This window comes from Amycolatopsis sp. MtRt-6 (assembly GCF_017308975.1).
Taxonomy (GTDB): Bacteria; Actinomycetota; Actinomycetes; order Mycobacteriales; family Pseudonocardiaceae; genus Amycolatopsis.
Map to the genome: position 1 here is coordinate 51,723 of NZ_JADWPD010000034.1, position 56,964 is coordinate 108,686.

Consider the following 56,964-nt stretch of genomic DNA (forward strand, 5'->3'; position numbering starts at 1 on the left):
CCGGCGCTCACGTCCCGGCCCCCGCCCTCGGGGGCCGGGGGTGGGTGTGTGGTAATTCGGGTTAGACCCCGAATTACCACTCACGACAAGCCGCGGCAGCCCTCCTCCGGTACCGGATTCGCCTACTGCGCCAGGAGCGTGCGCACGGTCGCCAGCACCGGGCGCTCGCCGGCGGCCGCCAGGATCTCCTCGGCCGTGCGCCAGCATTCGCGGGCCGCGCCGGGGTCGGCCAGGGTCTCCCGGGCCCGGCCGAGCACCACGAACGCGTACGCCTCGCCCAGCCGGTGCCCGGTGGCCCGGAAACCCGCGATCGCCTGCTCCGCCAGGGTTTCCGCGGCGCCGGGGTCACCCGCGCTCAGGACCGCCCACGCCATGCTGGTCCTCGCCTGCCCGGCCAGCAGCCGGAAGCCGCCCAGGTCCGCCTCGCGCACCGCGGCTCCGGCGTGCGCGACCGCCTCCTCCGTGTCCACAGTGGACAAGCCGATCAGGGTGGCGATCCGGCCGCGCAGGTAGCCGATCTTCTCCGCCAGCCGGTGGGCTTCGGTGTACTCCGCCAGTGCCGCCGCCGGGTCGCCCGCCTGGCGGTGGAGGTCGCCGAGCGCGCCGAGCGCGTCCACCTCGAACCGCTGGTTGCCCGCCTCGCGCGCCACCGTCACCGCGAGCCGCGCCGCCGGCCAGGCCTGATCGAGGTCGCCGGTCGCCCGGTGCACGGCGGCGAGCCGGACCAGCGCGTCGGCCTCGTCGTCGCGGGAACCCAGCTCCCGCAACGTTTCCAGTGCCTCGGTGAGCACGGCCCTCGCCCGCGCGAGGTCGCCCGAGACGCGGTAGCCGTACCCGAGGTTGCACTGCGCGATCGCCGCCGCGTGCGGTGAGCCGAGCCGGCGGCACAGGGTGAGCGCGCGTTCGTTGCGCTCGATGCCTTCCGCGAGCCTGCCGTGCTCGATCAGCACCGCACCCAGGTTGATCAGCCCGTTCGCCGCCCGGATCGACGTGCCCGACCGCAGCGTGCCCGCCAGCGCCGCGGTGAAGTGCTCGATCGCCCGGTCGAGCCGGCCGAGGTCGAGGTGCACGACGCCGAGTGCGTGCAGGACCGAGTCGGCGCCTTCGCGGGCCCCGGCCGCGCGGTAGGACGCCTGGGCGGCTTCGAGCTCCGCGAGCGCCGTCTCGTAGTCGCCGCGGCTCCAGGCCAGCGCGCCCAGGCTGTGCCGCATGGCCCCGGCCGCGCGCTCGTCCCCGGCGCGCCGCGCGGCGGCCAGCCCGGCGGTCGCGGCCGCCTGCCACTCCGCGTCGAGCCGGTGCGAGTGGAAGAAGCCGCGCAGCAGGTCGGCCGCCCGCCAGGCGAACGGGTCCTGGTCCGGCCCGGCGGCCCACCGGATCGCGGCGAGGACGTTGCCGTGCTCGGCCAGCAGCCACCGGCGCGCTTCGGCCGGTTCGACGGCTTCGCCGCTCTCGGGTGCGTCGGGCAGCCGCTGCAGGTCCGGGTAGAGCGCCGTCGCCGCCCCGGCCGCGGCACGCAGGTAGTACCCGAAGAGCCGGTCGAGGGCGGCCGCCCGCTCGGCGGCCGAAAGCTCGTCACGCGCCCGCTCGGCCGCGTACGCGCGGAGCAGGTCGTGCAGGCCGAACCGGTCGTCGCCGCAGGGCTGCACCAGGTGGCTCGCGGCCAGTTCGCGCAGCAGCCGCCCGGCTTGGCTGTCGGCCACCGCGGCCAGCGCCGCCGCGCCCGCCACGCCGACGTCCGCGCCCGGCACCAGCCCGAGCAGGCGGAAGAACCGGGCGGCCGCCGGCGAAACGGTGTCGAAGGACAGGTCGAAGGCACGCCGGACGCCGAGCTGCTCGGCACCGGGCACCGCCAGCCGCCCGAGGAGGTCGGGCCCGGCCAGCTCGGCGAGGTAGCCGCGCAGGGACCGGTCCGGCCACAGCGCGAGGTTCGCCGCGACGATCCGCAGCGCCAGCGGCAGCCCGGCGCACAGCCGCACCAGTTCGCGCGCGACGTCGTCCTCCGCGGCGACCCGCGCCGCGCCGACGACCGAGGCCAGCAGCGCGAGCGAGTCGTCCGGCGGCAGCTCGGCCAGTTCCACGAGCCGGGTGTCGACGGTGGCGGTCAGGCCGCCGAGCCGGTCGCGGCTGGTGATGAGCACCGCGCAGCCCGCGCTGCCGGGCAGCAGCGCACGTACCTGGTCCGGCCCGGCGACGTTGTCCAGCACGATGAGCACCCGCCGGTCGGCGAGCACCGAGCGGTAGAGCGCGGCGGCGTCGGCGAGGTCGGTCGGCACCTGGCCGGGCCGGACGCCGAGCGCGTGCGAAAACCGGGTCAGCACCTCCAGCTGCGCGAGGGCCGGGACCGTCGAATAGCCCTGGAGGTCGGCGAAGAGCTGGCCGTCCGGGAAGTGCCGCGCGGCGCGGTGCGCCCAGTGCACGGCGGCGGCCGTCTTGCCCACGCCGGCCGGTCCGACCAGCAGCGCGATCGGCGGATGGGTGCCGGGTGCCCGGTCCGGGCCGATGGCTTCGTCCAAAAGGGACAGCAGCCGGGTGCGGCCGACGAGCGTGGCGACGTCCGGGGGCAGCTGCCGCGGCCGGAACTCCGGCTGCGCGACGGCGGGCGGTTCCGCGGCGGCTTCGTCGGCGAGGACGGCCCGGTGGGCGCGCCGCAACCGTTCGCCGGGCCCCACGCCCAGCTCGTCGGTGAACATCCGGTGCACCGCGCGGTAGGTCTCCAGGGCGTCGGCGCGGCGGCCCGAACGGTGCAGCGCCTCCAGGTACAACGCCCAGAAGGCCTCCCGCCACGGGTGCTCCCGGGTCACCCCGGCCAGCTCGTCGGTGATTTCGCCGGGCCGGCCGAGCTCGAGGCTGACCTCGAAGTAGCGCTCCTGCGCCCGCAGCCGCTCTTCGGCGGGCTGGTCGACGTCTTCGCGGCCGAGCACCTCGGCCGGGAGGTCGGCGAGCACCGGGCCGCGCCAGCAGGCGAGCGCGGCGGCGAGCAGCTCGCGTTCGGTCTCCGGCCGCGGCTCGGCCCGGGCGGCGGCGGTGAGTTCGCGGAAGCGCAGCAGGTCGTGCTGCGCCGGCCGCACGCGCAGCAGGTAGCCGGTCGGCTGTGTCTCGACGACGCCGTCGCCGAGGGCGCGCCGCAGCCGGACCGCGTGCACCTGGATGCTCTTGCGGGCGGTCTCCGGCGGGTCCTCGCCCCACAGCAGCTCGGTGAGCCGGTCGAGGGACACCGTCGTGTTCGCCCGCATCAGCAACGCGGCCAGCAGGGCCCGCACCTTGGGCCCGGTGACCGGGACGGGCACGCCGTCCCGCTGGACCTGCAACGGTCCCAGCACCCCGAAGCTGAGCACTCTTCCGCACCCCCCGCTGACCGGACGAACCGGTCATCCGGCGGTGAGGGTAGCGGGAATCGGTCAGCTCGGCGGGACGGGGCGCACCACCGGCGGGGAGAGCAGCGAGCCGAACACCGGCTCGGGTTCGATGATCCGCAGGTCGAAGCGGTCGAGGGCGCCGGCGCACTCGAGCACCTTCGCCGTCGCCTGGTTGACGAACCGGGAGCCGACGCAGGCGGCGCTGCCGAAGCCGTAGGGGAGGTAGCGGGCCTTGTGCCCCTCGGGCGGGCCGGCCCAGCGGCCGGGCCGGTACTCGCCGGGCTCGGCCCAGACGTCCGGGTCGCGGTGGAGGAGGTAGGTGCACAGGTACAGCCGGTCGCCCGGGACCAGCGAGACGCCGCCCAGCTCGGTGGCCGCGGTGACCTTGCGCGACAGCAGCCAGGCGACCGGCCACAGCCGCAGCGCTTCCCGGACGCGGTGCGCGGCGGGCTGGGGCGTGCCGGCCGGTCGCAGGATCGCGCCCGCCGGGCTGCCGGGCCGCCAGCCGCGGTCCAGCAGCACCGTCCAGGCGAACACCATGGCCGCGGCCCGGCAGACCGCGCCGACCAGGCCGTGCAGGGCCAGTGCCACGTCGTCGGCCGAGCCGAGGGCGGCCCGCAGCGCCTCGGGAAGGGGCCCGGCCCGGTCCGCCGCCCAGCGGTGCAGCGCGGCGTCGGCCCGGCTGTGCGCGAACCGGCCCCGCAGGCGCCGCAGGGCCGTGCTCGTCCGGTCGAGCCCGTCGGAGGCGGCGAGGGCGTCCTGCAGCGTCTGCCGGGCCCGCGGGGGCAGGCCGGGGAAGAGCTGTTCGCCGAACAGCCGCAGGTACGACGTCGACAGTGCGCCCGGCCAGGCCTCCCCGGCTTCGGCGGAGCGCCGCAGCTCGGCGGTGATCCGCTCGGCGGGCACGGCCTGCCAGGCCCGGTCCAGTTCCTGGGCCAGCGCGGCGTTGACCGGGCGGCTGCGGTCGGAGCCGGGCACCCAGCCGGCGACGGCGCCGAAGGTCGCCGCCTTCGCCTCGAACGGCGTGGTCGTCCCGGCCAGCGCGGTCCGGACGAGCTCGGCGCCGGACACCAGGTACCGGCCCGGCTCGAACCGGCGGATCGCGATGCCGTCGCCGGCCCACCCCTCGAGGGCGGCGAGTGGATCGGTCAGAAACACGCCGGGTTCGGTGGTGGCTTGGCGCACGGACGTCTCCCGGAAAGTCCCGCGGCCGGGGTTCGGGGACCCCGGCCGCGGTGGCCATCAGTAGATCTCGTAGTACATGCGCCAGGTGGCACCCAGCTCACGGGTCCGCAGGCTGCGGGCCACGGAACGGGTGAAGAAACGAAGCGTCTTCATGGTGTTTCTCCTTCTTTCGGTGGGTGTTACCAGCGGAGGCCGATGTTCACGCTCGGCGAGCCGCCGGAGACGATGCCGTAGATCCACCCGCCGGACACGTTGTTGCAGACCCAGGACCGCGCTCCCTCTTCGGCGCCGAACCCGGACTGGCAGACGGTTCCGCCGCTGTCCCTGCGGACGACCCACTGGGCCGGGCCGGTGCCGTGCACGTCGGCGTCGACCGAAAGGGTGCCGCCCGGGAACCAGACCGACGGTTCGGTCGAGCAGGTGTTGACGGTGTAGCACGTCTTCGAGACACCGCCCTGCACGGTGGCCGATGCGGCCGGTGCGGCGAGTGCGAGCGCACTGGCCGCGATCGCGCCCACGATGGCGGCGCGCTGGGTTGATCGGTACATGTCTGCCCTCTCTCCCTGTGGCGGAAGGGGCGGGCGCTGCAGGCCCCCAGCCTGCAGCGCGCGTCGCGAGCGACGCGGGAAGCGTTCCCCCAGTACCCCCTGGCTGCCAGGCGACCGGCACCCTCGACCGGCTAGTCCCCCCGCCGGTGAGCTCCGGACCCCCAGCCCTCGCTCCGACCGCCTGGCGGAACCGATCTTGCCGGGCCCCGGTTAAAGCCGGGCAAAACCGGCTTAGGCGGCAAGCTGCGCGGCAGCGGCCAGCACGTGCGGGGCCAGGCCGTCGGCGATCACGGCGTAGCCGGCCGAGGAGGGGTGGAAGCGGTCGGCCGAGAACAGCGTGGGGTCGGCGGCGAAGCGGGCGGCGAGTTCGGGGCCGGCGGTGGCCACCGCGCCACCGGCCCGGACGGCGGCTTCGGCCTGAGCCTGCGCGTAGTGGCCGCTGGCCGCGGAGACCAGCTGCCGGTAGGGCCCGGGCACCCGCGCCACGATCCCCAGGTCGGGCGCCGGCACCACGATGACGCGGGCGCCGGCGCGCACCAGCCGCGTCACGGCGTCGTGCAGCTGGCGCGCGCCGACGGCGGGGGCGACGAAGCCGGCGAGGTCGTTCGCACCGATCACGATCAGGGCCAGGTCGACACCCTCGCCGAGGGCGACGCCGACCTGGCGTGCGAGGTCGGCCGAGCGGGCCCCGGGGACGCCGAAGTTCCGCAGGCGCACGACGTGGCCCGCGTCGCGCAGCCGCCGGGTGAGCTGCCGGCCGAGCGTGTCGTCCTCGCGGCTGCTGCCGACGCCGGCTGCCAGGGAGTCGCCGAGGACGCAGAATCGGAGTGGTGGGTTCATTACGGGGTACAACGTGACGAGGCCACCGTTGTTTCCCGGGAGGTCGAGCTTGACCAAGACGGTGCTCGTGCGCGTGGTGCTGGTGGCCCTCGTGGTCGTGGTGCTGCTGCTGGCCGCGTTCTGGGCGTTCCAGCGACGGCTGATCTACCTCCCGGACCCCGGCCCGGTGCCCGCGGCCGCCGACGTGCTGCCCGGCGCGGAGGACGTCCGCCTCCGCACCGCCGACGGCCTCGACCTGGGGGCCTGGTACCTGCGTCCGGTGGGCCGGGACCCGGCGGCGACGGTGCTGGTCGCGGGCGGCAATGGCGGCAACCGCGCGGGCCGGGCGCCGCTGGCCGCGAAGCTCGCCCAGGCGGGACTGGCCGTGCTGCTGTTCGACTACCGCGGCTATGGCGGCAATCCGGGCGACCCCAGCGAGGACGGCCTGGCCCTCGACGTCCGCGCCGCGCACCGCTTCCTGACCGAGGACCGGCGGGTGCCGCCCGGGCGGCTCGTCTACTTCGGCGAAAGCCTCGGCTCCGCCGTCGTGACGGAGCTGGCCCTCGAACACCCGCCCGCCGGGCTGCTGCTGCGGTCCCCGTTCGTGGACCTGGCGGCCGTCGGCGCGGAGATCTACCCGTACCTGCCGGTCCGCCTGCTGCTGCGCGACCGCTTCCCGGTCAAGGAGCAGGTCGCGCGGCTGCGCGTCCCGGCCGTGGTGGTCGTCGGCGGCCGGGACTCGATCGTCCCGCCGGCCCAGAGCCGCGAGGTGGCGGCCGCGGCGGCGGCCCGGCTGGTCGAGATCCCGGGCGCCGACCACAACGATCCGGTGCTGCTCGACGGCCCGGAGCTGGTCGAGGCGGTGCGGGCGCTGGTGCCGCGCTGACCCTGGTCCGGGGCCGTGGAGTGTGACGTGTGTCCGTCTTGAGACCTCGGCCGCATCGCGCATAATGGCCACTGACCGACTGCTTGGTATGTGCCGGGCACCACAGCCGAAGGAGACACACTGCCGTGAACTCGTTCAAGGATCGCGTCGCGATCGTCACCGGGGCCAGCCGGGGCATCGGCCTCGGGATCGCGAAGACGCTCGTCGAGCGCGGCGCCAAGGTCTGCCTCACCGCCCGCAAGCCGGAAGCCCTCGAAGAGGCCGTCAACTCCCTCGGCGGCCCCGATGTCGCCATGTTCGTGGCGGGCAAGGCCGACGACACCGACCACCAGGACGAGACGGTCGCCAAGACGATCGAGACCTTCGGCCGGCTCGACTACCTGGTCAACAACACCGGCATCAACCCCGTCTACGGGCCGACCCTCGACATCGACCCGGCCGCCGCGGCGAAGATCCTCGGCGTCAACGTGCTCGCGCCGCTGGGCTGGACCAAGCGCGCCCGCGACGCGTGGCTGGGGGAGCACGGCGGCGCCGTCGTCAACGTCTCCTCCGTCGCCGGTCTCGGCGCTTCGCCGGGCATCGGCATGTACGGCGTCAGCAAGGCCGCCCTGATCCGGCTGACCGTCGAGCTCGGCGCCGAGCTGGGGCCGAAGATCCGCGTCAACGCCGTCGCGCCGGCCGTGGTCAAGACGAAGTTCGCCACCGCGCTGTACGAGGGCCGCGAGGAGGAGGTCGCTTCGGCGTACCCGATGAAGCGCCTCGGCGTGCCGTCCGACATCGCGGGCGCGGTGGCCTTCCTGCTGTCGGACGACGCGGGCTGGATCACCGGCCAGACGGTCGTCCTCGACGGCGGCGTCACCCTCGGCGGTGGCCTGTGACCGGCGTCGTCGTCACCGGGGGTGGTGGCGGCATCGGCGCCGCGCTGGCCCGCCGCTTCGCCGCCGACGGCGCCCGGGTCGTCGTGGCCGACCTGGACGGGGACAAGGCCGCGGAGGTGGCCGCCGAAGTCGGCGGGACGGCGTTCGCCGGCGACGTCGCGAGCCTGGACGGCGTCACGAAGCTGATCGACAGCGCGCGCTCGGCGCTCGGCGAGATCGACGTCTTCTGCGCGAACGCGGGCATCGCGCCCTTCGGCGGCGCGGAAAGCGGCGAGGAGGTGTGGGCGCGCACCTGGGACGTCAACGTCATGTCGCACGTCCGCGCGGCGAACCTGCTGCTGCCGGCGTGGCTCGAGCGCGGCGAAGGGCATTTCATCGCGACGGTGTCCGCGGCCGGCCTGCTGACCAGCCTCGGTTCGGCGCCGTACTCGGTGACCAAGCACGGGGCGCTGGCGTTCGCGGAGTGGCTGTCGGCGACCTACCGCCACCGCGGCATCACGGTGCAGGCGATCTGCCCGCAGGGCGTGCGCACGGCGATGCTGGAGAGCACCGGCACGGCGGGCCAGCTGCTGATGGGCGCGTCGGCGATCGAGCCGGAGCAGGTGGCGGACGCACTGTTCGCGGCGATGGCGGACAAGCGGTTCCTGGTGCTGCCGCACCCGGAGGTCGCCGGCTACTACGCGGCGCGCGCCACCGAGACCGACCGCTGGCTCGGCGGGATGAACAAGCTGCAGCGCAAGGTCGAAGAGGCCGTCGGAGAGCTGTGAGCCGGCGGCGCGAGCCGGTGCGCCCCTCGATCGCGCACCGGCTCCGGGGCTTCAGCCGCAGAAGCTCGACCTCTCCCGTGAGATCCCGAAGAAACTGACGGCCGAGGCAGCCGACGGCTCAGGCGCCGCGGGTGTGGCGGGCCCGGGGTGATCCGGGGCGGAGTTCCCGGTGGTGCTGGACGGCGAGCCGGACGATGTCGACGACGTGGGGGTCGTCGATGTAGTGGATCTGGTGCTTGCCGTGGCGGCGGGCGCGGACGAGGCCGGCGAGCTTGAGCTTGCCGAGGTGGTGGCTGACGGTGGCCACGCTCTGCCCGGTTTCCTCGGCGAGGGTGCCGACGTCGCGTTCGTCGTGGGCGAGCAGCCACAGCAGGTGCAGCCGGACGGTGGCCGACAGCAGGCCGAAGGTCGCCGCGGCGTCCTGGAGGAGGTCGGGTGGCAGGGGATCGGGTGGAGCGGACACGGGTTCATCCTCTCGGGTCTCCGCACAGCGTGACGTAAGACCCGTCACTTGGACAAGTGTTTGACTGTTCTGGTCGTGGTGCGGTTGACTGGGGCCGGGCCGGTGTTGCGGCCTGTCCGTGTGTGGAAGGAGGTGAGCCGGGTGACCGGCGAAGGAAGTAGTCGCCGCGATCGCGCGGCCACCCGGGGGTAGGTCCGGGAGTCCGCGTGGTCGCTCCGTACAGCTGTGACCTCGACGGACAGGACGTCCCCCATGACGCGTTTCCCCGGCGTGCCCCCCGAACTGGGCGAGGCACCCGTGATCACGGTCTTCCGGCGGCTCGAGAGCTCGCCGAAGGGCCTCACCGAGGCCGAAGCCGCCGACCGCCTGTCCCGCTACGGCGACAACCACCTCGAGCCCGCCGTCCCGGCCGGGGTGGTGCGGCGGGCGTGGGCCGCGGTGCGCAGCCCGTTCGTGGCGTTGCTGACCGGCCTCGGCGTGGTCTTCGCCGTGGTCGGTGACCTGCGCGGCGCGGTCACCGTGTCGGTGATGGTGGTGCTGAACGTGCTGCTGCGGTTCTGGCAGCAGGCACGGTCCGAGCGGGCGGTCGGCGCGCTGCGGGCCCGGGTCACCACGACGGTCACCGTCCGGCGCCGGGCCGGCGACGCGTTCCCCGGCACCGAGCGCGAGGTGCCGACGGCCGATCTCGTTCCCGGTGACGTGGTGCTGCTCGGCCCGGGTGACGTCGTGCCCGCGGACGTCCGGGTGGTCGCGGCCGCCGACCTGGTGGTCGACCAGTCTGCGGTGTCCGGCGAGGCGTTGCCCGTCGTCAAGCGGCTGCCGTCCCGGCACCCCGCGCCGGATCCCGCGGACGCGCCGGCGGTCGCGTTCGCCGGGACGTCGGTGCTCGGCGGCACCGCGACCGCCGTCGTGGTCGCCACCGGAAGCGACACCTGCTTCGGTTCCCTGGCCACCCAGGCCGCCGCGCCGCGGGCGGAGTCGAGCTTCGACGCCGGTGTCCGCCGCGTGGGCTGGACGCTGCTGCGGTTCATGCTGGTGATGGTGCCGATCGTGCTCGTGGTCAACGGCACGGTCACCGGGAACTGGGCGCAGGCCACGATGTTCGCGGTCGCCGTCGCGGTCGGCCTGACACCGGAGATGCTGCCGGTGATCGTCACGACGAACCTGGCCAGGGGCGCGGCCGCGCTCTCGCGGCGGAAGGTGATCGTCAAGCGGCTCAACGCGATCCAGGACCTCGCCGCCATGGACGTGCTGTGTGTGGACAAGACCGGCACCCTCACCGAGGACCGGGTGGCTTTCGCGCACAGCATCGACCTCGATGGCCGCCCGGACGGCGAGGCCGCCGAGTACGCCTCCCTCGCCGTGCACTTCCAGGCCGACTCCCGCGACCGGCTCGACGAGGCGATCGTGGCGCAGTTCGCGGGCCCGGGCGACGACGTCGTGACCGACGCGCTGTTCACCAAGGTCGACGAGCTCGGCTTCGACCACACGCGCCGCCGCGCCACCGTGGTCGTCCGCCGCGCGGACACGCACATCCTGGTCACCAAAGGAGATCCGGACGAGATCCTGCCCCGCTGCGGCCACGCCCGCCGGGGCGGCGAGGTCGTCGAGCTGACCGACGCGACGCGGGCCGCGGTCGCGGACCTGGTCCGGGCGCACGCCGGGCACGGCATGCGGCTGCTGGCCGTCGCCGCCCGCGAGACCCCGGCCCGCCTCGGCCACTACACCGAAGCCGACGAGACCGGGCTGGTCCTGGTCGGGTTCGCCGGCTTCGTCGACCCGGTCCGCGACGGCGCCGCCGAGGCGGTCCGGGCGCTGGCCGGGCACGGGATCGCGGTGAAGATCCTGACCGGCGACAACCGGCACGTCGCCGCGCGCGTGGCCGAGCAGGCCGGGGTCCCGGTCGGCGAGGTCGTGCTCGGCCGCGACGTCGACCGGGCCACGGACGCCGGCCTGCGCGCGCTGGCCGAGCGCACGACGGTGTTCGCCAAGCTCACCCCCGCGCACAAGGCCCGGATCGTGGCGGCGCTGCGGGGGAACGACCGCGCGGCCGGGTTCATCGGCGACGGCGTCAACGACGTCACCGCGCTGCGGACCGCCGACGTCGGGATCGCCCCGGACACCGCCACCGACGCGGCCAAGGACGCCGCGGACCTGGTGCTGCTGGAGCGCGACCTCGGGGTGCTGGCGCGCGGGGTCGTCGAGGGACGGCGGACCCTGGGCAACACGCTCAAGTACGTCAACATCACGGCCGCGTCGAACTTCGGGAACGTGCTGACCGTGCTCGCGGCGAGCGCGTTCCTGCCCTTCCTGCCGATGTTGCCGATCCAGCTGATGGTCGCGAACCTGCTCTACGACCTCGCGCAGCTCGCGCTGGCCTGGGATCGCGTCGACGAGGAGTACCTGAGCGCGCCGCGGCGCTGGGACGCGCGCGGGCTGACCCGGTTCATGCTCGTGTTCGGGCCCCTGTCGTCGGTGTTCGACCTCTCGACGTTCGCCGTCCTGTGGTGGGTGTTCGACGCCGGTCCCGCGGTGTTCCGGACCGGCTGGTTCGTCGAAAGCCTGCTCACCCAGCTGCTGGTGGTGCTCATCCTGCGCAGCCGGGCCGGGTTCGCCCGCGGTGCGCGCCCCACGCGCGCGGTCGTGGCCGCGGCGGCGGGTGCCGGGCTGATCGGCCTGCTGCTGCCGTTGTCCCCGCTGGCCGGGCCCCTGCTGATGCATCCGTTGCCCGGTGGCTACCTGCTGTGGGTGGGCGTCGTCCTGGTCGGCTACGCACTGTCCGCACGACTGGCGAACCGGGTCTTCACCCACCACCGCTGACCGTTCCTGACCACGAAGACAGGTGAACCATGTCCTTGTTGCGCCCTTTTCCCACGCGCGGCGCGCTCACCCGGCCGCGGCGCACGATCGCCGACGTGGTCGTGTTCCTCGGCGCCGCCGTGGCGCTGTGGCTGGTCGTGCGGCTCGCCCACGGCGCCGCGGTGCCGTGGACGCCGGCCACCGCACCGTCCACAGTGTCCACCGAGCCGGCCGAACTGCCTTACTACGCCGGGCGTTCGCTGCTGCGGATGTTCGCCGCGCTGGGGTTGTCGGTGGTGTTCACGTTCGGGTACGCCACCGCCGCGGCCCGGCTGCGGCGCGCGGAGAAGGTGCTGCTGCCGGTGCTGGACATCCTGCAGTCGGTGCCGATCCTGGGGTTCCTGTCGGTGACGATCACCGGGTTCATCGCCCTGTTCCCCGGATCGGGACTGGGCCTGGAGTGCGCGTCGATCTTCGCGATCTTCACCTCGCAGGCGTGGAACATGACCTTCGCCTTCTACCACTCGCTGACCTCGCAGCCGCGCGAGCTGGACGAGGTCGCCCGCGACCTGCGGCTGTCGCGCTGGCAGCGGTTCTGGCGGGTGGACGTGCCGAGCGGGATGATTCCCCTGGTCTGGAACGGGATGATGAGCTTCGGCGGCGGCTGGTTCTTCCTCACCGCCTCCGAAGCCCTCAGTGTCAACAACCAGTCCTACGCCCTGCCCGGGATCGGCGCCTACGTCGCCGCCGCGTCCGACGAGGGGGACCTCGGCAAGGTCCTGCTGGCCATCGCGGTGATGATCGTCATGGTGGCCGGGGTGAACGTGCTCTTCTGGCGGCCGCTGACCGCGTGGGCGGAGCGGTTTCGCATCGAGCAGTCCGAAGCCGCGCAGGCACCGCGCAGCCTGACCCTCGGTCTGCTGCGCCGGTCCCGGATCCCGGCCCTGCTCGGCCGGGTGTCCGGGCCGCTGGTGGCTCCGCTCGACCGCGTCATGGCGGTGTTCGGGCTCGCCGAGCACCCGCTGCGGGTTTCGCCGGCACGCCGTCGCGCCGGGGACGTCGTGTTCGCCGTGGCGGTGCTCGCGCTGATCGGCTACGGCCTGGTCCGGATGGTCACGTTCATCGGCGAGACCACCGGGTTCGCCGAAGTCGGGCACGCGCTGCTGCTGGGGCTCGTCACCTTCGGGCGGGTGCTCCTGCTGGTCGCGGTGGCCACCGTGGTCTGGGTGCCGGTCGGGGTGTGGATCGGTCTCGACCCCCGCGTGTCGCGGCTGGCGCAGCCGGTGGTGCAGGTGCTCGCGAGCTTCCCGGCGAACTTCCTGTTCCCGCTCGTCACCGCCGTCCTGGTGGCGACCGGGATTTCCCTGAACTGGGGCGGCATCCTGCTGATGGCACTGGGTGCGCAGTGGTACATCCTGTTCAACGTGATCGCCGGTGCGTCGGCGATCCCGAACGACCTGCGGGAAGCCGCCGCGAACCTGCGGCTGCCGCGGAAGCTGTGGTGGCGCCGGCTGGTGCTGCCCGCGGTCTTTCCCAGCTACGTCACCGGTGGCATCACCGCGGCGGGCGGGGCGTGGAACGCCTCGATCGTCGCGGAAATCGTCTCCTACCACGGGCTCACCCTGACCGCCACCGGCCTCGGCGCCTACATCAAGGACGCCACCAGCACCGGGAACGCCGGCCGGATCCTCATCGGCGTCGCGGTGATGAGCCTGTACGTCGTCGGCCTCAACCGGCTGTTCTGGCGCCGCCTCTACGCACTCGCCGAACGTCGCTTCTCCCTCTCCTGAAACGAGGTTTCCCATGTCCCGTCCCGAAGTCCTGGTGTCCGTCGAGCACGTCGGCAAGAGCTTCACCGGCGCCGGAGGCGACGAACTGCGCGTCCTCGACGACATCACCCTCGACCTGCGCGCCGGCGAGATCGTCGCGCTGCTCGGCCGCTCCGGCTCCGGCAAGTCCACGCTGCTGCGCACCATCGCCGGGCTGATCGGCCCCACCACGGGCTCGGTCCGCTATCGCGGCGCCGAGCTCAACGGCGCCAATCCCGGCACCGCGATGGTGTTCCAGACGTTCGCGCTGATGCCGTGGCTGACCGTGCAGGACAACGTCGAACTCGGCCTCGCCGCCCAAGGCCTCCCGCCCGCACAGCGCCGGGAACGGGCGTTGAAGGCGATCGACATGATCGGCCTCGACGGCTTCGAATCGGCCTACCCCAAGGAACTCTCCGGCGGCATGCGCCAGCGCGTCGGCTTCGCCCGCGCCCTGGTCCTCGAACCCGACCTGCTGCTGATGGACGAGCCGTTTTCCGCGCTCGACGTCCTCACCGCCGAAAACCTCCGCACCGAGCTGATGACGCTCTGGCAGCAGGACGGCTTCCCCACCAAGGCGATCTGCATCGTCACGCACAACATCGAGGAGGCCGTGCTGCTCGCCGACCGCGTCCTGGTCCTGGGCGCGAACCCCGGCCACGTCCGCGCCGATGTCACCGTCGACCTCGCCCGCCCGCGTGACCGCAAGGCACCGGCGTTCGCCGCGCTCGTCGACCGGCTCTACGACCTGCTCACCGGCCGCGAACCGGGTGCCGCCGAGCCCACGGAGGCCACGCCGGCGGCACGGCCGCTGCCGGCGGCGTCGGTCGGCGGGCTCGCCGGGCTCGTCGAGATCGTCCACGCCCGCGGCGGCCGCGCCGACCTGCCCGACATCGCCGCCGAGATCGGCTTCGAGGTCGACGACCTGCTGCCGCTGGTCGACGCCGCCGCCATGCTGGACTTCCTCTTCGTCGCCGGCGGCGACCTGCACCTCACCCCGGTCGGCGACCTGTTCACCACGGCGGACATCCAGGCGAGCAAGAAGATCTTCGCCGAACAGGCCCGCGACCGCGCACCACTGGTGCGCACGATCCACAAAGCCCTCGCGGCCAGTACCGGCGGCAACCTCCGCGCCGGCTTCTTCCTCGACCTGCTCCGCCGCGGCTTCTCCACCGAGGACGCGCAACAGCAACTCGACACCGCCATCGACTGGGGCCGCTACGCCGAACTCTTCGACTACGACACCGGCACCGGCCGGATCACCCTCGACGCCCACTCCGACCGGGCGACCTGACCGTGCTCACGGTCAGGTCGTCGAGCCGGACGTCGTAGGAGGACGGGACCGGGTTGGGCTGGTACAGCTGCCAGCCCAGTTTGAGCTGGTCGAAGGCCGGGAAGAGGAAGTCGCCCGGGGCGCCGCCGTGGTTCTTCGTCGAGACGGTGAGGGCGGTCTGTTCGACGCCGTCGAGGTACACCGTGACCCGGTTGTCGGTCGCGTCGAGGTGGAACTCCACGCAGCGCCACTTCGCGGCGACGGCCGGGGCGGAGGTCTGCCACGCTGTCCAGTCGCCGGTGGGGCCGAGGTCCGAGCCCACGCCGTAGAAGTTCGCGGCGGCGCTGGGCACGTACTGCCCGCCGAGCGGGCGGACGAGGGTGGGGGAGCCGGAACCGGAGGCTTCGGCGATGGTCCAGTGGGCCCAGTCCGGGGCGGTGGGGAAGGCCGCGACCCGGACACGCAGGCGTACCCAGAAGCTGTTGCCGGGTGGGTTCAGCGCCGGGATCACGAGGAAGGCGCGGCCGTTGCCGGTGGTGCGGATGCGCAGTTCCCGGCCGTGTCCGGTCCTGCTCGGTTCGACCGTCAGGCTGCCGCCGGAGACGTCGGTGGTCCAGCCGGGGCCCGCCGTGACCTGGCCGAACGGCAGGCGGTCGAAGTTCTCCCGGAACAGGGTGCCGGGGTGCGCGGACGCCGTGGCGGGTGTCACGGCGAGGGCGATCGCGGCGATGAGCGCGGTCACGGCCGATCTTCTCAAGCGAATCACGCCTCTCGTGGTGGCGCCGGGACGTGCCGAAGATCTTGCCGAACCGTCGCCGGCGACGCAACGGCCGGCCGGGCCGGCTGAAGGCCACGAACCCCTAAGGGGCTCGTGGGACCGCGGTGGCGGTGGGTAAACACGAATGGCCACCCGTTCCCGAACGAGGAGACCACCATGGCCACACGTCGACCGGCCATTCGCGGCCTGCTCCTCGCACTGGTCGTGCTGTGCCTGGCGCCCGTGCCGCCCCTCGCCGTGGCCGCGCTGGCCGGCCCGCGGTACCCGGTGACCGGCCTGCACCGGCCGGTCGAAATGCTCATCGACAAGTGGGGCGTACCGCACATCTACGCCGCCAACACCGCCGATCTCTTCTTCGCGCAGGGCTTCAACATCGCCCGTGACCGGCTGTTCCAGATCGACACCTGGCGCCGCCGCGGGCTCGGCCTGCTCGGCGACGTGCTCGGTCCGTCCTATGTGGAGCAGGATCGGGCCGCCCGGCTGTTCCTCTACCGCGGCGACCTGGACGCCGAATGGGCGTCCTACGGTCCGGAAAGCAGGCTGGCCGCCACCCGGTTCGCCGAAGGCATCAACTCCTACGTCGACTGGCTCGACCGCCATCCCGACGCGCTTCCCCCGGAGTTCGGCAGGCTCGGCTACCGGCCCGCCCGCTGGCACCCGCAGGACGTGGTGCGGATCCGCTCGCACGCCATCGGGGAGAACCTGGCGTGGGAGATCGCCCGCGCGAAGCTGGTCTGCCTGGCCGGGCCCGGCGCGAGCCGTTACCTGCGCTCCCTCAGCCCGGACCACGAAGCGGCGGTACCCGCCGGCCTCGATCCCTGCTCGGTGTCCGACGACGTGCTCAAGGTGTACTACCTCGCGACCGCCGGGGTGAAGTTCACCGGCAGCGGTTTCCGGACCGAGGACGTCACCCGGGCGATCGGCGACGCGACCGCCGGCAGCAACGCCTGGGTGATCGGGCCGGGCCGGACCGCGTCGGGCCGGCCGATCCTGGCCAACGACCCGCACCGCTTCGCGGACGCCCTGCCGTCGGGCCGGTACGTCGCGCAGTTGTCGGCTCCCGGGCTGAACCTCGCCGGCGCCGGCGAGCCGTGGAACCCGGGGATCGCCATCGGGCACAACGAAGACATCGCGTTCGGCCTGACCAACCTGCCGATCGACCAGACCGACCTCTACGTCTACGAACTCGACCCGGACGACCCCACCCGCTACCGCTACGGCACCGGCTGGGAGCGGATGACCGAGGTCACCGAGCAGATCCCGGTGCGCGGCGGCACGCCGGTCGCCGGGAAGCTGTTCTTCACCCGGCACGGCCCGGTCGTCAAGATCGACGAGGCGGCGCACCGGGCGTTCGCGATCCGCACGGCGTGGACGCAGCCGGGCAGCGCGGCGTACCTGGGCAGCCTGAACTACCAGCGGGCCACGAACTTCCGCGAGTTCACCGCGGGCATGCGGACGTGGGGCGCGCCGGGCTCGAGCCTCGTCTACGCCGACGTGCGCGGCAACATCGGCTACGTCCCGGCGGGGCTGACGCCGCGCCGCACCGGCGCCGGCTACGACGGCCTGCTGCCCGTCCCCGGTGACGGGCGCTACGAGTGGGACGGCTTCCACGCGAACAGCGAGCTGCCGGGCCAGGACAACCCGGCGTCCGGCTACTTCGCCTCGGCCAACGACTTCAACATCCCGCCGGGCCACCCGGTGGTGTCCAACTACGAATGGCAGCTGCCCTACCGCAAGCAGCGCATCGACGAGCTGATCGAATCCCACCCGGGGGCGACGGTCGTCGGCTCGCTCGAGCTGCAGAAGGACGAGAAGTCGCTGGTGGCCACCCAGCTCCTGGAGTTCGTGCGCGGGCTGTCCTCGCCGGACCCGGACACCGCGCGGGCGCTGGAGCTGCTTCGCGGCTACGACGGCGTCGCGTCGGTGGATTCGGCGGGGGCCGCGCTGTTCGAGACGTGGCTCATGAAGTACCTGCACAACGCGTGGGCGCACGCGGTGCTGCCGCAGGCCGCGGCGGACGCGCTGGCGAGCAACGTCAACCCCGACGTCAGCCTGGTCATCGACTCCTTCGCGGACCCGGCGAGGTGGCTCGGCTCGGACGGCGCGGCGGTGCGCGACAAGCTGATCCTGGACACGCTGCCGGTGGCGTTCCGCGACGTCGCCGGCCGGCTCGGCGCCGACCCGTCGACGTGGCGGTGGGGCTCGCTGCATCACCAGGAGTTCAAGCACCCCCTGGGCGGCCCGAACGTCGGCCCGACCCCGGTCGGCGGCTCGTACCACACGATCCACCCGTCGTTCTTCCACCCGCTGACCTACGCGCAGATCATCGGGGCGACGTTCAAGATGGCACTGGACGTCGGCAACTGGAACGGCTCGGCCGTGATCAACGCGCCGGGGCAGTCCGGCGACCCGCGCAGCCCGCACTACCGCGACCTGAACGCCCTCTGGGCCGCGGGCGGCTCGTTCCCCCTGCTGTACAGCCGGAGCGAGGTCGAACGGAGCCTCGACGTCCGGATCCGGCTGGAGCCGGCCGCCGGGTGACGGGCAGCCGTTCGTACCAGCCGGGACGCCGTCGAGTGGCCGTCGCAGGACCGCGGGAAGCACGACACGATGGGACGGTCGGGACTTCTCGGGCGACTCGGGAGGCAAGGCCGTGAAGAAGATCGTCCTGGCCCTGGTGCTCGGTTTGGCCGGCGCCGGTTTGAGCGCGCCCGCGGCCGCCGAGCCACGACCGGACAGTGTGCGAGTGTGGAACGAGCTGGCCCTGGCCGCGGTCCGTGCCACCCGCGCCACCGACGCCGACGCCGCCCGCACCTACGCGATGCTCAACGTCGCCGTCTACGACGCGGTCAACGGTCTCACCGGCCCGGCCCGCGGCCCCGCGCTGGTACCCGGCCCCGGCCCGCGCGGCGCCGATCCCGATGCCGCGGCGGTCGCCGCGGCGCACGCCGTCCTCGTCCGGGTGGACCCGGGCCGGACCGCCGGCTACGACACCCAGCTGCAGGCCGATCTGGCCGCCCTGCGTCCCGGCCACCGGCGTGACGCCGGCGTGCGCTGGGGACGGGAGGTCGGCCAACGCGTGGTGGCCTCCCGCGCCGACGACGGCTCGGTTCCGGTGCAGAGCCAGCCCGCAGGTTCGGGCCCCGGGGTGTTCCGGGCGGAGTGGTCCGGCGTGCAGTACCGCGACGTTCGCCCGTTCGCCGTCGTCGACCCAGCCGGGTACGTACCGGGGCCGCCACCTGCCTTGGCCGGCCTGGACTACGCCGCTGCCTTCGCCGAGGTCGCGCTGCTCGGCGACGCCGGGATACCCGCTCCCGACAAGCTCGCCACGTTCCAGTTCTGGTCCGTGCCGGCCGGCACCGGCCAACCCGCCGGCGAGTGGGTGAAGATCGCGCTGACGGTGTCTCGTGAGCTGTCGCTGCCCGCCGCGGCGCGCCTCATGGCGTTGCTGACGATGACGCTGGCCGACACCACGCTTCCCACGGTGGGCACCAAGTTCGCCTACCGGCATTGGCGTCCCGCCACGGCGATCCGCGAGGCGGACACCGACGGCAACCCGTCGACGCAGCCGAACCCGGACTGGGCTCCGCGGGCCGGCAGCACGGGCGGATCACCGGAGTACCCGTCCGGACACAGTTCGTACAGCGGCGCGGCGGCCGCCGTGCTGGCGGGGTTCTTCTGCGCGGACGGCATTCGTTTCACGCACACGACGGACACCGCACCGGACGGCCGGCCGCGCACCTACCCGGGTTTCTCCGCGGCCGCCGCCGAGGCCGGCCGGTCGCGGGTGTTCGGCGGACAGCACTTCGAGTTCAGCAACCAGGCGGGTCTGGCCATCGGCCGCGGCGTCGCGACCGAAGTGCTCGCGACTCGGCTGTTGAAGCGAACCGGGCCCACCCATCACGGTGGTTGTCCATTGTAGACAAATTGATGTGGCCTGGTGTAATGCCCTGTGAGGTTGTTGACAGTCTGGGTTCCTCTGGTCAGGCGCGCGAACCGGCGGTTGGCCGTCCTGCGTCACGCCGAGGAAGTCAGCGGCAACGTCGCGGCGACCTGCCGGTATTACGGCATCAGCCGCACGGTGTTCTACCGGTGGAAACGCCGCTACGAGGACGAGGGCATCGACGGTCTGAAGGACCGCTCGAGTGCGCCGCTGCACTGCCCGAAGATCACTCCTCCTGAGGTGGTCGAGAAGATCGCCCACCTGCGGCAGCACTACCACTTCGGCCCGCTGAAGATCGAGATGTACCTGCGCCGCTACGACGATCAGGAGATCGGCCACTCGACGATCTGCCGCATCCTCGGGGCGCCTGGGCATGAGCCGGCTGCCGGCGTCGCAGCGGTACAAACGCCACCAGTAGCGGTGGAAGCGGTATGAGAAGCAGCGCCCCGGCCACCAGCTGCAGATCGACGTCAAGTTCGCCGAACCGATCACCGCCGACAGACCGCGATATCACTGGCACCGGCTGGACCAAGGCATCGAGCACGTCGACATCAGGCCCGCCACACCGCGGCTCAACGGCAAGGTCGAGCGTTCCCACCGCATCGACGCCGAGGAGTTCTATCGCCTGCTCGACGGTGTCGTCCTCGACGACCTCGGCGCCTTCAACGACAAGCTCAAGGAAGGGGAGGACTACTACAATTACCACCGTCCCCACGGCGGTCTGGCCGGCCAGACCCCGTAGGAGAAGCTCCTACAGAAGACCCAATCCCATCCCAGGGTGTCAACGACCAAAAGCAGCAGCACACCGAGAGCCTGGAGGGTGAACCTGAATACCGGAGACCGGTCTGGTGTGCTCGTGGGTGTGGGCCCGTAGCCGTGGGGCTGCGGGCCTGTCCCGTGTTCAGGCTGTGAATGGGAGTGGTTCGTGGAGGTTGTTGCGCCGGGGTTTGCGGCGTCGGTCGATGAATGCTGGTGGGAGGAATTCGGGGAGGCCGTCGGTGGCGATGCGGACTTCCCAGCCGGATCGGTGCAGGAGCCGGTGGTGGTGGGCGCACATCAGGACGAGGTTGGTGAGGTTGGTGGGGCCGTCGTCTGCCCAGTGGCGGATGTGGTGGCCTTGACAGTGCCGGGGTGGCCGATGACAGCCGGGGAAGGCACAGCCGCGGTCGCGGAGGAACAATGCCCGGCGGAGTCCGGCGGAGATCAGGCGGCGGAGGCGGCCGAGGTTCAGCGGTTCGCTTTTGTCGCCGAGGACGGCGGGGATGATCATGGCGTCGCAGGCGTGCACGCGGGCTTCGGCGGCGGTCATGGTGCCGGTGTCGCCGAGGGTGGCCTTGCCGACGCCGGACTTCAGGTCTTCGAACGACACGGCGACCATGACGTGGGCTCGTTTCCCGGCCTGCATCGGCAACTCTGGGGAATTCAGGGCGAGATCGACGGCATCGGAGAACGCATCCCCGTAGCGCTGCGGGGTGGTGCGGAAGTCGGGACCCTCATCCCCGGTGCGACGCTCGGCGAGGGCGTCCAACAATGCGTGGGCGCGGGTGCCGGTCTCGTCGTCGAACCGGCCGCTCAGTTCCCAGATGCCGGTTCTTTTGCGGCGCAGGAACAGTTCCCGGGTGGGAACCACGGGTTCGGTGTCGTCGGGGGCGGGGCCGTCGGGGGCGAGGTGGGCGAGGATGCGGGCACCGAGGGCGGCGACCTGCTTGTGCCCGGCCTCTTCGGCGAAAGCCAGCAGGTTGGCCTCGGCGCTCACGCAGTGCTGGGGTGGGACTTGGGCCAGCACGGAGGTGATTACGTCGATCATCGGGTTGCTCAATCGCCCCGCCCGGGCCGCAGCGCCGGTGGCGGGCGCGAGTGCGGGGATCGGGCTGCCGTCGAGGTTGCGGCCGGGGTTCACCAGGCGGGCGCGTTTGATCAGCCGTTCCGTAGCCGGCTTGGGCATATCGGCGAGGTGGTCCAGAAGGCGGGCGGCGGAGCGGTAGCCGAACAGTTCCATCACCCCGCGCTGTTCGATTTCCACCAGCAGGGCCCCGAGTTCGGCTTCGGCGGACCGCATGGTCGCGACCAGTTCGCCGATGCGGTCGGCGAGAGCCACCGCCTCGGGGGACTGGGTCGCGTCGTTGGTCATGTCTCCAAGTTACCGGCGATCGAACACAGGGTCATCACTCGATGCGGTGGGAACAAAAGGTAAAGCCGCTGTCCGCACCCGAGAACACCGGAAACCGCGGCAGGGCAACCGAAACGTGGGAATTCGTGCTTGAAACCCAGCCACCTCTTCCCTCCCGGCCCGGTGTGATGTCCAGCGAGGTTGGTCAGCCGGGTGACCGGTGGTTTGCCGCTGGTTGAGCTGTGGGGTCGATGATGATTATAGAAGTGCAGCCACCCCGGTAGCGCCGCTCGGCGTGCAGCTTCGGAGGGGTAGAAGCGGGCGTAGACCCATCCCTCGGCCAGGGGCCGGTGGAAGCGCTCGATCTTGCCGTTTGTTTGAGGCCGGTAAGGCCGGGTCCGTTTCGGGGGTGACACCGAGCTCGGTGCAGGTGTCGCGCCAGGCATGAGATCGGTAGGCCGACCCGTTGTCGGACAGGACCCGTTCGGCGGTGACGCCCCGATCGGCGAACCAGGCCACGGCCCGGCGCAGGACGGCGGTGGCGCGTTTGTTGCATGCGCCTTGCTGCCGGCCGACGTAGCGGTGGCCGCCGCCGTCGGGGATGTTGCCGGACTTGGTGACATCGACATGGATCAGCGAGCCCGGATGGTCGTGTTCGTAGCGGCGCAGCGGTTCGCCGGTGACCCGGTCGATGTGGGTGAGCCGGTTGATCCGGCAGCGCACCAGCACCGCGCGCACCGTGGGTGCGGGCAGGCCAAACCGGTCGGCGATCTGGACGGGCCCAGCCGGTGCCGCCACCGCAGCCGCACGATCGCCCGTACCACCGGCCCGGGAGTGCGGGCCGGGCTGTGGTGGGGGCGGCTGCTGCGATCTGTCATCCCGGCCACGCCTTCGGTTCGGTAGCGCTCGGCACACTTCGCGGCCGTCTTCGCCGCGACCATGAACGTCTTCGCTGCTTCGGTGCACGTCCAGCCTGCTCAACGATCAGGCGGGCGAGTCGTAGGCGGGTGCGTGGGGTCAGGGTGGCGTTAGGTTGGGACACGAAGGCCTCCGGACGGTGATGTGGTTCCCAGACCGCTCCACTTCACAACCGGAGGCCTTCACCTGTCAGCACGACAGGCCGCCACCAGGTCATCTCGAGCCGGGACAACGTCTCTGAACATCACACCTAGGGCTGGGAGGAGCCCGCGATGCGGCCCGGCAGCCGCGCGGCCAGGTGCTTGATCAGTTCGCTGATCCGCCTCGGCACAGGGGCGTCGCCGGTGCGGAGGGCGTAGATGTCGGCCGGTGGTGTCGGTACGTCCGGCAACACCCGGACCAGTTCGCCGCTCTCGAGGTGGGTGCGGACCTGCCACTCCGAGCGCATGATCACCCCGTGTCCCTGCAGCGCCCAGCCGGTCGCGATGTCGCCGTCGTTGGTCGACAGGCGGCCGCGTACCCGGACCTGGCGCGGGTTGCGGGCGTCTCCGAAGCGCCACAGCGCGAAGTCTCCCTCGTTCTCGCGGAGCACGATGCAGTCGTGGCCGGCCAGGTCCTCGATCCGCTCGGGCAGCCCGCGCCGATCCACATAGGACGGTGCCGCACACGGTATCCGGCGGTTCTTCGCCAGCCTGCGCATCCGCAGTGCGGAGTCCGGTGGGGTACCCACGTGGACGGCCAGGTCGAACTCGCGCCGGTGTGGGCGCAGGGGCAGCGCGGACGTGTGGAGCCGGACGTCCAGCCGCGGGTGCCGGGCGGTGAACTCGCCCAGCAGCGGGGCGATGTGCGCGCGGCCGAGGCCGAGGGTGGCCTGGACGTCGATGGTGCCCCGCAGCTCGCCGGTGCGGGGGCCGACCAGGTCCTCGAGCTCGCTGACCTGGTCGAGGATCGGTGCCAGCCGTGCGGCGAACAGCTCTCCTTCGGACGTCAGCACGAGCCGGCGGGTGCCCCGGTGCACCAGGCGGGCGTCGAGCCGGCGTTCCAGTGCGCTGAGGCGCTTGCTGACGACCGGGAGCGAGCACTGCAGCTCGCGGGCGGCCGCCGTCAGCGTCTCGCTGGACGCGACCACGTGGAAGAAGCGGAGATCGTCGATCATCGCGGTTCGGCCCTTTCGCTCAGCGAAAGGATAGGTTGCCCCGGCCGCTCTTGTCTCGGCGTGCACCGGTGGTCAGGGTGGAAGTCCCACCGAAACCACAGGAGCGCTTCGTGTCCCAACGCCACCGCATCGCGGTCATCCCGGGGGACGGCATCGGCCGCGAGGTCGTCCCGGAAGGACTGCGGTGCCTGCGGGCCGCCGCCGACGCCCACGGGTTCGAGCTCGAGACCGTCCACTACGGGTTCGCCTGCGCCGAGTACTGGCTGCGGCACGGCGAAATGCTGCCGCCGGACTGGAAGGACGTCCTCGGTGGCTTCGACGCGATCTTCTTCGGCGCGGTCGGGTGGCCCGAGGTGGTGCCCGACCACGTTTCGCTGTGGGGGAGCCTGCTGCGGTTCCGCCGGGGCTTCGACCAGTACGTCAACCTGCGGCCGGTCCGGCTGCTGCGCGGGGTCCGCAGCCCGCTGCGCGACCACGGCCCCGGCGACATCGACTTCTTCGTCGTGCGCGAGAACACCGAAGGCGAGTACTCGAGCATCGGCGGCCGGATCTTCGAGGGCACCGACCGCGAAACGGTCCTGCAGGAAACCGTGCTGACCCGCACCGGAGTGGACCGGGTGCTGCGCTACGCCTTCGAGCTCGCCGCCGCCCGCCCCCGCAAGCACCTGACCTGGGCGACCAAGAGCAACGGCATCGCCATCGCCATGCCGTACTGGGACGAGCGCGCGACGGCGATGGCGGAGCAGTACCCGGACGTCGTCGCGGACAAGGACCACATCGACATCCTCGCGGCCAAGTTCGTCCTGCGGCCCGGGCAGTACGACGTCGTCGTCGCGAGCAACCTCTTCGGCGACATCCTCTCCGACCTCGGCCCGGCCTGCGCCGGGACGATCGGGATCGCGCCGAGCGCCAACATCAACCCGGACCGCGCCTGGCCGAGCCTGTTCGAGCCGGTGCACGGCTCGGCCCCCGACATCGCCGGCCGCGGGATCGCCAACCCGGTCGGGCAGATCTGGAGCGGCGCCATGATGCTCGACCACCTGGGGGAGACGGCCGCGGCCGCGGCGGTGCTGGCCGCGATCGAGCGCGTGCTCGCCGGGCGCCCTGACGTGCTCACCCCGGACCTCGGCGGTTCCGGCACGACCGAGGGCCTGGGCACGGCGATCGCCGCCGAGATCGCCGCGGCGTCATGACCCCCGCGTTCGCCCCGGGCGGTACCGGTGACGGGTCGTTCAGGGCCGGTCGGCGGTGGCCGGCGTGGTGGCCTCGGCGAGCAGGTCGCCCAGGCCGCCGCGGGCGTCCTCGATGACCAGTGCCTCGGCCGCCGCCGAGTCGCCCACCCGCAACGCCCGGACGAGCGCGCGGTGGCTGCCGTAGCGGTCGAGGCCGAACCGGTCGTTCCCGGCGACGCGTTCGATCAGGCGGGCCCGGCGCTCCGGCCAGGAGAACACCCGCGTCTGGCCGAGCAGGCGCACCAGGACCGGGTTGCGGGCGCACGACTCGACGACCTCGTTGAAGCGCTGCATGGTGTCGAGCAGCCGGTCCAGGTGCCGGGTCACGTCCTGCCCCGCCTGCTGCCGTTGCTTGACGACGATCAGCAGGTCGTCGGCTTCGTCGAGCACGGCGTCCAGGTGGTCCAGCTGCGCCGGGGACGCGTGCCGCGCGGCGAAGCGGGCCACCATCCCGCGCAGGGCGACCTCGACTTCGGCGAGGTCCTGGATCGCGCTGTCCCCGAAGGCCGCCACCTGGACCGTCCGCGGTCCGGTGCGTTCGAGGAGACCGTCCTGCTCGAGGCGCCGGATGGCCTCCCGCACCGGTGTCGGGCTCACCGACAGCCGCTCGGCGAGCCCGCGTTCGGTGACCTTCTGCCCCGGCCGCAGCTCGCCGGTCGTGATCGCGTCGCGGATGGCGCGGTAAGCGCGGTCGGCCAGCGTGTCGGCCGTCAGGCCCTTCAACGTCTCACTTGCCATGGCGTCACTGTATCTGCCATGGCAAAGACAGTAAGAAATACTTGACGTTCTTGCTATAGCAAAAGTAGCTTGGCGGCATGACGACGACGTCGAACACCCACCGCGTACGGACCGGACGGATCACGTTCTTCGTCGCCCTGGCGGTCTTCGCGCAGGAGTCGACGTGGAACCTCTACGACTCGCAGGTCCCGCCGCTGCTCCGCGAGCACATCGGCAGTGCCGCGCTGGTCGGTCTCCTGATGGGCATGGACAACGTGCTCGGCATCTTCATCCAGCCGTGGATGGGGAACCGGTCGGACCGCACGCGCACCTCGTGGGGCCGGCGCATGCCCTACCTGCTCGCCGGAATGCCCTTGGCAGCCCTGCTGTTCCTCGCCATCCCGCACGTCGCGGGCGCCTTGCCGCTGCTGATCCTCGTCATGTTCGGCTACGCGCTGGTCGCGAACTCGTTCAAGCCCATCGCCGAGTCCCTGCTCCCGGACTTCGTCCCGCCCGAGCGGCGGAGCCGGGCCAACGCGGTCGTCAAGATCGCGGCGAGCCTCACGGTCCTGGTGGCGGCCCTGATCAGCATCTTCCTGATCGACTCGTGGCCGAAGCTGTCGTTCGCGATCCCCGCGATCCTGATGGTGGTGTCCCTCGCCGTGCTGGCCGCGAACGTGCGCGACAGCCGGTCGCCGGCCTACCGGAGCGCCGTCGAGGAAGAGCGCGAGCAGGCCGCGCCCGCCGCACGGGTGCGGGACACCGTGCTCGACATCGTGCGGGACCGCGACCGCAGCCGGGTGCTGCTCATCGGGTCCATCCTGCTCTTCGGGGGCGCCTGGGCCGCGTCCCGGGCGCTCATCACGCCCTACGGCATGGAGGTGCTGGGCCTGTCCCGAGGCGAAGCGGGCGGCCTCACGCTGCCCAGCGGGGTGGCCTTCCTCGTGGCCGCCTACCCGGTGGCCCGGCTCGCCGAACGCTTCGGCCGGCTGCGGGTGATGGCCGCCGGGATGACGGTGTTCGCGGCCGGCATGGTGCTCGCCACCGTGGTGGCGACGCCGGCCGGCGTCGTGGCCGGGCTCTGCGTGGCGTCCGCCGGCGCGTCCTCGTTCCTGGTCAACGCGGTCGTCGTCCTGTGGAACCTCGCCCCGTCCGACCGCGTGGTGGGGACCTACACCGGGCTCTACACCGTCGGCTGGGTCGGGGGCGGCTTCCTGGGGCCGGCCGTGGTCGGCGGCCTGGTCGACCTGACCGGCTGGAGCCTGCTGCTGCTCCACGTCGCGGTCGTCGCGCTCCTCGCGATCCTGGCGGTCACCCGCGTCAGCGTCCTGCAGCGCCGGTCGTCCACCGGGCGTGCGCTGTGACCGGGCGCGTGCTGATCACCACGGACTACCTGCGTCCCGGCGACGAGGTCGACCGGTTCCTGCGCGACCGCGGGCTGGAAACCCGGCACCTGCCCCTGGCGGGGCGGCGCGATCCCGGCGAACTCGCCACCGCTCTCGCCGGGATCGACGCGGCGCTGGTGGCCAACGAGCCGCTGACGGCGGACGTCCTGGCCCGCGCGCCGCGGTTGCGGGTCGTCGTGCGGACCGGCGTGGGCTACGACTCGATCGACGTCGCCGCCGCGGCCCGGCTCGGGATCACCGTGAGCAACCTGCCCGGCGTCAACGCCAATGCCGTGGCCGAGTACACCCTCGGCCTGCTGCTCGCCGGGGCACGGCGGCTCGTGCAGTCCGCTTCCGGGGTGGCGCAAGGGAACTGGCCACGCGAGGACGGGCGCGAACTGCGCGGCTCGACGCTGGGGCTCATCGGCCACGGGGCAGCGGCGCGGGCCGTGGTACCCCTGGCCCGCGCGTTCGGCATGGACGTGGTCTGCACGACGAACGTCCCGGCACGCCTGCGGGATCCCGGTGTCCGCTGCACCGGGCTGACCGAGCTGCTGTCCACTTCGGACTACGTCTCGGTGCACACCGCGCTGACCGACCGGACCCGGGGACTCCTCGGCGCCGAGGCGTTCCGGCGGATGAAGCCGACGGCGCTGCTGGTCAACACCGCACGCGGCGCCATCGTCGACGAAGCCGCGCTCGCGGCGGCCGTCCGGGCCGGCGAGATCGCGGGCGCCGTGCTCGACGTCGTGGCCGAGGAGCCGCTTCCGCCCGGCAGCCCCTTGCGCGGGGTGCCCGGGATCGTCGTCTGTTCCCACCTGGCCGGGCAGACGGCCGAAGCACGCCGAGCCGCGGGCCTGCGCGGCGCGGAGGAACTGGTCGCCGCCCTCGCGGGGCGGGCGCGGTTCGTGGTCAACGGAGAGAAATGAGGAACATGGAGACAGTGCGCGTCCTGGCGCCGAGCGGCATGCTCGGCGCCGGCTGGGACCACGCGACGGTCGAGCGCGGCATCGCCCTGGGCGCCGACGTCATCAGCATCGACGGCGGGTCCACCGACTCCGGCCCCCACTACCTCGGCGCCGCGACGGCCAAGACGACGGCCAAGGCGGTGGCGCGCGACCTGCGCAGCCTGTTCACGGCCGCCGCGGGGGCGGGGATCCCGGTGATCGTGGGCTCCTGCGGCACGAGCGGGACCGACCGCGGCGTCGACTGGGTCGCCGGGATCGCCGCCGAGGTGCTGGCCGAGGAGGGCCTGGACCTGAAGGTCGCGCGGATCTACAGCGAGCAGGACCCGGCCGGGCTGAAGGAATACCTCGACGCGGGGCGCGTGCACCCGTTGCCCCCGTCGGGGGAGCTCGCCGCCGAGACCCTGGAGAGCTGCACGCACGTCGTCGGCGCGATGGGGCACGAGCCGATCGTCGAAGCGCTGCGGGCGGGCGCCCAGGTGGTGCTGGCCGGCCGCGCGACCGACACGGCGGTGGCGGCGGCGTACCCGCTCATGAAGGGCATGCCGCCCGGACCCACGTGGCACGCCGCGAAGATCATCGAGTGCGGTGGCCAGTGCACGAGCAACCCGCGCGCGGGCGGGGTCCTCGCCACCATCGACGCCGCCGGCTTCACCATCGAGCCGCTCGACCCGGCGGTGTCGTGCACGCCGATCTCGGTGGCCGCCCACATGCTCTACGAGACCGCGGACCCGTTCGAAATGCGCGAGCCCGCGGGCACCCTCGACGTCCGGGACGCGCGGTACACGGCCGTCGACGACCGGATCGTCCGCGTCGAGGGGTCGCGGTTCCACGTCGCCGGCCAGTACACGATCAAGCTCGAAGGCGCCCGGATCACCGGCTACGAAACCGTGTCCTTCGCGGCGATCCGGGACCCGCGCGTCCTCGCCGACATCGACGCCTGGGCGCGGCTGATGCGCACGGTGATCACGCAGCGGGTGCGCCAGACGCTGGAGCTGGCGGACGACGAATACGCCTTCGACCTCCGGCTCTACGGCCACAACGCGGTGCTGGACGAGCTCGAACCCGAGACCGGGCCGCCGCGCGAGGTCGGCGTCATGCTGCTCGTCAACGCGCCCGACCAGCCGACCGCCACCGCGGTCGCCAAGGTCGCCAACCCGCTGCTGCTGCACCTGCCGGCGCCGGGGATGGACTACCTGCCCAGCTTCGCCTTCCCGTTCTCGCCCGCGGAGATCGAGCGCGGCGCGGCGTACGAGTTCGTGCTCAACCACGTCGTCGACTGCGCCGATCCCGCCGAGCTGTTCCGCACCGAGCTGGGGGAGAAAACCCGTGCCTGACACCACTCTCGCGGATCTCGCCCACGAGGTCCGCGCCAAGAACGCCGGCCCGTTCTGGGTCACCATGGAGCTGTTCCTGCGCGACGCCGACGGCTACCGGCTCGCCGCGGACCTGGTGGACGAGCGGCTGATCGCCCGGCTGTACCGCCTGGAGGAAAGCGTCATCCGGATCTTCCGGATCCCTTCGCTCAACGTCGTGAAGATCTCCTTCCCGCGCCCGGTGAGCCAGGGCTCGCTCCGGGACCGCGACGTCCACGCCGGACAGCACCACGTCCCGCTGGCCCGCGTCCCGGTCACCGTCCGCCGCGGGGACGTCCCGTGATCCGGGTCGCGGACCTGCCCGCCACGCATCCCGGCCGCCGGCTGCTGACCAAGCGGACGCCGTTCTTCGCCGCACCGGGCGAACCCCGCTGCGGCTACTGCGTCTACGTCCCCACGAGCTGGACCCCGGAGAGCGCGCTGTCCGTCCTGGTGGCCGTGCACGGCACCGGCCGCAGCGTCGGAGAGCTGCGCGAGGGGTTCATCCCCTTCGCCGAACGCCACCGCCTGATCGTGGTCTTCCCGCTGTTCCCGGTCGGCATCGGCGATCCCGACGACGTCGACGGCTACAAGCTCCTCGACGCCCACGGCATCCGGTTCGACCTGGTGCTGCTGGACATCCTGGAGCAGGTCCGGTTCCGGTGGAACGCGCGTACCGAGTCCGTGCTGCTGTGCGGGCACTCCGGTGGGGGCCAGTTCGCCCACCGCTTCCTGTACCTGCACCCGGACCGGGTCTCGGCCGTCGCGGTCGGTGCCCCCGGCGGCGTGACCCTGCTGGAGCCGTCACTGGCCTGGCCGGAAGGCATCGGCGACACCCGGCGGCGGTTCGGGACCACCGTGGATCCCGGCGCGGTCGCCCGGGTGCCGGTGCTGCTCGTCATCGGCGGCGACGACGACGGGCGGGCCGACCTGGCCGCCATGGGCGATCACGGCCACAGCCGGCCGGAGCAGCTCGACCGGCTCGCCGAAAGCCTGACCCGCCACGGCGCGGCCGTCGAGAAGGTCGTGGTCCCCGGCGTCGGGCACAGCGCCGCGGGCACCCGAGCGCCGGTCACCGGCTTCTTCGCCAGGCTTCTGTCCACATGAGACACCTCGGGAAAGGCAGCTCCTTGAACATAAAACCCTCCGGTCGTCATCGGGCGGTGGTCGCCGCGACACTGCTGGCCCTGCTCGGCACCGCGGCGCCGGCCCACGCGAGCACGGTGCGGCCACCGGCGACCGCCTGCCCGCCGAACCTGACCGGAACGGCCACCTGCTACACCGGCCAGGACGCCAACGGCGCCTATTACACGATCGCGATCCCGAAGCGCTGGAACGGCTCCCTCGTCGTCCACGCCCACGGCGGACCCGCCCCGTCCTACGACCCGGCCACGACCACGGCGGACCTGGCGGAGTGGGCGGTGCTGGTGCGGGAGGGCTACGCCTGGGCGGGCTCCTCGTACCGCCGCGGCGGCTACGGGGTCAGGATGGCCGCCGCCGACACGGAGAACGTGCGCCGCCTGTTCGCCGACCGGTTCGGCCGGCCCGGCCGCACCTACCTCCACGGCCAGTCCTTCGGTGGCAACGTCGCCGCCAAGACCGCCGAGGTCCACGGCCGGGGCGGCGCCTACGACGGCGTGCTGCTGACCAGCGGCCTGCTGGCCGGCGGCTCCCGCGGCTACGACCACCGGGTGGACCTGCGGGTGGTCTACCAGTACTACTGCCGCAACCTGCCCCGCCCGGCGGAGCCGCAGTACCCGCTGTGGCAAGGACTGCCCGCGGACTCCACGCTGACCCCGGACGACGTCCTCGCCCGGCTGCAGGAATGCACCGGCATCGGCTCCGCCCCGGCCGACCGGACTCCGTCGCAGCAGCGCAATCTGGACGACATCACCGCCGTCACGCGCATCCCGGAGCGTTCCCTGCCCACGCACCTGCAGTACGCGACCTTCCTGTTCCAGGACATCGTCGCGAACCGGCTCGGCGGCCGGAACCCGTTCGGCACCGAGGGGGTGCGGTACTCGGGGTCGCACGACGACCGGGCCCTCAACGCGGGGGTGGCGCGCTTCCGGGCCGATCCCACCGCACAGCGTGACCTTTCCTACGACAGCGACCTCACCGGCCAGGTCTCCGTCCCGGTCCTCACCCTGCACGCGATCGACGACCCGTCGGTGTTCGTGGAACACGAAGCGGCCTACCGCGCGACGCTGCGCGGTGACGGCCGGCTCGTCCAGACGTTCACCAGGGAAGCCGAGCACGACGAGCTGAGCGTGGCCGAGTACGCCACCTCCCTCGCCGCTCTCGACGCCTGGGTGCGCACCGGCCGGAAGCCGGCCCCGCAGTCCATCGCGCAGTCGTGTGCCGCGTTCGACCGCACCTACGGCGGCGGGTGCTTCTACGACCCCGGCTACCAGCCGGCCCCGTTCTCCACCCGGATCCGGCCGCGGCCGGGCGGCGTCGCCTGGCCGGCTATGACGGCGGCGCAGGAGTGGTCGTGGAGCCGCGTCGAGGGGGTGGGCATCGCTCCCTGACCGGTCCGCGTAAGCCTCGCCCGCCCATCCGCTGACACGGCGGCTCGCGGGTGCCGACGCCGGCCGTCAGCTCCCGGTCGCCACGGCCGCCGCTGTGTTCGCCTGCCGGGTGCGGCGGGCCGCGCGGAACTTGCCGAACAGGCCGTGCCGCGGTGCGAACAGCCAGCAGACCAGGAACAACGCGGTGGCGACCAGCACGATGAGGCCACCCGCGGCGAGGTTGAGCCAGTAGGACAGGTACAACCCGACGACGCAGGCCAGCGCCCCGGTGGCGGGGGCGAGCACCATCATCACGCCGAGCCGGTCGGTGAGCAGGCGGGCGCAGGCGGCGGGGGTGATCAGCAGCGCGAGCACGAGGATGTTCCCCACCGCCTGCAGGGACACGACGATCGCGATGGTGACCATGGCGTAGAGCGCGATGTCGAGCCAGAACACCGGCAGGCCGGCCGCGCGGGCGGTTTCCCGGTCGAGGCTGACGGTGACGAGTTCCTTGTGCAGCAGCGCGGCCGCCACGAGCAGGACCGCCGTGGTGATGGCCACGGTGCGGGTGTCGCTGTCGCTGATGCCGAGGATCTGCCCGAAGAGGAACGATTCCAGCGAGCCGCTGTAACCGGGGGCGCTGCTGAGGATGACGATGCCGAGGCCGAACGCGGCGGCGAAGAAGACCCCGATGACGGTGTCCTCCTTGAGCCGTTTGTTCTGCGCGAACACCGCGACGCTCAGGGCGGTCACCAGGCCGGCGATCGCGCCGCCGAGGGCGAGGTTGACCTGGAAGACGAACGCGATCGCGACGCCGGGGAACACCGAATGCGCGACGGCGTCGCCGATGAACGCCATGCCGCGCAGCACCACGTGGCTGCCGATCACGCCGCACACGACGCCGGACATGAGCGCGACGAGGAACGCGCGCTGCATGAACAGGTGTTCCCAGGGGCCGGTGAGGAATTCGGTCATCGGGCGATCCCCAGTGAGTGGATGAGCTGCTCGGACTCGGTGACGCCGAAGGCGCGCAGCCACAGGTCGGGGTCGCGCAGCCGCTCCGGCGGCCCGTCGGCGACGACCGTGCGGTTGAGCAGGCAGAGCCGGTCGCACAGGCTCGCCGCGCCGGGCAGGTCGTGGGTGGTCATCAGCACGGCGGTGCCTTCGTCCCGCAGGGTGCGCAGCAGCGCGGTGAGCAGCTCCTGGGTCGGGACGTCGAGGCCGGTGAACGGTTCGTCGAGCAGCAGCAGCCGCGGCCGCAGCGCCAGGGCCCGGGCGACGAGCACGCGTTGCCGCTGCCCACCGGACAGCTCGCCGATGGGCCGGCGCGCGAGGTCGGTCATGGCGACCCGCCCGAGCGCTTCGGCCACGGCCTCGCGGTCGGCGCGGCCCGGGCGGCGGAGGAACCCGATGGCCCGCGTCCGGCCGGTGAGCACGGCTTTCTCCACCGAGATGGGGAAGTCCCACGCGAACTCGTGACGCTGCGGGACATAGCCGATCGTGCCGTCGGTGGCGACGGTTCCGGCGGTGGCGGGCAGCAGCCCGAGCACCATGCGCAGCAGGGTGGTCTTGCCCGCGCCGTTGGGACCGATGAGCCCGGCCAGTTCGCCGCCGGTCAGCTGGAAGTCCACTCTGGACAGCGCTTCCCGGCCGCCGAGGCGGACGGTCAGGCCGCGGATGTCGAGCGCGGTCACGCGGCACCTCCGGTACGTCGGCGGGAACGGCGCCACCAGAACCCGCCGCCGGCGAGGAGGAGGGCGGCTCCGGCGGCGATCCCCGTGAGCCAGCCGGTCCGGTCCGGCCCGGCGGGCGCGGCGCCGGACGAAGGCGGAGCCGTGGAGGCAGAAGCCGGGGTGGGGGCAGGCGCGCGGTAGGCGCGGGCGGCGTCGCCGTCGCCGACGAACACCTGCAGCGTCTGCCGGTCGCTCAGGGTTCGGCCGTCGGGTGCGGTGGTGTGCATGTCGATGTCGAGCGCGTAGCTGCCCGGCGCCGAGAAGGCCCAGTTGCCGTGGACGTGCGAGCCGGCTTCGATCCCGGTCTCCTGGGGGAAGGGTTTGGCGCTGTCGAAGACGACTTCGGGGGTGCCGAAGTTTCCGTTGAGGAACAGGGTGAAGTGGCCGGGGCCGCGGACGTCGTGCAGCACCCACGTGACCTCGCGGCCCAGCACCGGGGCGATCGAGGGGTCCTGGGTGTTCCAGCCCGGCCACAGCACGCCGGGCCGTTGCACCTGGGGCAGCAGCCAGACCGGAGCGCCACTGGCGCCGAGGAAGGCGAACTGCGGCCCGGGCGGCACGGTCATCGACGACGCGGCGACGGCCTGCAGCACCACCTCGGGTACCGGGCGCCAGGTGACCGGGGTGGCCGAGTCGTCGCGGAGCTGGATCTTCCACACCCCGTCGACCAGCCGGGGCCCCATGTCGATGTGGCCGTCGGCAATGGCGACGACACTGCCGACAACACTGCTGACGACACTGCCGGCCGCCGCAGCCGGGACGGCGGCGGGGACGAGGAGCGCGGCGGCCGCCACGAGGGGGAGCAGTCTCATGCCGCGGCTCCCAGGCAGCGGTGCAGCTCGTCGGCGTTGTGGCGCATCATGTCCACATAGGAGCGGGCGGTCTCGTCGAACGCGTCGCCGTAGAGCCGGCAGACCCGCACGTGCAGGTCGCCGGCGACCTGCGTCAGCACGGTCGCCCGTTGCTTGAGGTTGGGTTCGGCGAACACCGCGGGCACCTTCAGGTTGCGGATCGTTTCGGTGAGCTTGCGGACCTGGTCGGCGCTGGGCTCCTGGGCGGGGTTGGGCACCACGAACCCGGCGACGGTCATGTCGTAGGCCTTGGCCAGGTAGCCGAAGGCGTCGTGGGTGGTGATCAGCTGACGGCGGTCCTTCGGGATCTGCGCGATCCGGCCGCGCACGTAGGTGTCGAGCTCGTCGAGGCGGGCCAGGTAGGCGCGGGCGTTGTCGTCGTAGGTCGTCGCGCCGGCCGGGTCGCGCTGCTTGAGCGTGTCGCGGATCAGCTGGACGTAGGCCTTGGCGTTGCGGACGTCTTCCCACAGGTGCGGGTCGATCTCGCCGTGGACGTGCTTGCCGAGCACGGCCTGGGGGAGCTGGTGGACGGAGGTCCCGGGCGGGCCGAGGAACGCGAACCGCGGGTCGTCCGGCACGGTTTCCAGGGCCCGGTTGGGGACGTCGATGACGACCTGGTCGGCGGGGACGGCGTGCTGCTGCCCGGTGCCGGCGTCGGTGTAGGCGTACACCTGGCCGGTGTCGAGGTCGACGGCGAGGTCGGTGTGCCCGGTGCCGATGACGACCGGCCGGTCGGGCACCGTGTGCGGGTCGACGCCGACGGCGAAGGTGAACGTGCCCGAGCCGAGGTCGGTCGTCCTGCCCGGGCCGGTGGCCAGCTGTGCGGACAGGGTGAGCCGGTAGACACCCGGTTTGCCGAACGCCCAGTTGAGGTGGGTGTGGGCGGCGGGCGGCAGGGTCGTGGTGTCGGCGGCGTCCAGGCCGTCGGCGGAGTCGAAGTAGATCTCCGGCTGCCCGAGCGCTTCGGTGAGGTAGACCGCGACCGCGCCGGGCCCGTCGAGTTTCGTCGCCGACAGCCGGACGTCGGAGGCGCGGGTCGCGCCGCGGGCCTTGCCGTCACCGCGCACGGCCAGCCCCAGCCACGCCACGTCCAGGCCGATGTCCTCGACGAGCGGGATCACCGACGCGCCATAGGTTTCCGCGGCCTCGGCCAGCGACACGTTCGGCGTGCCCGGGCGGGCGTTGGCGTCGATCGTCTTGATCAGCGCGTGTTCCTCGAGCAGCAGGTGGTTGGTGAACGTGACGTCGGCTTCGGCGACCTTCGCCGCGTCGCGCGGTGTCGGCTCGTAGGAATGCGGATCGCCGCCGGACGGCACGATCGAGGCGGCCGTCACCCGGTTCCCGCCGACCGCGTGCACCAGGTCGGCGAGGATCTCGGTGGTGGCCACCACCCGCACCGCGCCACCGCCGGCGGCCGGGCCCGCCGAGCACGCCGCCAGCACGGCCGCGGCGGCGGTCAGGGCGAGCCCGGCGCCGGGCCGGCGGCTCATCGCGCACCTCCCGCGGCGGACCGGCGGCGGCGGACGACGACCAGGCACAGCACACCGGCGAGGAGTGCCAGCGCACCGGCCGCGGCCGGGACCGCCGCGGAGAACCCGGTGGAGGCCAGCGAGCCGCCGCGGCCACCTCGCGCCGCGACGTCGGAAGCACACGTGCCCGGCGGCGGGGTCGACGTGGTGACCGGCAGGGCCTGCTTCGGGTCGACCGGGCCGACGGCGAAGGTGACGGTCTGTTTGTCGCTCACCCGGGTGCCCGAGGCGAGCGTCGCGGTGTGGGTGAGGGTGACGTGGTAGATGCCTGGCTTGGTGAAGGTCCAGTTGCCGTGGGCGTGGGTGCCCAGCCGCACCGGGGCGGTGTCCGGGACGCCGTTGCCGCTGTCGAACAGGATCACGGGCGTGCCGAAGGGATCGAACTCGAACACCGCCAGCGAACCGGGACCGTCCACTTTGTCCAGTGACCAGGTGATGTCGCCGCGGACCTGCGCGGCGGTGACCGATTCGGTGTTCCAGCCCAGCCACAGCACCCCGGCCTGCTGGGTCTGCGGGATCTGCCAGATCCGGTCGCCGGGCCTGCCGAGGAACGCGAAGCGGTCACCCGGGGGAACGGTCGTCGCGGCCTTGTCGGCCACGTGCAGGACGACGCTCGACGGGGCCCGCCAGGTGGTGACACCCGAGACGGTGCCGTCCTTGACCCCGGAGACCAGCTTCCCGTCCAGCACGCGGACCGCGTAGTCGACGTGGCCGTCGGCCAGGACGGTGCCGGTCGTGGCGGTCGTCGGCCCGGCCGGCACGCAGGTCGTGCTGCTCGGGGCGGGCGGGGGCGGCGTGCCGGTGGACGACGGGGCGGACGAGGTGCCGGGTGGCGTGGACGAATGCGACGTCACCGGTGGAGCGGAGGAAGAGGTCGTGGGCGGTGGTCCGTCGCCGGAGACGACGACCGTCACTGGCGCGGAAACGCCGGCGGCGAAGTCCGTGACGTAGGTGGGGACGAACCGCGCGGTCAGCGTATGCGTACCCCCGCCGAGCGCGGTGGTGACGAGGGAGGCCCGGCCGCCGGAGACCGCGGCGTGGCCGAGCACCCGGTCACCGTCGGCGAATTCGATCGCGCCGGAGGCGTCGGCGGGGGTCACGGTGCCGGTCAGGGTGACCGGGTCGCCGGCCGCGGCGGCCGGCGGGGTCACGGCGAGGGTGGTCGTGGTCGCCGCCGCGGTGACGTCGGAGGCCTGGGTGCCGCCGACGAACCAGGTGTAGTCCACCGGCCCGCTGCTCAGCGGGTGCCCGGCCGGGTCGGTGGCGGTGACCTCGAAGGTCAGCCGGTAGCGGCCCAGCGCGGTGAACGCCCAGTTGGCGTGCACGTGACTGCCGACCGCCTGGCGCAGCACCCGGTGTGCCGGGTCGGCGGAGCTGAACACGCGCAGGGGCAGGCCGAAGGAGTCGGTCTGGAACACCTCCACGGCGCCGGGGCCGTCGACCCGGGCGAGCCGGATGTCCACCGCGTCGCCCGCGAACGTCCCGGGCGTCAGGCTTTCGGTGTCCCAGCCGGCGAACAGCAGCGAGAAGTCCTGCACCTGGGGCGCGATCCACACCGGTGTCCCGGCCGCGCCGAGGAACGAGTACTCCGGGGCCTCCGGGACGGCGATCCGCGACGCGTCGTTGTCCCGCAGCTGGAAGAGCACGTCCTGCGGGGAGAAGTACCGGTGCGGGTCGTTGCCCACCCGGGTCTGCAAGGTGAGCCGGCCGTCCCGGTACTGGATGTCGAGGGTGTCGGTGTGCTCGTCGTCGAGCACCGTCCGCGACTTCGACGCCGGCGCCGGGCCGGTGCCGGCCACTGCCGGAGCGCTCAACAGCGGCACCGACAAAGCCAGCAGGCACCCGGCCAGTACCCAGCGCATCGGTCTTCTCACTCTCGGCATCTGAACTCGTCCCCGTGTCGGCGTGCGCCGTGAATCGGCCATTGCTTTCGGTAATGAATATCATTACCGTTACCGCCTGTCCAGGCTGTTTTCCCTCTCGTATCAAGGAATCCGCATGCGCGTACGTCTGACCCTGCTCGCTGTCGCGACCGTGGGCGCGGCCCTGCTGACCGGGGTCGCCCCGGCGCAGGCCGCGCCGGCGGTCGTGCTGGACAAAGGACACGTCGACGCGGTCGACGTCGAATACGAAGACGGTGCTCTCGAGCTGATCGTCCACGACGAGTCGGCCGAACCCGGCGTGGAGTACGAGCCGTCGCAGGTGGTGCTCAAGGCGCTGGCCGGCGCGCGCACCACGGTGCCGGCCGACCCGTCCTACCGGTTCCTCGGCGCCGCCGGTGCTCCGGTGTCGATCCTGCCGGAGACCCAGAACCCCGATCTGCTCTGGCCGGGGCTCAGCGCCGAGGAGCTCGCCACCGGGGTGTTCCGGTCCGACTCGGTCACCCTCCGCCTCACCGGCGTCAGCGGGCCGGGCAAGGTCAGCGTGTTCACCACCGACTCCTTCGGCGCGGCAACGGTGTTGCTCAACAGCGGCGACGGCCTGCCCGACGCCCTGTCGCTCACCGCCGGCTTGCACGAGCACGCCAACTGGGGCTTCACCAAGCCGGGCGTCTACAAGCTCACCTTCCGCGCGAGCGCCCAGCTCGTCGACGGCACCCCGGTGTCGTCCCCGCCCGCCGTCCTGACCTTCTGCGTCGAATAACCCGCCTCTGTCCGGAAAGGACGATCATGCGACTCTTCACCCGCTCCCTCGCGGTGACCGCCGCGGCCATGGCCCTGGCGTTCGGGACGACGGTCCCGGCCGGCGCCGCGACCACGGTGCTGACCGCCGGGCACGTCGACATCATCGACGTCGACTACGCCGCCGGCACCCTGTCGGCCCAACTGCACGACGGCACCACCGGTACCGCGGTCAGACGCGACCCGGCGACGGTCGAGCTCGACGTCCTCGCGGCCGCGAAGACGACCGTCCCGGCCAACTCGGCCTACAGCTTCCTCGGCGCGCCGGGCTCGACGGTCTGGATCCTGCCGCAGACGCAGAACGCGAACCTGCTGTGGCCCGGCTGGAACAGCACCGACGTCGCCTCCGGTGTCTTCCAGAACAACTCGCTGACCCTCAGCCTGATCGGCGTCACCGGCGGGCAGCTCAGCATCTACACGCAGTCGCTGAGCACCCCGGCGGTCCTGTTCAACAGCGGCGACGGGCTGCCGGACAGCAGGCCTCTCGCGGCCGGCGCCCACACCCACGCCAACTGGGCGTTCGGTGCCGCGGGAACCTACACGGCGACCTTCCGGGTCAGCGGGGTCCTGGCCGCCACCGGGGCGACGGTGTCGGCGGACGCCACGTACACCTTCAAGGTGCTGCCCTGAGGCACGCGGGAGCGCGTTGCCACCGGCGGCAACGCGCTCCCGCGACGGCCGTACGTCCACTGTAGACGGACGGCTTAGGGGGTGTTAGGGGTCGTTGTCCCGTTCTCCCGGCGGTTACGTTGGCCGGTGGAGGCCCCGAGAGACGGAAAGGCGGTGGCCGACATGGTCGCCCACGTGGACAACGGCGAGGACAGCTGGTTCCGCCGGTTCGCCGCTTCGCCCGAGGCGAAGGCGCGGCTGGTCTGCCTGCCGCACGCCGGCGGCTCGGCCACCTTCTACTTCCCGGTGGCGAAGGCGCTGGCACCGGACATCGAGGTCGCGGCCGTCCAGTACCCGGGCCGGCAGGACCGGCGGCACGAGCCGTTCCTGACGAGCATCGACGCGATCGCCGACCGGGTCGCCGAACTGCTGCGGGGCCGGACCGACCGGCCGCTCGCGCTGTTCGGGCACAGCATGGGCGCGATGGTCGCCTACGAGACGGCCCGCCGGCTCGAACAGGCCGGTACGCCGGTCGCGGCGCTGTTCGTCTCCGGGCGGCGCGCGCCGTCGCGGATGCGGGACGACCGGGTGCACAGCCGGACCGACGACGGCGTGCTCGCCGAACTGCGGCGGCTGAGCGGCACCGAGATGGACCTGCTCGGCGACGAAGACGTCGTCCGGATGATCCTGCCGGTGGTGCGCAACGACTACCGGGCCGTCGAGACCTACCGGCACACCCCCGGCCGGCCGCTCGACGCGCCGATCGTGGCCTTCACCGGCACCGACGACCCGGTGGCCTCGGTCGACGAGGTCACCTCGTGGGCGGACCACACCACCGGCGGCTTCGAGCTGGTGACGCTGGCCGGGGGCCACTTCTTCCTCACCCGGCACCAGGACGTGATCCTGCGGCGGCTGGCGGACGGCCTCCTCGACCGGGGTGCGGCCCATGTCTGAGGCACCGGCCGCGTTCGGCAACCGGCTCGTCGAACTGCGGGAGATCAAGGAGGCCGCGCGCCGCGGGCCCGACGACGCGGCGACGCAGCGGCAGCACGAGCGCGGCAAGCTGACCGCGCACGAGCGGATCGAGCTGCTCCTCGACCCGGGCTCGTTCACCGAGCTCGAGGCCCTGCGCCGGCACCGGGCCACCGGGTTCGGCCTGGAGCAGCGCCGCCCGTACTCCGACGGCGTCGTCTGCGGCTGGGGCACGGTGCACGGCCGGACGGTCTTCGTCTACGCCCACGACTTCCGGGTCTTCGGCGGCGCGCTCGGCGAGGCGCACGCGCAGAAGATCCACAAGGTGATGGACCTCGCCGAGGCCGCGGGCGCGCCGCTGGTTTCGCTCAACGACGGCGCCGGGGCCCGGATCCAGGAGGGCGTCACGGCGCTCGCCGGGTACGGCGGGATCTTCCGGCGCAACACCCGCTGCTCCGGGGTCATCCCGCAGATCTCGGTGATGCTCGGCCCGTGCGCGGGCGGCGCGGCGTACTCGCCCGCGTTGACCGACTTCGTGTTCATGGTCCGCGGGACGTCGCAGATGTTCATCACCGGGCCCGACGTGGTGCAGGCGGTGACGGGCGAGGAGATCACGCAGAACGGCCTCGGCGGCGCCGACGTGCACGCCGAGACCTCCGGCGTCGCCGCGTTCGCCTACGACGACGAAGCGACCTGCCTGGAGGACGTCCGGTACCTGCTGTCCCTGCTGCCGGCCAACAACAACGAGGCCCCGCCGCACGTGCCCGCCGCCGACCCGCCCGACCGCCGCACCGACCGGCTGCTCGACCTCGTCCCGACCGACCCCGCCCGCGCCTACGACATGGGCGACGTCCTCGCGGAGATCGTCGACGACGGCGAGTTCCTCCAGGTGCACGCCGCCTGGGCGGCCAACGTCGTGTGCGCGTTCGCCCGCCTGGACGGCCATGTGGTGGGCATCGTCGCGAACCAGCCCGCCGTCCTCGCCGGCGTCCTCGACATCGAGAGCAGCGAGAAGGCAGCCCGGTTCGTCCAGACCTGCGACGCCTTCAACATCCCGCTCGTGACGCTGGTGGACGTCCCCGGCTTCCTGCCCGGGGTCGGCCAGGAGCACGGCGGCATCATCCGGCACGGCGCGAAGCTGCTCTACGCCTACTGCAACGCCACCGTGCCGCGGGTGCAGCTGATCCTGCGCAAGGCCTACGGCGGCGCGTACATCGTGATGGATTCGCGGTCGATCGGCACCGACGTCTCCCTGGCGTGGCCGACGAACGAGATCGCCGTGATGGGCGCCGAGGGCGCGGCGAACGTGATCTTCCGCCGCGAGATCAAGGCGGCCGACGACCCGGAGGCCGTGCGCGCGCTGAAGATCAAGGAGTACCGCACCGAGCTGATGCACCCGTACTACGCGGCCGAGCGCGGCCTCGTGGACGACGTGATCGAGCCGGGGGAGACGCGCCGGCTGCTGATCCGCTCGCTCGCGATGCTCCGGGCCAAGCACGCCGACGTCCCGGCGCGCAAGCACGGGAACCCGCCGGTCTGATGAGCGGCCCGGTGGTGCACGTCCTGCGCGGCGAGCCCGACGAGACCGAGCTGGCGGCGCTGATCGTGGTCCTGTCCGCGATCCGCGCCGCCCAGCCGCCCGAACCGGAGGTGACGGTACCGCGGCCGCGCCACCCGGCGCGGTTCGAAGCCGCGACGAGCTGGCGGACCCGCCGCTGAGCGGGTGGCGGCGCTCAGGCCCGGACGGTCGTGCTGTCCAGGTAGGTCAGCACCGCGCGGATGCGGCGGTTCTGGTCGCGGCTGGCTTCGAGGCCGAGCTTCGCGAAGATGTTGCTGATGTGGTTCTCCACCGCGCCCTGGGTCACCACCAGGTGCTTGGCGATGGCGGTGTTCGACAGGCCCTGCGCCATCTCGCCGAGGACCTCCCGCTCGCGGGCGGTCAGCTGTTCGAGCGGGTTGCGGTTGCGGGCCAGCATCTGGGCGACCACGTCCGGGTCGATCGCCGAGCCGCCGCCGGCCACCCGCCGGACCGCCGCGAGGAACTCGGCCACGTCGGCGACGCGTTCCTTCAGCAGGTAGCCGACGCCGGACGTGCCTTCGGCGATCAGGTCGACGGCGTAGCTGCCCTCCACGTACTGCGAAACCACCAGCACCGGCAGGCCGGGGACCTCCTTGCGCGCCGCCAGTGCCGCGCGCAGGCCTTCGTCGGTGAACGTCGGGGGCATCCTGACGTCGGCGATGACCAGGTCCGGCCGGTGCTCGCGCACGGCGACGAGCAGGTCGTCGCCGTTGCCCACGGCGGCCACGGTCTCGATGCCGACGTCGGAGAGCAGGCTCTGCACCCCGGCCCGCAGCAGGACGGAGTCTTCGGCGATGACGACACGCATTTCGTACTCCCAGGGGGATTTCACCAGCGGACGGGCAGGTCGGCGCGCACCACCGTCGGCCCGCCCGCCGGGCTGACCACGGTGAGCACGCCGTCGATGGTGGCGGCCCGGTCGGCGAGCCCGGCCAGACCACCGCCGGGCCGGACGGCGGCGCCGCCGTGCCCGTTGTCGAGGATTTCGACGACCACGGTCTCGTCGTCGCGGGTGACCCGCACCGACGCGCGGTCGGCGCCCGAGTGCTTGGTGATGTTGGTCAGCGTCTCGCTGACGATGAAGTACGTCGTGGTCTCGACGGGCGCCGGCGGCCGCGGTTCGACGCTCACCCGGACGTCGACCGGGATCGGCAGCCGCGCGGTGAGCGAGGACAGCGCCGCGTCCAGGCCCCGGTCCTGCAGCACCGGCGGGTAGATCCCGCGGGCGAGGTCGCGCAGCTCGGCCACCGCGAGCTTCGCGTCCGCGTGCGCCGCGCCGATCAGCTCGCGCAGGGCAGTGGTGGCCGGGGCGTTTTCGGAGTCCAGCTTCAGCTGGACCCGGCCCAGGCTCATCGCGACGGACACCAGCCGCTGTTGCGCCCCGTCGTGCAGGTCGCGCTCGATGCGCTTGCGTTCGGCCTCGACCGCGTCGACCCCGCGGGCGCGCGAGTCCGTGAGCTGCCGGGTGCGGGCTTCCAGCAGTGCCGTGCGGGCCGGTCCCAGCATCGAGGACGTCAGCGCGGCGTGCAGGGCGCCGATCCGGGGCGCGACGAAGATGCCGAACGGCGGCACGGCGACCGAGACGATGCCGGCGACGAACTCCACGATGCCCAGCGGGAACGCGAGCAGCAGGAACTTCAGCTCCCGCCACGTGGCCTGGTCCACCAGCCGGAGCTGCCACGTCTGCAGCAGCCCGGCGTTGTGCTTCAGCGGCCGCGGCGACGGGACGTCGACCCCGAGCATCGTGGCGACCCACCTGCGTTCCAGATCGGCGAAGCCGCGGACGAGCGAGGTGGCGACGATCAGGATGGGGATGCCGATCCACAGCATGGTGGTGGCGATGCCGAGCAGCGTCGTGACCAGGACGAGGACGAAGGCGACGAGCCGCATCGGGAAGCCGGCGATGAGGAAGCCGATGGTGCGCACCACCTTCGGCCGCCCCGGCACCGTCATCGCGCGAGCCGTTCCAGCTCCGGCACGAGGTCGTCCAGCGACGGTCTGGCCAGCATCTCGTCCCGGACCTCGAGCGCGCAGTCGCGGAAGGACGGTTCCTCCAGCAGCCGCTCCAGGCCATTGCGGACGGTCTCCGGGGTGACGTCCTCGAGGTCGACCAGCAGGCCGTTGCCGCGCTTCGCCTGGGCGAGCGCGGACACGCGCTCGCTCCACGTGGTACCCGGGATCACGAGCTGGGGGACGGCGTTGACCACCGCGTTGCCGATCGTCGCGCCACCGCCCTGGTGCACGATCGCCGAACAGCTCGCGAGCAGCTCGTTCATCGGCACGAAGTCCACCGCGCGCACGTTGTCCGGGATCTTCTCCACCGACGCGAGCTGCTCCGCGTTGAGCGTCGCGATCACCTCGACGTCGAGGTCGGACAGGCCGTCGAGCAGCGCGGAGACCGAGGTCTCCTCTTCGCCGAGCGTCTGCCGGTTGGAGATGCCCAGCGTCAGCAGCACGCGCGGGCGCGACGGGGGCTCGACCACCCAGCGCGGGAGCGCCATCGGCTTGTTCAGCGGCACGAACCGCGCCGGGAGGTAGTCGACGTCGACGCCGTCGTAGCGGAGGTAGGACGGGTGGCAGTCGATGGTTTTGCCGCCGTAGCGCAGGGTTTCGTCGTAGTCCGCGCCGAAGCGGCCCACCTCCGCCGACATCCACTCCACGAACGGGTCCGGGCCGGTGTCGCCGGGCAGGCTCGCGCGGAGGTCCCGGTACTGCGCGCCGATGCGCGCCGTCTGGTCGGCCGCGTACATCATCCGCAGGTGCGGGACGCCGGCCGCCTGCGCGACGATCGGCGCGGCGTAGAGCAGCGGGTCCCACACGACGAGGTCCGGCCGCCACTGCCGGGCGAACCGGACGAGCTCGTTGACCAGCGATTCCGGCGTGTTCCAGCGGAAGACGTCGACCCAGCCGTCGTAGACGGTGCGCACGTACTCCTCGGTGTAGCGCTCCGGACGGCTTTCGGAGAGCTGGTGCGCGGCGCCGGCGTCACCGCCGCTGAGCCGCCGGTGGTGCGCGATGTCGAGGTCCTCGCCGAACCACATCGCGTCGAGGCCGGTTTCGGCGAACGGCAGCACCTCGCGGGGGTTGCGCTGGCCGACGAACCGCACCTCGTGCCCGGCGGCGGCCAGCGCCCAGCCGACCGGGGCCATGCTGTAGACGTGCGTCCTCGTCGGGAAGACCATCAACATGACGCGCACAACGCACACTCCGATGCCGGGGGCGGGAAACTCTGCTCTGGGGAAAAGGTAGTGGCGGCGCGCCGCCGGGCCGACCCGGCAACGCGGCGGTAGGGGTCCGGAACCCCTGTTCCGGCAAGGAAGTCTTCCCCGTGCGCGCGCTGGTGCGCTAGGGAGGTCGAAGACGTTTTAGATCCGCTTCAGCTGCCCCTTAGGGGCTGGTGACAGCGCGCCCGCACCGATTAGACATGAAGGTGGATCCGGCCGCGCGGAAGCCGGACGCGAGGGAAACGAACGAGGTGAATGAGCATGGCCGTGGCACCCACCAGGAAGGGCTGGGTCTCCTTCGGCGGATACCGCACCTGGTACCGGGTCACCGGCGACGCCGACGGGGAGCTGCCCGCCGTCGTCGTGGTGCACGGCGGGCCGGGCAGCACGCACGACTACCTGCTGAACCTCTGCTCGCTCGCCGACGACGGGTGGCCGGTGGTGCACTACGACCAGCTGGGCAGCGGTGGTTCGACGCGCCTGCCCGGCAAGGAGGCGGGCTTCTGGACACCGGAGCTGTTCGGCGACGAGCTGGACAACCTGGTGCACCAGCTGGGTATCGAGGACAACTACGTCCTGTTCGGACAGTCATGGGGCGGGCTGGTCGTCGCGCGGCACGCCGCGCAGCGGCCCGAGGGCCTGCGCGGGCTGGTCATCGCGAACTCGCCGGCGTCCTACCGGCTGTGGCGGCAGGAGATGGACGTGCTGCGCGCGCAGCTCCCGCCCGGCGTCGACGCCGGGCTGCGGGCGCACGAAGCCGCCGGGACCACCGACGCGCCGGAGTACTTCGAGCTCATGCGGGTGTTCTACGACCGGCACGTGTGCCGCGTGCTGCCGTGGCCGGGCGACTACCTGGCCTCGTTCATGGAGATGGCGGACAACAACGGCGTCTACTCCGTGATGAACGGGCCGAGCGAGTTCACCGTCACCGGCACACTCGCCGACTACTCGGTGATCGACCTCCTCGACGACATCGAGGTGCCCACGCTGCTGGTGTCCGGCCGGCACGACGAGGCCACCCCGGTGACCGTCCAGCCGTACTTCGACCGGATCCACGACGTGCGCTGGGAGGTCTTCGAGGACTCCAGCCACGTCCCGCACCTCGAGGAGCCCGAACGGTTCCGCCAGGTGCTGCTCGGTTTCCTGCAGGACATCCACCCCACCGCGCCCGCGAGCCGGGTCGCCGAGAGAAGGGTCGCCAGCCATGGATGAGGCCATCCGACCGGGGTCGGCGGTCGTCTTCCCCGGAATGAGCCCCTGTCGCTTCGCCGACTTCGGCAAGTTCCTCCTCGTCAACCCCTTCGCCCGCCCGCTCATCGCGCAGGCGAAGGAGCGGCTCGGCTACTCGCTGATCGACCGATTCCGCGAGACCGAGGGCGACTACTCCGAGTACGCCCAGGTCGGGTTCATGCTCACCTGCGTCGCGCTCGCCGAATGGGCCGAGCAGGAGTACGGGATGAGTCCCGACTACTGCACCGGGCCGAGCTTCGGCGAGAAACCGGCCAGCGTGTACGCGGGTTCCCTGACCTTCCCCGACGCCGTGTGGATGACCGCGGAACTCGCGCGCTGCCTCAACGAGTTCTTCGACACCGAATACACGGACGTGGTGACGCACTCGTTCGTCCGCACGCCGGAGGAGAAGCTCACCGACGCGCTCACCGACCTCGAAGGGCGCGGCGAATGGTTCGACATCTCGTGCTACATCGACCACGACTTCTTCATGGTCTCCCTGCGCGAACGGAACCTCGACTGGCTCAAGCAGACCGTGCGGAGCATGGGCGGGCTGTCCCTCTACACGATGCGGCCGCCGCTGCATTCGCGCGCGTTCGGCGCGCTGCGCCGCAAGGCGGAGGACGAGGTGATCGGCGATCTGACCTTCCACGACCCGCTGCTGCCGATCGTCGCCGACCAGGACGGCGCGATCCTGCGCTCCGGCGACGAAGTGCGCACGATGCTGCTCGACAGCATCGTCAAGCCGCTGCGGTGGCCGCACGTCGTGTCGTCGCTGGAGCAGCTCGGGGTCCGCAAGCTCTGGGTGGCCGGGCCGGACACGCTGTTCGGCCGCGTCCGGGCCACCACGAGCCGGTTCGAGGTGGTCACCGTGAACCCGCGCCTGGCCCTGCAGCCCCGTCGCCGGGGCGCAGGACCGTCGCGCGTCAGCTAGCCGGCTGCAGGCCGGACAGCGTGGCCCAGAGCCGGCCGGGGTTCTCGAACGTCTCCAGGTTCAGGGCGTCGTCCTCGAAGCGGACGTCGTAGCTCTGCTCCAGCGTGGCGAGCAGCTCCACGGTGGCGAGCGAGTCGAGCCCGTACTCCCGGAGCGGGGTCTCGGCGGTCAACGCCTCGTCCGCGGGCAGGAACGGGAGGAACGAGCGCAGCGTCTCGTCGAAAGTGCTGTCCCACATGGCTACTCCGGATCGCTAGGGTGGAATCTACCGAGAGGAAACCGACCGCCCGGTTCTGTTTTTGGACTCTACCTCGCGTCGCCGTCCCGGAGCGACGCATCGGCACCCCTATTCACAGCGGAGGACGACAATGGACACCGGTCTCACCAGCGGGCTGCACACGCGGTTCCTGCGCGGCCTCGAACGCTCCGGCGGCGGCGTGGCCGTCCACGTGGGCGACCAGGCGCTGACCTACGAGCGGCTGAACGACCTGGCGCTGCGCTGGGGCGGCGCGCTGGCCGAGGCCGGCGCCCGCACCGTAGGGGTTCTCTCCGGCAAGGGCGTCACGGCCTACGCGGGGATCCTGGCCGGGCTGTACGCCGGCGCGACGGTCGTGCCACTGCGCCCGGACTTCCCGGCGGCGCGGACCGCCCAGATGGTCGAGGCGGCGGACATCGACGTGCTCGTCGCGGACGACCGGGGGCGCGCGGTGGCCCCGGAGGGTGTTCCGGTGCTCGGCGAGCCACGAGCTTCGCAGGCGTTGTCCGCACCGCTGGCGCCTTCGTCGGACACCGCGTATGTGCTGTTCACCTCCGGCTCCACCGGACGGCCCAAGGGCGTGCGGATCGGCCACGCGGCCGTCGAGCACTACTTCGGCCTGCTCGACGCGCGCTACGACTTCACGCCGGACGACGTGTTCTCGCAGACGTTCGACCTGAACTTCGACTGCGCGATGTTCGACCTGTTCTGCGCGTGGGGTGCCGGGGCGCCGGCGGTCGTGCTGCCGCCCTCGGCGTACCGGAGCCTGCCGGAGTTCGTGGCCGCCCGCGGGCTCACCGTGTGGTTTTCCACGCCCAGCGCCATCGACCTCGTCCGGCGCACCGGCGGCCTGACCCCGGGCGCGTTGCCGGGGCTGAGGTGGAGCTTCTTCGCGGGTGAGGCGCTGACCGTCCGGGACACCGCGGACTGGCGGGCGGCGGCGCCGGCGTCGATCGTGGAGAACCTGTACGGCCCGACCGAGCTGACCATCACCGTGTCGGGCTATCGCTGGGACGACCGGGAAACCCCGCGGGTCGCGGTGAACGGCGTGGTGCCGATCGGCGCGGTGCACGCGGGACACGACCACGTGCTCCTGGGCGACGACCCCGACGAGGGCGAGCTCTGCATCGCGGGGCCACAGCTGACGCCCGGCTACCTGGACCCCGCCGACGAGCGGGGCCGGTTCACCGAACGCGACGGCAAGCGGTTCTACCGCACGGGCGACCGCGTGCGCCGCCTCGCCGGAGCGGACCTGGCCTACCTGGGCCGGCTCGACTCCCAGGTGCAGGTCCTGGGCTGGCGCATCGAGCTGACGGAGGTCGAGCACGCCCTGCGCGGCTGCGGGATCCAGGACGCGGTGGCGCTCGGCGTGGCCGGGGACGCGGGCACCGAGCTGTTCGTGTTCTACACCGGCGGCGAGCGGCCGGTGCTGGAAATGGTGCGCGCGCTGCGGGCGGTGCTGCCCGAGGGGGTCATCCCGCGGCACTACCGGCACGTGGCCGAGTTCCCGCTCAACGCGAACCGCAAGATCGACCGCAAGACCCTGGCCGCCCGCGCGGCCGAAATCCTGTCCCCGGCGCACGTCGCCTGAGCAGTCTCCCGCGGCTGGTCGTGAGTGGTAATTCGGGTTGGAACCCGAATTACCGCTCACGACCGCTTTGGCGTGCCCGCACCCTGGTGAGGCCGAGGTTAGGGGCCGTTAGGGGTGTGGATCCGCAGGTCGGCGCGGCTAGCTTTCCGTACGTCTCCAGGTGTGCCTTCCACGCCGGCCCGGTCATCCTTCGAGTCCTACGGAGTGGCAGTCGTGAACGATTCTCTGGTCCATTCTCTGCTCGACGCGGCGGCGGCCGACGCGGCCGGGGCGTCGGCCGTCCGGGACCGCGCCGGTGCCTGGACCTACGGCGAGCTCGAGGCGTGGAGCCACGCCGTCGCCGTCGTCCTCGCGCGGCACGGGGTCGGGCACGCCGACCGCGTCGTCGTGCAGCTGCCCACCGATCGGGCGCTCGTCGCGCTCTTCTACGGGACTTCGCGCCGCGGGGCCGTCTTCGTGCCGATCAACCCGGCCATGAAGAAGTTCCACTTCGACTCGGTCGTGGCCAACGCCGAACCCGTCCTCGTGCTGACGCCGGAGAACTTCGGTCCCTTGTGGACGGAAGTCGAAGCGGCGCACGGGCAGCGCGCGGAAGAGGTGCCCACGGCGGAAGACGACATCGCCGTCCTCGTCTACACCTCGGGCAGCACCGCCGCCCCGAAGGGCGTGATCGGCCCGCACCGCCAGGTCACCTTCGCCTCCCGCGCCATCCAGGAAGTCCTCGGCTACCGCCGCGACGACGTCGTCTTCTGCCGGTTCCCGATGTCCTGGGACTACGGCCTCTACAAGGTGCTCCTGAGCACGCTCGGCCGCAGCGAGATCGTGCTCGCCGACGCCGAGTCGGACCTGCGGCTGCTGCGGCGGATGCGCGAGGTCGGCGCCACCGTCGTGCCGATCGTGCCGTCGCTCGCCACCATGATCGCCACGCTCGCCGCGCGCGACACCGAGCCGGCCGCGCCCGTGCGGCTGTTCACCAACACCGGCGCCGCCTTGCCCGACTCCACCATCACGCACCTGCGCGAAGCGTTCCCCGGGGTCAAGGTCGTCCGCCAGTTCGGCCAGACCGAGTGCAAGCGCATCACGATCATGCCCCCGGCCGAGGACACCGAGCGCCCCGGTTCGTCCGGGCTGCCGTTGCCGGGCACGTCCGTGCTGATCCTCGCCGCCGACGGGACCGAGCTGCCCGCCGGGGACATCGGCGAGATCGTCGCCGCCGGCCCGCACGTCATGCCCGGCTACTGGCGGGCACCCGAGATCTCCGCCCGCGCCTTCCGCCGGGACGAGACCACCGGCGAGCTGCGCCTGCACACCGGTGACTACGGCCGCCTCGACGCCGACGGCTACCTCTACTTCGAGGGCCGCCGCGACGACATGTTCAAGCGCAAGGGCATCCGGATGTCCACTTTGGAGATCGAAGCCGCGGCGATGGACATCCCCGGCGTCCGCGCGGCCGGAGCCATCCCGCCGAGCGAGACGCGGGACCTGGCCATCTGCGTCGAGACCGACCTGCCGCCCACGACCGTGCTGCGCGAGCTGGCCAAGCGCCTCGAGCCGCAGAAGGTCCCGTCGCTGTGCCACGTCGTCGAGGAGTTCCCGCTCACGGCGCACGGGAAGAACGCCACCAAGGAACTCGCGCAGCTGGTTGAAGGGGCCCGCGCATGAGCAAGTACGCCGATCTCGCCGCGAAGTACGGCACGCCCGCCTACGTCTACGACCTCGACGTCGTCGCCGAGTCGCGGGACCAGCTCTTCGGCCTGCTGCCCGAAGGCTTCCAGCTGTTCTACGCGCTGAAGTCCAATCCTCACCCCGAAATCGGGCGCGAGCTGCGCCGCGGCGGCTGCCGCGCGGAGATCAGCTCCACCGGTGAGCTGCTGAACGCCCTCGAAGCCGGGTTCGACCCGGCCGGCATCCTCTACACCGGACCCGGCAAGACGAACGACGAGCTGGAGCACGCGCTCGCCGCCGGGGTCCGGCTGTTCTCCGTCGAGTCCCTGACCGACCTGCAGCACGTCGGCGCGGCGGCGGAGCACCAGGGCGTGACCGCGTCCGCCCTGCTGCGCGTCAACACCACCGCCAGCAGTGGCGGCACCGGCATCCGGATGATGGGCCGCCCGTCGCAGTTCGGCATCGACGCCGAGACGCTGCCCGACCTCATGCCCATCCTCAAAAAAGTGCCGGGCACGCGGGTCGTCGGCGCGCACTTCTTCACCATGAGCAACGCCCAGGACGAGGACGCCCTGCTCGGCGAGTACGAGTTCGTGCTCACCTCGGCCGCGCGGCTGCGTGACGAGGTCGGCCTGCCCCTGGAGGTCCTGGACATCGGCGGCGGCTTCTCCTCGCCGTACGCGGTCCCCGGCCCGCGCACCGGCTACCCGAAGCTGCGCGCCGGCCTCGAAACGCTGCTCGACCTGCACCTACCCGAGTGGCGGGACGGCGGGATCGAGCTGGCCTGCGAATCCGGCCGGTACCTCTCCGGCAGCTGCGGGTCGCTGCTGGCCGGCGTGGTCAACGTCAAGGACAGCCGCGGCAGCCGGTTCGTCGTGCTCGACGCCGGGATCAACGTCGTCGGCGGGCTCTCCGGGATCGGCAGGCTGCTGCCCGCGGCCGTCGGCGTCGAGGAAACCGGCGATGTCGTCGGCAGCCTCGTCGGTCCACTGTGCACTCCCGGTGACTCGCTCGCCAAGGCGGCGAAGCTGCCCGAACTGGCTTCCGGCGACGTCGTCACCGTGCCGAACGTCGGCGCCTACGGCGTCACCGCCAGCCTGATCAGCTTCCTCGGGCGGCCCACGCCGGTGGAGATCGTGGTGCGGGGCGGCACGGCACTGTCGGTGTCGCGGTTGGACTACCAGCGCGTCTACGAGGTTTCGCCATGACCGAAGAACTGCGGGCCTACGGGCGCGGGATCGTCACCGAGCCGCCGCGGCGGACGGTGATCGTGAGCAGCATGGCGTCGGACTCCCACACCTGGAACCTGGTCTACCTCGAACTGCTCGTCGGGGAGCTCGGCTTCGACGTCGTCAACCTCGGCGCGTGCGTACCGGACGAGCTGCTGGAGTCGGAGTGCCTGAGCCGCAGGCCGGCGATGCTGGTGCTGAGCAGCGTCAACGGCCACGGCCACCAGGACGGCCTGCGGGTGATCCAGCGGCTGCGTGCCTTCCCCGAGCTGCGGGCGCTGCCGGTGGTGATCGGCGGCAAGCTCGGCGTCGGCGGGGCGCTGACCGCGGAGGAGACCGCGCAGCTGCTGCTCGCCGGGTTCGACGCGGTGTTCGACGACCAGCAGGGCGCGGGCGCGTTCCGCCGGTTCGCCGCGACCCTGCCGGCCGGTGTGACCCAGGTGGAAGCGTGAGCTTCGAAGAGTTCGTCGCGCGCCGGCGCGCCGCCGGCGAACTGGTGGTCCAGCCGAGGATGGGCTTCGCGGACCCGGGCGTCATGCGCGCCGGGCTGGCCGCGACCAAGGACGCGAACGCGGCGACCGTCGGCACCGTCACGCTCGACAGCTACACCCGGGTCTGCGACACGGCTTCCGTGGCGCACGCGCTGAGCACCGGGATCGCGCTCAACGGCTACCCGATCGTCAACCACCCGCCCGAGGTCACCCGGGGCATGCTCGACGGGCTCGAAGGCCCGGAGTTCCCGGTGCAGGTGCGCCACGGTTCGGCGCGGCCGGCGGACATCTTCCGCGCGATGATCGCCGCCGGCCTGCACGCCACCGAGGGCGGCCCGGTGTCCTACTGCCTGCCCTACAGCCGCGCGCCGCTCGACGAGTCCGTGCGCAACTGGGCGCACTGCTGCGACCTGCTCCTGGCCGCCGAGCACCCGGGCGGCCGGCCGCACCTGGAGACGTTCGGCGGCTGCATGATGGGCCAGCTGTGCCCGCCGAGCGAGCTGGTGGCGCTGTCGGTGCTGGAGGCGTTGTTCTTCTACCGCAAGGGCGTGCGCAGCATCTCGGTGAGCTACGCGCAGCAGACGAACATGGCGCAGGACCAGGAGGCGGTGTCCGCGCTGCGCCGGCTGTGCGCCGAACTGCTGCCCGAGGCCACCTGGCACGTCGTGATCTACGCCTACATGGGCCTGTTCCCGCGGACGCCGGGTGGCGCGCGGACGCTGCTCGGGAAAGCGGCCGAGCTGGCGGTGACGACCGGGTCGGAACGGCTGATCGTCAAGACCACCGCCGAGGCGCACCGGATCCCGACCGTCGCCGAGAACGTCGCGGCGCTGGAACACGCCGCCGCGGCGGCGAGCGCGGTCACCGAGAAGGCCGTCGTGGCCGCTGACAACCAGGTCTACCGCGAGGCCTACGCGCTCGTGGACGCCGTGCTCAACAGCCACGCCGACCTGGGCCGCGCGATCGTGATCGCGTTCAAGCGCGGCCTGCTCGACGTCCCGTACTGCCTGCACCCGGACAACGCCGGGCAGGCACGCAGCTACCTCGACCCGGCGGGCCGGCTCGGCTGGTCGGAGCTCGGGTCGCTGCCGCTGCACGGCGTGGTGGAGCGCCACCGCGCCGGCCGGATCACCTCGTCGACGCTGATGTCGGCGCTTTCCCACGTCCAGCATGCCTTCGACACCGAGGCGCTGGAACAACCGATGAGAGCGATTGGGGGCGGGTCGTGACGAGTTCACGCCGGACAGTCCGTGCGTATCCGTTCGACATGCACGAGATCTCCGTTTCGGAGCAGTACCACATCCTCCAGCGCGAAGAGCCGATGAGCCGGGTGCAGATGCCCTTCGGCGAACCGGCCTGGCTGGCGACGAAGTACGCCGACGTCAAGCTGGTGACGACCGACCAGCGGTTCAGCCGGGAACTCGCGCAGGGCCTCGACCAGCCGCGGATGCGTCGTCAGCAGATGGGCGACGGCATCATGGGGATGGACCCGCCGGACCACTCCCGCCTGCGCCGCCTGGTGGCGAAGGCGTTCACGGCCCGCCGGCTGGAGCAGATGCGCGAGGGCGTGCACGACCTGGTGCACAGCCTGCTCGACGACATGCAGGCGCACGGTGACAGCGCCGATCTCGTCGAGGAGCTCGCGCGGCCGCTGCCGGTCACGGTGATCTGCGACCTGCTCGGGGTGCCGAAGGAGGACCACCGGATCTTCAGCGAGTGGACCCAGGCTCTGGTCGGCGACGCGACGGCGAAGAGCGACGTGCTCGACGTCTACGGCGACAAGCTGGACGACTACGTGGCCGGGCTGGTGGACCAGCGCCGCGAGGAGCCGACCGACGACCTGCTCGGCGCGCTCGTCTACGCCCGCGACGCCGGTGACAAGCTGACCGAGCAGGAGCTGATCGCGATCGCCGGCGCCGGCCTGCTCACCGGCGGCGTCGAGACGGTTTCCACGGCACTGCCGAGCTTCGTCTTCACGTTGCTCACCCAGCCGGAGCTGCTGGCCCAGCTGCGGGCGAACCCGGACCTGATGCCGACGGCGATCGAGGAGCTGCTGCGGTACGTGCCGATCAACACCGCGGCGATGTTCGCCCGCTACGCCACCGAGGACATCCGCTTCGGCGACGTCGTGGTGCGCGCGGGCGACCCGGTGCTGCCGGCGCTGCACGCGGCCAACCGCGACCCGGAGGTGTTCGCCGACCCGGACCGCATCGACCTGACGCGCAGCCCCAACCCGCACGTGGCGTTCGGGCACGGCCCGCACCACTGCATCGGCGCGCAGCTGGCCCGGCTGGAACTGCAGGAAGCGCTGAAGGCGATCCTCGAGCGGTTCCCGGACCTGCGGCTGGCGGACGGCCGCGAAGGCGTGAAGTGGGAGTACGGCGTGATCGTGCGCGGACCTTCGCTCCTGCGGATCGCCTGGTGATTTCCCGCCCCTAGAAGGCTTTTCAGGGGATCCGGTGGCGAAGAACGCCGACCTACGATCGAGCAAAACGACCATGAATGCCGGCCAGCTACAGCGGTGGAGTGCGGAATGCGTGAGTTTGAGACCGAATCGAATCGGGAGTCCGGCTTCGCGGGGCGGCTGACCGAACTGCCGTCCGGTGACCGCGCGGCATTCCTGGCGGACGTCGTCCACGACGCCACGCGCGCCGCGCTACTGGCGGCGCGGCCGGACGTCCCGGCGGTGCTCGACCCGGAAAAGGCGTTCTCCGACCACGGGTTCGACTCGCTGGCGGCGGTGGAGCTGCACGCGCGGCTCACCGACGCCACCGGGCTGGACCTGCCGGTCACCCTGGCCTTCGACCACCCGACCCCGGCCGCCGTCGCCCGGTTCCTGCACGCGCTGGTGTTCGGCGCCGACCTCGTCCACAGTGGACAGGAAACGGCGGCGGCCGCGGACGAGCCGATCGCCATCGTCGGCATCGGCTGCCGGTACCCGGGCGGGGCCGCCTCGCCCGAGGAGCTGTGGCGGCTCGTGGCCGAAGAGCTCCACACCATCAGCGGGTTCCCGGACAACCGCGGCTGGGACCTCGACGGCCTCTACGACCCCGATCCCGACCGCCCGGGCAGCAGCTACGTCACCTCCGGCGGCTTCCTGGCCGGCGCGGGGGAGTTCGACGCGGACTTCTTCGGCATCTCGCCGCGCGAGGCGACCGCGATGGACCCGCAGCAGCGGCTGGTGCTCGAGACGGCGTGGGAAGCGCTGGAGCGGGCCAAGATCGACCCGACGACGCTGCGCGGCACGCCCGCGGGCGTCTTCATCGGCGCCGAAGCCCAGGAGTACGGCCCGCGCCTGCACGAGGCCCCCGACGGCCTCGACGGGTACCTGCTCACCGGCAACGCCCCCAGCGTCGTCTCCGGCCGGGTCGCCTACGCGCTCGGTCTCGAAGGCCCGACGCTGACCGTCGACACCGCGTGCTCCGGCTCGCTCGTCGCCCTCCACCTCGCCGTGCAGGCCCTGCGCCGCGGGGAGACCCGGCTGGCCCTCGCCGGCGGGGTCGCCGTCATGGGCGGGCCGGGTACCTTCACCGCGTTCAGCCGGCAGCGCGGCCTCGCCGAGGACGGCCGCTGCAAGGCCTTCGCGGCGGCCGCCGACGGCACCGGGTTCGCCGAAGGCGTCGGTGTCCTGGTCCTGGAACGGCTTTCCGACGCGGTTGCGAACGGGCACACCGTGCTCGCCGTCGTCCGCGGCACGGCCATCAACTCCGACGGCGCGTCCAACGGCCTCACCGCGCCCAACGGGCCGTCGCAGCAGCGCGTCATCCACCGCGCGCTCGCCGACGCGGGCCTGCGGCCGTCCGAAGTGGACGCCGTCGAGGCGCACGGCACCGGGACCCGGCTCGGCGACCCGATCGAGGCGCAGGCCCTGCTCGCCACCTACGGCCACGAGCGCGAGACGCCGCTGCTGCTCGGCTCGATCAAGTCCAACATCGGCCACACCCAGGCCGCGGCCGGGGTGGCCGGCGTGATCAAGATGGTCGAGGCGATCCGCCGCGGCCGGCTGCCGAAGACGCTGCACGTCGACGCGCCGACCCCGCACGTCGACTGGACCGCGGGCGCGGTCGAGCTGCTCACCGAGGCCCGCGAGTGGCCGGACGTCGAGCGGCCGCGCCGCGCGGGCGTTTCGTCGTTCGGCGTCAGCGGCACCAACGCCCACGTCATCATCGAGCAGGCGCCCGCCACGGCCGGCGAGCCGGACGCCACCGAGCCGCTCCCGGTCGTGCCGCTCGTCGTCTCCGCGCGCAGCGAGGAAGCCCTGCGCGCCCAGGCGGCCAAGCTCGTGTCCACTGTGGAGTCCGCGGACCTGACCGAGGTCGGCTACTCGCTGGCCGGTACGCGCGCCGCGCACGACCACCGCGCCGTCGTCGTCGCCCAGAGCACCGAGGAGGCGGTCCGTGGCCTGCGGGCACTCGCCGCGGGGGAGCAGGACGGCGCCGTCGTCACCGGCACGCGCACCCCGGGCAAGCTCGCGATGCTGTTCACCGGGCAGGGCTCGCAACGGCTCGGGATGGGCCGGGAGCTCTACCTCGCCCACCC

The 56,964-nt window shown here is 72.4% G+C and carries 47 protein-coding genes and 3 pseudogenes (1 of these 50 cut by a window edge); 31 read left to right on the plus strand and 19 right to left on the minus strand.

Features of this window, described 5'->3' with window-relative positions:
* Positions 1-122: 122 nt before the first annotated feature.
* From I4Q55_RS39925 to I4Q55_RS39940, 4 genes are all read right to left on the minus strand, one after another.
* Positions 123-3,335, minus strand: coding sequence for a BTAD domain-containing putative transcriptional regulator (locus I4Q55_RS39925; protein WP_206795738.1), 3,213 nt, complete (start codon positions 3,333-3,335; stop codon positions 123-125).
* 63 nt (positions 3,336-3,398) lie between these two features.
* Positions 3,399-4,541 (minus strand): cytochrome P450, encoded by a 1,143-nt coding sequence (locus I4Q55_RS50815; RefSeq protein WP_206795740.1) that lies wholly within the window; start codon positions 4,539-4,541, stop codon positions 3,399-3,401.
* A 179-nt stretch (positions 4,542-4,720) separates the two neighbouring features.
* Entirely contained in the window at positions 4,721-5,089 is a 369-nt protein-coding gene (locus I4Q55_RS39935) for a hypothetical protein (protein ID WP_206795741.1), read from the minus strand.
* Between the two features lie 231 nt (positions 5,090-5,320).
* On the minus strand, positions 5,321-5,929 hold the full coding sequence (locus I4Q55_RS39940) for an SGNH/GDSL hydrolase family protein (RefSeq protein WP_242547618.1): 609 nt from the start codon (positions 5,927-5,929) through the stop codon (positions 5,321-5,323).
* Positions 5,930-5,978: 49 nt separating this feature from the next.
* On the opposite strand from I4Q55_RS39940, the gene I4Q55_RS39945 reads away from it, so the two are divergent.
* From I4Q55_RS39945 to I4Q55_RS39955, 3 genes are all read left to right on the plus strand, one after another.
* A complete protein-coding gene (locus I4Q55_RS39945; protein ID WP_206795743.1) occupies positions 5,979-6,794 on the plus strand; it encodes an alpha/beta hydrolase in 816 nt (271 codons plus the stop codon).
* Between the two features lie 125 nt (positions 6,795-6,919).
* Positions 6,920-7,672, plus strand: a complete 753-nt coding sequence (locus I4Q55_RS39950) for an SDR family oxidoreductase (RefSeq protein WP_206795744.1) — start codon at positions 6,920-6,922, stop codon at positions 7,670-7,672.
* A complete protein-coding gene (locus tag I4Q55_RS39955; RefSeq protein WP_206795745.1) occupies positions 7,669-8,439 on the plus strand; it encodes an SDR family oxidoreductase in 771 nt (256 codons plus the stop codon). Before I4Q55_RS39950 ends, I4Q55_RS39955 begins: the two co-directional genes overlap by 4 nt.
* A 118-nt stretch (positions 8,440-8,557) precedes the next feature.
* Here the strand turns inward: I4Q55_RS39955 and I4Q55_RS39960 are convergent, their stop codons facing one another.
* Complete coding sequence (locus I4Q55_RS39960) at positions 8,558-8,902, minus strand: helix-turn-helix transcriptional regulator (protein ID WP_206795746.1); 345 nt, start codon at positions 8,900-8,902, stop codon at positions 8,558-8,560.
* 252 nt (positions 8,903-9,154) lie between these two features.
* On the opposite strand from I4Q55_RS39960, the gene mgtA reads away from it, so the two are divergent.
* Genes mgtA through I4Q55_RS39975 form a run of 3 tightly spaced genes read left to right on the plus strand, consistent with a single transcriptional unit; the run spans position 9,155 to position 14,803 of the window.
* Positions 9,155-11,722 (plus strand): magnesium-translocating P-type ATPase, encoded by a 2,568-nt coding sequence (gene mgtA, locus I4Q55_RS39965; protein WP_206795748.1) that lies wholly within the window; start codon positions 9,155-9,157, stop codon positions 11,720-11,722.
* Positions 11,723-11,751: 29 nt separating this feature from the next.
* Positions 11,752-13,491 carry an ABC transporter permease subunit gene (locus I4Q55_RS39970; RefSeq protein ID WP_206795749.1) on the plus strand — a complete coding sequence of 580 codons (1,740 nt, stop codon included), beginning with the start codon at positions 11,752-11,754 and terminating at the stop codon, positions 13,489-13,491.
* Between the two features lie 13 nt (positions 13,492-13,504).
* Positions 13,505-14,803 (plus strand): nitrate/sulfonate/bicarbonate ABC transporter ATP-binding protein, encoded by a 1,299-nt coding sequence (locus I4Q55_RS39975; protein WP_206795750.1) that lies wholly within the window; start codon positions 13,505-13,507, stop codon positions 14,801-14,803.
* Here I4Q55_RS39975 and I4Q55_RS39980 read toward each other — a convergent pair.
* Positions 14,769-15,524 (minus strand): hypothetical protein, encoded by a 756-nt coding sequence (locus tag I4Q55_RS39980; protein WP_206795751.1) that lies wholly within the window; start codon positions 15,522-15,524, stop codon positions 14,769-14,771. The two genes, I4Q55_RS39975 and I4Q55_RS39980, sit on opposite strands and share 35 nt — an antisense overlap.
* Positions 15,525-15,716: 192 nt before the next feature.
* Between I4Q55_RS39980 and I4Q55_RS39985 the strand changes: the two genes are divergently transcribed.
* The 4 genes and pseudogenes from I4Q55_RS39985 to I4Q55_RS51125 all read left to right on the plus strand — a co-directional run.
* A complete protein-coding gene (locus I4Q55_RS39985; protein WP_206795752.1) occupies positions 15,717-18,101 on the plus strand; it encodes a penicillin acylase family protein in 2,385 nt (794 codons plus the stop codon).
* A gap of 112 nt (positions 18,102-18,213) precedes the next feature.
* Positions 18,214-19,482 carry a vanadium-dependent haloperoxidase gene (locus I4Q55_RS50820; RefSeq protein ID WP_206795753.1) on the plus strand — a complete coding sequence of 423 codons (1,269 nt, stop codon included), beginning with the start codon at positions 18,214-18,216 and terminating at the stop codon, positions 19,480-19,482.
* Positions 19,483-19,563: 81 nt separating this feature from the next.
* Entirely contained in the window at positions 19,564-19,938 is a 375-nt protein-coding gene (locus I4Q55_RS51120; protein WP_374194527.1) for a helix-turn-helix domain-containing protein, read from the plus strand.
* A 97-nt stretch (positions 19,939-20,035) separates the two neighbouring features.
* Positions 20,036-20,245, plus strand: a pseudogene (locus I4Q55_RS51125) (integrase core domain-containing protein); the annotation flags it as partial.
* A 159-nt stretch (positions 20,246-20,404) separates the two neighbouring features.
* Here I4Q55_RS51125 and I4Q55_RS40000 read toward each other — a convergent pair.
* The 3 genes and pseudogenes from I4Q55_RS40000 to I4Q55_RS40010 all read right to left on the minus strand — a co-directional run bounded on the left by I4Q55_RS40000 (position 20,405) and on the right by I4Q55_RS40010 (position 23,687).
* Positions 20,405-21,634 carry an HNH endonuclease signature motif containing protein gene (locus I4Q55_RS40000; protein WP_206795754.1) on the minus strand — a complete coding sequence of 410 codons (1,230 nt, stop codon included), beginning with the start codon at positions 21,632-21,634 and terminating at the stop codon, positions 20,405-20,407.
* A 164-nt stretch (positions 21,635-21,798) separates the two neighbouring features.
* Positions 21,799-22,655: pseudogene (locus tag I4Q55_RS40005) on the minus strand (IS481 family transposase); the annotation flags it as partial.
* Between the two features lie 126 nt (positions 22,656-22,781).
* Positions 22,782-23,687, minus strand: coding sequence for a LysR family transcriptional regulator (locus I4Q55_RS40010; RefSeq protein WP_206795755.1), 906 nt, complete (start codon positions 23,685-23,687; stop codon positions 22,782-22,784).
* A 110-nt stretch (positions 23,688-23,797) separates the two neighbouring features.
* Here I4Q55_RS40010 and I4Q55_RS40015 point away from each other — a divergent pair, with 110 nt between their 5' ends.
* Complete coding sequence (locus tag I4Q55_RS40015; protein ID WP_206795757.1) at positions 23,798-24,880, plus strand: tartrate dehydrogenase; 1,083 nt, start codon at positions 23,798-23,800, stop codon at positions 24,878-24,880.
* Positions 24,881-24,919: 39 nt separating this feature from the next.
* Here the strand turns inward: I4Q55_RS40015 and I4Q55_RS40020 are convergent, their stop codons facing one another.
* A complete protein-coding gene (locus I4Q55_RS40020) occupies positions 24,920-25,657 on the minus strand; it encodes a GntR family transcriptional regulator (RefSeq protein WP_206795760.1) in 738 nt (245 codons plus the stop codon).
* Between the two features lie 77 nt (positions 25,658-25,734).
* Here I4Q55_RS40020 and I4Q55_RS40025 point away from each other — a divergent pair, with 77 nt between their 5' ends.
* From I4Q55_RS40025 to I4Q55_RS40050, 6 genes are read left to right on the plus strand one after another with little or no spacing between them, the layout of a single operon-like run.
* The gene (locus I4Q55_RS40025; protein WP_206795762.1) at positions 25,735-27,000 is read left to right on the plus strand and encodes an MFS transporter; all 1,266 of its coding nucleotides are present in this window, start codon (positions 25,735-25,737) and stop codon (positions 26,998-27,000) included.
* Complete coding sequence (locus I4Q55_RS40030) at positions 26,997-27,950, plus strand: phosphoglycerate dehydrogenase (RefSeq protein ID WP_206795764.1); 954 nt, start codon at positions 26,997-26,999, stop codon at positions 27,948-27,950. Before I4Q55_RS40025 ends, I4Q55_RS40030 begins: the two co-directional genes overlap by 4 nt.
* A gap of 5 nt (positions 27,951-27,955) precedes the next feature.
* Positions 27,956-29,323 carry an acyclic terpene utilization AtuA family protein gene (locus tag I4Q55_RS40035; RefSeq protein ID WP_206795806.1) on the plus strand — a complete coding sequence of 456 codons (1,368 nt, stop codon included), beginning with the start codon at positions 27,956-27,958 and terminating at the stop codon, positions 29,321-29,323.
* The gene (locus I4Q55_RS40040) at positions 29,316-29,645 is read left to right on the plus strand and encodes a DUF4387 domain-containing protein (RefSeq protein ID WP_206795765.1); all 330 of its coding nucleotides are present in this window, start codon (positions 29,316-29,318) and stop codon (positions 29,643-29,645) included. The genes I4Q55_RS40035 and I4Q55_RS40040 overlap by 8 nt, the downstream gene beginning before the upstream one ends.
* Complete coding sequence (locus I4Q55_RS40045; protein WP_206795766.1) at positions 29,642-30,448, plus strand: alpha/beta hydrolase; 807 nt, start codon at positions 29,642-29,644, stop codon at positions 30,446-30,448. Before I4Q55_RS40040 ends, I4Q55_RS40045 begins: the two co-directional genes overlap by 4 nt.
* A gap of 56 nt (positions 30,449-30,504) precedes the next feature.
* Positions 30,505-31,872: a hypothetical protein gene (locus tag I4Q55_RS40050; protein WP_206795767.1), complete on the plus strand. Its 1,368-nt coding sequence runs from the start codon at positions 30,505-30,507 to the stop codon at positions 31,870-31,872.
* A gap of 66 nt (positions 31,873-31,938) precedes the next feature.
* Here I4Q55_RS40050 and I4Q55_RS40055 read toward each other — a convergent pair whose 3' ends face one another.
* Genes I4Q55_RS40055 through I4Q55_RS40075 form a run of 5 tightly spaced genes read right to left on the minus strand, consistent with a single transcriptional unit; the run spans position 31,939 to position 37,826 of the window.
* Complete coding sequence (locus I4Q55_RS40055; protein ID WP_206795768.1) at positions 31,939-32,826, minus strand: anchored repeat-type ABC transporter permease subunit; 888 nt, start codon at positions 32,824-32,826, stop codon at positions 31,939-31,941.
* Positions 32,823-33,545 carry an anchored repeat-type ABC transporter ATP-binding subunit gene (locus I4Q55_RS40060; protein ID WP_206795769.1) on the minus strand — a complete coding sequence of 241 codons (723 nt, stop codon included), beginning with the start codon at positions 33,543-33,545 and terminating at the stop codon, positions 32,823-32,825. Before I4Q55_RS40060 ends, I4Q55_RS40055 begins: the two co-directional genes overlap by 4 nt.
* Positions 33,542-34,396 (minus strand): TIGR03773 family transporter-associated surface protein, encoded by an 855-nt coding sequence (locus tag I4Q55_RS40065; protein WP_206795770.1) that lies wholly within the window; start codon positions 34,394-34,396, stop codon positions 33,542-33,544. The genes I4Q55_RS40060 and I4Q55_RS40065 overlap by 4 nt, the downstream gene beginning before the upstream one ends.
* Positions 34,393-35,925, minus strand: a complete 1,533-nt coding sequence (locus tag I4Q55_RS40070) for an anchored repeat ABC transporter, substrate-binding protein (protein ID WP_206795771.1) — start codon at positions 35,923-35,925, stop codon at positions 34,393-34,395. The genes I4Q55_RS40065 and I4Q55_RS40070 overlap by 4 nt, the downstream gene beginning before the upstream one ends.
* Complete coding sequence (locus I4Q55_RS40075; protein ID WP_206795773.1) at positions 35,922-37,826, minus strand: TIGR03773 family transporter-associated surface protein; 1,905 nt, start codon at positions 37,824-37,826, stop codon at positions 35,922-35,924. The genes I4Q55_RS40070 and I4Q55_RS40075 overlap by 4 nt, the downstream gene beginning before the upstream one ends.
* A gap of 136 nt (positions 37,827-37,962) precedes the next feature.
* Here I4Q55_RS40075 and I4Q55_RS40080 point away from each other — a divergent pair, with 136 nt between their 5' ends.
* The 5 genes from I4Q55_RS40080 to I4Q55_RS40100 all read left to right on the plus strand — a co-directional run bounded on the left by I4Q55_RS40080 (position 37,963) and on the right by I4Q55_RS40100 (position 41,945).
* Positions 37,963-38,607 (plus strand): choice-of-anchor M domain-containing protein, encoded by a 645-nt coding sequence (locus I4Q55_RS40080; RefSeq protein WP_206795775.1) that lies wholly within the window; start codon positions 37,963-37,965, stop codon positions 38,605-38,607.
* Positions 38,608-38,633: 26 nt separating this feature from the next.
* Positions 38,634-39,275 carry a choice-of-anchor M domain-containing protein gene (locus I4Q55_RS40085; protein ID WP_206795776.1) on the plus strand — a complete coding sequence of 214 codons (642 nt, stop codon included), beginning with the start codon at positions 38,634-38,636 and terminating at the stop codon, positions 39,273-39,275.
* Between the two features lie 162 nt (positions 39,276-39,437).
* Positions 39,438-40,208, plus strand: a complete 771-nt coding sequence (locus tag I4Q55_RS40090) for a thioesterase II family protein (RefSeq protein WP_206795808.1) — start codon at positions 39,438-39,440, stop codon at positions 40,206-40,208.
* The gene (locus tag I4Q55_RS40095; RefSeq protein ID WP_206795778.1) at positions 40,201-41,766 is read left to right on the plus strand and encodes an acyl-CoA carboxylase subunit beta; all 1,566 of its coding nucleotides are present in this window, start codon (positions 40,201-40,203) and stop codon (positions 41,764-41,766) included. The genes I4Q55_RS40090 and I4Q55_RS40095 overlap by 8 nt, the downstream gene beginning before the upstream one ends.
* Positions 41,766-41,945 (plus strand): acyl-CoA carboxylase subunit epsilon, encoded by a 180-nt coding sequence (locus tag I4Q55_RS40100; protein ID WP_206795780.1) that lies wholly within the window; start codon positions 41,766-41,768, stop codon positions 41,943-41,945. Before I4Q55_RS40095 ends, I4Q55_RS40100 begins: the two co-directional genes overlap by 1 nt.
* A gap of 14 nt (positions 41,946-41,959) precedes the next feature.
* Here I4Q55_RS40100 and I4Q55_RS40105 read toward each other — a convergent pair whose 3' ends face one another.
* Genes I4Q55_RS40105 through I4Q55_RS40115 form a run of 3 tightly spaced genes read right to left on the minus strand, consistent with a single transcriptional unit; the run spans position 41,960 to position 44,993 of the window.
* Positions 41,960-42,613: a response regulator transcription factor gene (locus I4Q55_RS40105; RefSeq protein WP_206795782.1), complete on the minus strand. Its 654-nt coding sequence runs from the start codon at positions 42,611-42,613 to the stop codon at positions 41,960-41,962.
* Positions 42,614-42,633: 20 nt separating this feature from the next.
* Positions 42,634-43,758, minus strand: a complete 1,125-nt coding sequence (locus I4Q55_RS40110; protein WP_206795784.1) for a sensor domain-containing protein — start codon at positions 43,756-43,758, stop codon at positions 42,634-42,636.
* Complete coding sequence (locus I4Q55_RS40115) at positions 43,755-44,993, minus strand: nucleotide disphospho-sugar-binding domain-containing protein (protein WP_242547634.1); 1,239 nt, start codon at positions 44,991-44,993, stop codon at positions 43,755-43,757. Before I4Q55_RS40115 ends, I4Q55_RS40110 begins: the two co-directional genes overlap by 4 nt.
* Before the next feature lie 297 nt (positions 44,994-45,290).
* Here I4Q55_RS40115 and I4Q55_RS40120 point away from each other — a divergent pair, with 297 nt between their 5' ends.
* On the plus strand, positions 45,291-46,241 hold the full coding sequence (locus I4Q55_RS40120; RefSeq protein ID WP_242547620.1) for a proline iminopeptidase-family hydrolase: 951 nt from the start codon (positions 45,291-45,293) through the stop codon (positions 46,239-46,241).
* A complete protein-coding gene (locus I4Q55_RS40125; RefSeq protein ID WP_206795787.1) occupies positions 46,234-47,193 on the plus strand; it encodes an ACP S-malonyltransferase in 960 nt (319 codons plus the stop codon). The genes I4Q55_RS40120 and I4Q55_RS40125 overlap by 8 nt, the downstream gene beginning before the upstream one ends.
* On the opposite strand, the gene I4Q55_RS40130 is transcribed toward I4Q55_RS40125, so the two are convergent.
* A complete protein-coding gene (locus I4Q55_RS40130; RefSeq protein WP_206795790.1) occupies positions 47,186-47,431 on the minus strand; it encodes a phosphopantetheine-binding protein in 246 nt (81 codons plus the stop codon). The genes I4Q55_RS40125 and I4Q55_RS40130 overlap by 8 nt on opposite strands.
* Before the next feature lie 130 nt (positions 47,432-47,561).
* Between I4Q55_RS40130 and I4Q55_RS40135 the strand changes: the two genes are divergently transcribed.
* The 7 genes and pseudogenes from I4Q55_RS40135 to I4Q55_RS40165 form a co-directional block, all read left to right on the plus strand.
* A complete protein-coding gene (locus I4Q55_RS40135; protein ID WP_206795792.1) occupies positions 47,562-49,040 on the plus strand; it encodes an AMP-binding protein in 1,479 nt (492 codons plus the stop codon).
* A 213-nt stretch (positions 49,041-49,253) separates the two neighbouring features.
* Positions 49,254-50,702 (plus strand): AMP-binding protein, encoded by a 1,449-nt coding sequence (locus I4Q55_RS40140; protein WP_307793439.1) that lies wholly within the window; start codon positions 49,254-49,256, stop codon positions 50,700-50,702.
* Positions 50,699-51,913, plus strand: a complete 1,215-nt coding sequence (locus tag I4Q55_RS40145) for a type III PLP-dependent enzyme (protein ID WP_206795794.1) — start codon at positions 50,699-50,701, stop codon at positions 51,911-51,913. The genes I4Q55_RS40140 and I4Q55_RS40145 overlap by 4 nt, the downstream gene beginning before the upstream one ends.
* Entirely contained in the window at positions 51,910-52,386 is a 477-nt protein-coding gene (locus I4Q55_RS40150; RefSeq protein WP_206795795.1) for a cobalamin B12-binding domain-containing protein, read from the plus strand. Before I4Q55_RS40145 ends, I4Q55_RS40150 begins: the two co-directional genes overlap by 4 nt.
* On the plus strand, positions 52,383-53,654 hold the full coding sequence (locus tag I4Q55_RS40155) for a methylaspartate mutase (RefSeq protein WP_206795796.1): 1,272 nt from the start codon (positions 52,383-52,385) through the stop codon (positions 53,652-53,654). Before I4Q55_RS40150 ends, I4Q55_RS40155 begins: the two co-directional genes overlap by 4 nt.
* 38 nt (positions 53,655-53,692) lie before the next feature.
* Positions 53,693-54,850 carry a cytochrome P450 gene (locus I4Q55_RS40160; protein WP_206795797.1) on the plus strand — a complete coding sequence of 386 codons (1,158 nt, stop codon included), beginning with the start codon at positions 53,693-53,695 and terminating at the stop codon, positions 54,848-54,850.
* A gap of 108 nt (positions 54,851-54,958) precedes the next feature.
* Positions 54,959-56,964: pseudogene (locus tag I4Q55_RS40165) on the plus strand (SDR family NAD(P)-dependent oxidoreductase) (its annotated part continues 13,678 nt past the right edge of the window); the annotation flags it as partial.

Coding starts and splice junctions, on each gene's coding strand:
- I4Q55_RS39935 (WP_206795741.1), bottom strand. CDS start 5,089: ATGTACCGATCAACCCAGCGCGCCGCCATCGTGGGCGCGATCGCGGCC.
- I4Q55_RS39940 (WP_242547618.1), bottom strand. CDS start 5,929: ATGAACCCACCACTCCGATTCTGCGTCCTCGGCGACTCCCTGGCAGCC.
- mgtA (WP_206795748.1), top strand. CDS start 9,155: ATGACGCGTTTCCCCGGCGTGCCCCCCGAACTGGGCGAGGCACCCGTG.
- I4Q55_RS39970 (WP_206795749.1), top strand. CDS start 11,752: ATGTCCTTGTTGCGCCCTTTTCCCACGCGCGGCGCGCTCACCCGGCCG.
- I4Q55_RS39975 (WP_206795750.1), top strand. CDS start 13,505: ATGTCCCGTCCCGAAGTCCTGGTGTCCGTCGAGCACGTCGGCAAGAGC.
- I4Q55_RS39985 (WP_206795752.1), top strand. CDS start 15,717: ATGGCCACACGTCGACCGGCCATTCGCGGCCTGCTCCTCGCACTGGTC.
- I4Q55_RS40000 (WP_206795754.1), bottom strand. CDS start 21,634: ATGACCAACGACGCGACCCAGTCCCCCGAGGCGGTGGCTCTCGCCGAC.
- I4Q55_RS40010 (WP_206795755.1), bottom strand. CDS start 23,687: ATGATCGACGATCTCCGCTTCTTCCACGTGGTCGCGTCCAGCGAGACG.
- I4Q55_RS40020 (WP_206795760.1), bottom strand. CDS start 25,657: ATGGCAAGTGAGACGTTGAAGGGCCTGACGGCCGACACGCTGGCCGAC.
- I4Q55_RS40025 (WP_206795762.1), top strand. CDS start 25,735: ATGACGACGACGTCGAACACCCACCGCGTACGGACCGGACGGATCACG.
- I4Q55_RS40035 (WP_206795806.1), top strand. CDS start 27,956: ATGGAGACAGTGCGCGTCCTGGCGCCGAGCGGCATGCTCGGCGCCGGC.
- I4Q55_RS40055 (WP_206795768.1), bottom strand. CDS start 32,826: ATGACCGAATTCCTCACCGGCCCCTGGGAACACCTGTTCATGCAGCGC.
- I4Q55_RS40065 (WP_206795770.1), bottom strand. CDS start 34,396: ATGAGACTGCTCCCCCTCGTGGCGGCCGCCGCGCTCCTCGTCCCCGCC.
- I4Q55_RS40070 (WP_206795771.1), bottom strand. CDS start 35,925: ATGAGCCGCCGGCCCGGCGCCGGGCTCGCCCTGACCGCCGCCGCGGCC.
- I4Q55_RS40075 (WP_206795773.1), bottom strand. CDS start 37,826: ATGCGCTGGGTACTGGCCGGGTGCCTGCTGGCTTTGTCGGTGCCGCTG.
- I4Q55_RS40080 (WP_206795775.1), top strand. CDS start 37,963: ATGCGCGTACGTCTGACCCTGCTCGCTGTCGCGACCGTGGGCGCGGCC.
- I4Q55_RS40085 (WP_206795776.1), top strand. CDS start 38,634: ATGCGACTCTTCACCCGCTCCCTCGCGGTGACCGCCGCGGCCATGGCC.
- I4Q55_RS40090 (WP_206795808.1), top strand. CDS start 39,438: ATGGTCGCCCACGTGGACAACGGCGAGGACAGCTGGTTCCGCCGGTTC.
- I4Q55_RS40095 (WP_206795778.1), top strand. CDS start 40,201: ATGTCTGAGGCACCGGCCGCGTTCGGCAACCGGCTCGTCGAACTGCGG.
- I4Q55_RS40100 (WP_206795780.1), top strand. CDS start 41,766: ATGAGCGGCCCGGTGGTGCACGTCCTGCGCGGCGAGCCCGACGAGACC.
- I4Q55_RS40105 (WP_206795782.1), bottom strand. CDS start 42,613: ATGCGTGTCGTCATCGCCGAAGACTCCGTCCTGCTGCGGGCCGGGGTG.
- I4Q55_RS40110 (WP_206795784.1), bottom strand. CDS start 43,758: ATGACGGTGCCGGGGCGGCCGAAGGTGGTGCGCACCATCGGCTTCCTC.
- I4Q55_RS40115 (WP_242547634.1), bottom strand. CDS start 44,993: ATGTTGATGGTCTTCCCGACGAGGACGCACGTCTACAGCATGGCCCCG.
- I4Q55_RS40120 (WP_242547620.1), top strand. CDS start 45,291: ATGGCCGTGGCACCCACCAGGAAGGGCTGGGTCTCCTTCGGCGGATAC.
- I4Q55_RS40125 (WP_206795787.1), top strand. CDS start 46,234: ATGGATGAGGCCATCCGACCGGGGTCGGCGGTCGTCTTCCCCGGAATG.
- I4Q55_RS40130 (WP_206795790.1), bottom strand. CDS start 47,431: ATGTGGGACAGCACTTTCGACGAGACGCTGCGCTCGTTCCTCCCGTTC.
- I4Q55_RS40135 (WP_206795792.1), top strand. CDS start 47,562: ATGGACACCGGTCTCACCAGCGGGCTGCACACGCGGTTCCTGCGCGGC.
- I4Q55_RS40145 (WP_206795794.1), top strand. CDS start 50,699: ATGAGCAAGTACGCCGATCTCGCCGCGAAGTACGGCACGCCCGCCTAC.
- I4Q55_RS40150 (WP_206795795.1), top strand. CDS start 51,910: ATGACCGAAGAACTGCGGGCCTACGGGCGCGGGATCGTCACCGAGCCG.
- I4Q55_RS40160 (WP_206795797.1), top strand. CDS start 53,693: ATGCACGAGATCTCCGTTTCGGAGCAGTACCACATCCTCCAGCGCGAA.